The 55,976-nt window shown below is 45.5% G+C and carries 70 protein-coding genes and 2 other annotated features (1 of these 72 running past the window's edge); all 70 genes read left to right on the forward strand.

Annotated features, from left to right (window positions below; genetic code table 11):
* Window positions 1-164 precede the first annotated feature (164 nt).
* Window positions 165-857 (forward strand): MgtC/SapB family protein, encoded by a 693-nt coding sequence (locus AXG56_RS00055; RefSeq protein ID WP_008635841.1) that lies wholly within the window; start codon window positions 165-167, stop codon window positions 855-857.
* Between the two features lie 164 nt (window positions 858-1,021).
* Window positions 1,022-1,480: a CtsR family transcriptional regulator gene (locus tag AXG56_RS00060; RefSeq protein WP_026577050.1), complete on the forward strand. Its 459-nt coding sequence runs from the start codon at window positions 1,022-1,024 to the stop codon at window positions 1,478-1,480.
* Between the two features lie 21 nt (window positions 1,481-1,501).
* The gene (locus AXG56_RS00065; protein ID WP_008635844.1) at window positions 1,502-2,050 is read left to right on the forward strand and encodes a UvrB/UvrC motif-containing protein; all 549 of its coding nucleotides are present in this window, start codon (window positions 1,502-1,504) and stop codon (window positions 2,048-2,050) included.
* Window positions 2,051-3,121 (forward strand): protein arginine kinase, encoded by a 1,071-nt coding sequence (locus tag AXG56_RS00070; protein WP_008635845.1) that lies wholly within the window; start codon window positions 2,051-2,053, stop codon window positions 3,119-3,121.
* An 18-nt stretch (window positions 3,122-3,139) separates the two neighbouring features.
* Window positions 3,140-5,599, forward strand: a complete 2,460-nt coding sequence (clpC, locus tag AXG56_RS00075; protein ID WP_008635846.1) for an ATP-dependent protease ATP-binding subunit ClpC — start codon at window positions 3,140-3,142, stop codon at window positions 5,597-5,599.
* A 157-nt stretch (window positions 5,600-5,756) separates the two neighbouring features.
* Complete coding sequence (gene radA, locus AXG56_RS00080) at window positions 5,757-7,136, forward strand: DNA repair protein RadA (protein ID WP_008635853.1); 1,380 nt, start codon at window positions 5,757-5,759, stop codon at window positions 7,134-7,136.
* Window positions 7,137-8,210 carry a DNA integrity scanning diadenylate cyclase DisA gene (gene disA / locus AXG56_RS00085; protein WP_008635854.1) on the forward strand — a complete coding sequence of 358 codons (1,074 nt, stop codon included), beginning with the start codon at window positions 7,137-7,139 and terminating at the stop codon, window positions 8,208-8,210.
* A gap of 154 nt (window positions 8,211-8,364) precedes the next feature.
* A complete protein-coding gene (locus tag AXG56_RS00090; RefSeq protein ID WP_008635855.1) occupies window positions 8,365-9,468 on the forward strand; it encodes a PIN/TRAM domain-containing protein in 1,104 nt (367 codons plus the stop codon).
* 111 nt (window positions 9,469-9,579) lie between these two features.
* Window positions 9,580-10,770 carry a bifunctional 2-C-methyl-D-erythritol 4-phosphate cytidylyltransferase/2-C-methyl-D-erythritol 2,4-cyclodiphosphate synthase gene (locus tag AXG56_RS00095; RefSeq protein ID WP_035387953.1) on the forward strand — a complete coding sequence of 397 codons (1,191 nt, stop codon included), beginning with the start codon at window positions 9,580-9,582 and terminating at the stop codon, window positions 10,768-10,770.
* A 58-nt stretch (window positions 10,771-10,828) separates the two neighbouring features.
* Complete coding sequence (gltX, locus tag AXG56_RS00100; protein WP_008635857.1) at window positions 10,829-12,298, forward strand: glutamate--tRNA ligase; 1,470 nt, start codon at window positions 10,829-10,831, stop codon at window positions 12,296-12,298.
* 44 nt (window positions 12,299-12,342) lie between these two features.
* Window positions 12,343-12,557 (forward strand) — a binding site (T-box leader).
* Window positions 12,558-12,621: 64 nt separating this feature from the next.
* Entirely contained in the window at window positions 12,622-13,284 is a 663-nt protein-coding gene (gene cysE, locus AXG56_RS00105; protein ID WP_008635858.1) for a serine O-acetyltransferase, read from the forward strand.
* A complete protein-coding gene (cysS, locus tag AXG56_RS00110; RefSeq protein WP_008635859.1) occupies window positions 13,274-14,674 on the forward strand; it encodes a cysteine--tRNA ligase in 1,401 nt (466 codons plus the stop codon). Before cysE ends, cysS begins: the two co-directional genes overlap by 11 nt.
* 3 nt (window positions 14,675-14,677) lie before the next feature.
* On the forward strand, window positions 14,678-15,085 hold the full coding sequence (locus AXG56_RS00115) for a Mini-ribonuclease 3 (protein ID WP_008635861.1): 408 nt from the start codon (window positions 14,678-14,680) through the stop codon (window positions 15,083-15,085).
* Complete coding sequence (gene rlmB, locus AXG56_RS00120; RefSeq protein ID WP_062512755.1) at window positions 15,082-15,825, forward strand: 23S rRNA (guanosine(2251)-2'-O)-methyltransferase RlmB; 744 nt, start codon at window positions 15,082-15,084, stop codon at window positions 15,823-15,825. Before AXG56_RS00115 ends, rlmB begins: the two co-directional genes overlap by 4 nt.
* 2 nt (window positions 15,826-15,827) lie before the next feature.
* Window positions 15,828-16,337, forward strand: coding sequence for an NYN domain-containing protein (locus AXG56_RS00125; RefSeq protein ID WP_008635874.1), 510 nt, complete (start codon window positions 15,828-15,830; stop codon window positions 16,335-16,337).
* 83 nt (window positions 16,338-16,420) lie between these two features.
* Window positions 16,421-17,077, forward strand: coding sequence for an RNA polymerase sporulation sigma factor SigH (gene sigH / locus AXG56_RS00130; protein WP_008635876.1), 657 nt, complete (start codon window positions 16,421-16,423; stop codon window positions 17,075-17,077).
* Window positions 17,078-17,153: 76 nt separating this feature from the next.
* Window positions 17,154-17,303 (forward strand): 50S ribosomal protein L33, encoded by a 150-nt coding sequence (gene rpmG / locus AXG56_RS19040; protein ID WP_008635878.1) that lies wholly within the window; start codon window positions 17,154-17,156, stop codon window positions 17,301-17,303.
* 41 nt (window positions 17,304-17,344) lie between these two features.
* Window positions 17,345-17,521, forward strand: a complete 177-nt coding sequence (secE, locus tag AXG56_RS00135) for a preprotein translocase subunit SecE (RefSeq protein ID WP_008635880.1) — start codon at window positions 17,345-17,347, stop codon at window positions 17,519-17,521.
* A gap of 129 nt (window positions 17,522-17,650) precedes the next feature.
* Window positions 17,651-18,187 carry a transcription termination/antitermination protein NusG gene (gene nusG, locus AXG56_RS00140; RefSeq protein WP_008635882.1) on the forward strand — a complete coding sequence of 179 codons (537 nt, stop codon included), beginning with the start codon at window positions 17,651-17,653 and terminating at the stop codon, window positions 18,185-18,187.
* 153 nt (window positions 18,188-18,340) lie between these two features.
* Window positions 18,341-18,766 carry a 50S ribosomal protein L11 gene (rplK, locus tag AXG56_RS00145; RefSeq protein ID WP_008635884.1) on the forward strand — a complete coding sequence of 142 codons (426 nt, stop codon included), beginning with the start codon at window positions 18,341-18,343 and terminating at the stop codon, window positions 18,764-18,766.
* Between the two features lie 118 nt (window positions 18,767-18,884).
* Window positions 18,885-19,580, forward strand: a complete 696-nt coding sequence (gene rplA, locus AXG56_RS00150) for a 50S ribosomal protein L1 (protein ID WP_008635887.1) — start codon at window positions 18,885-18,887, stop codon at window positions 19,578-19,580.
* 53 nt (window positions 19,581-19,633) lie between these two features.
* Window positions 19,634-19,783: a sequence feature (ribosomal protein L10 leader region), on the forward strand.
* A 44-nt stretch (window positions 19,784-19,827) separates the two neighbouring features.
* Entirely contained in the window at window positions 19,828-20,328 is a 501-nt protein-coding gene (gene rplJ / locus AXG56_RS00155; RefSeq protein ID WP_008635890.1) for a 50S ribosomal protein L10, read from the forward strand.
* A 51-nt stretch (window positions 20,329-20,379) separates the two neighbouring features.
* Window positions 20,380-20,745, forward strand: coding sequence for a 50S ribosomal protein L7/L12 (gene rplL / locus AXG56_RS00160; RefSeq protein WP_008635891.1), 366 nt, complete (start codon window positions 20,380-20,382; stop codon window positions 20,743-20,745).
* An 81-nt stretch (window positions 20,746-20,826) separates the two neighbouring features.
* Window positions 20,827-21,432, forward strand: coding sequence for a class I SAM-dependent methyltransferase (locus tag AXG56_RS00165; protein WP_062512757.1), 606 nt, complete (start codon window positions 20,827-20,829; stop codon window positions 21,430-21,432).
* A 312-nt stretch (window positions 21,433-21,744) separates the two neighbouring features.
* Entirely contained in the window at window positions 21,745-25,272 is a 3,528-nt protein-coding gene (gene rpoB, locus AXG56_RS00170; RefSeq protein ID WP_026577046.1) for a DNA-directed RNA polymerase subunit beta, read from the forward strand.
* Between the two features lie 71 nt (window positions 25,273-25,343).
* Entirely contained in the window at window positions 25,344-28,955 is a 3,612-nt protein-coding gene (gene rpoC / locus AXG56_RS00175; protein WP_008636073.1) for a DNA-directed RNA polymerase subunit beta', read from the forward strand.
* A gap of 139 nt (window positions 28,956-29,094) precedes the next feature.
* A complete protein-coding gene (locus AXG56_RS00180; RefSeq protein ID WP_008636072.1) occupies window positions 29,095-29,346 on the forward strand; it encodes a 50S ribosomal protein L7ae-like protein in 252 nt (83 codons plus the stop codon).
* Between the two features lie 91 nt (window positions 29,347-29,437).
* Window positions 29,438-29,857, forward strand: coding sequence for a 30S ribosomal protein S12 (gene rpsL, locus AXG56_RS00185; RefSeq protein WP_008636071.1), 420 nt, complete (start codon window positions 29,438-29,440; stop codon window positions 29,855-29,857).
* A 52-nt stretch (window positions 29,858-29,909) separates the two neighbouring features.
* Complete coding sequence (gene rpsG, locus AXG56_RS00190) at window positions 29,910-30,380, forward strand: 30S ribosomal protein S7 (protein WP_008636070.1); 471 nt, start codon at window positions 29,910-29,912, stop codon at window positions 30,378-30,380.
* Between the two features lie 42 nt (window positions 30,381-30,422).
* Window positions 30,423-32,501 (forward strand): elongation factor G, encoded by a 2,079-nt coding sequence (gene fusA / locus AXG56_RS00195; protein ID WP_008636069.1) that lies wholly within the window; start codon window positions 30,423-30,425, stop codon window positions 32,499-32,501.
* 118 nt (window positions 32,502-32,619) lie between these two features.
* Complete coding sequence (tuf, locus tag AXG56_RS00200; RefSeq protein WP_008636068.1) at window positions 32,620-33,810, forward strand: elongation factor Tu; 1,191 nt, start codon at window positions 32,620-32,622, stop codon at window positions 33,808-33,810.
* Window positions 33,811-34,119: 309 nt separating this feature from the next.
* Window positions 34,120-34,428, forward strand: a complete 309-nt coding sequence (rpsJ, locus tag AXG56_RS00205; protein WP_008636067.1) for a 30S ribosomal protein S10 — start codon at window positions 34,120-34,122, stop codon at window positions 34,426-34,428.
* 32 nt (window positions 34,429-34,460) lie between these two features.
* Window positions 34,461-35,096, forward strand: a complete 636-nt coding sequence (rplC, locus tag AXG56_RS00210; protein WP_008636065.1) for a 50S ribosomal protein L3 — start codon at window positions 34,461-34,463, stop codon at window positions 35,094-35,096.
* A 21-nt stretch (window positions 35,097-35,117) separates the two neighbouring features.
* Window positions 35,118-35,741, forward strand: coding sequence for a 50S ribosomal protein L4 (gene rplD / locus AXG56_RS00215; RefSeq protein WP_008636064.1), 624 nt, complete (start codon window positions 35,118-35,120; stop codon window positions 35,739-35,741).
* On the forward strand, window positions 35,741-36,028 hold the full coding sequence (rplW, locus tag AXG56_RS00220; RefSeq protein WP_008636063.1) for a 50S ribosomal protein L23: 288 nt from the start codon (window positions 35,741-35,743) through the stop codon (window positions 36,026-36,028). The genes rplD and rplW overlap by 1 nt, the downstream gene beginning before the upstream one ends.
* Window positions 36,029-36,062: 34 nt before the next feature.
* Complete coding sequence (gene rplB / locus AXG56_RS00225) at window positions 36,063-36,896, forward strand: 50S ribosomal protein L2 (RefSeq protein WP_008636062.1); 834 nt, start codon at window positions 36,063-36,065, stop codon at window positions 36,894-36,896.
* Between the two features lie 57 nt (window positions 36,897-36,953).
* The gene (rpsS, locus tag AXG56_RS00230) at window positions 36,954-37,232 is read left to right on the forward strand and encodes a 30S ribosomal protein S19 (protein ID WP_008636061.1); all 279 of its coding nucleotides are present in this window, start codon (window positions 36,954-36,956) and stop codon (window positions 37,230-37,232) included.
* Between the two features lie 20 nt (window positions 37,233-37,252).
* On the forward strand, window positions 37,253-37,594 hold the full coding sequence (gene rplV, locus AXG56_RS00235; protein WP_008636060.1) for a 50S ribosomal protein L22: 342 nt from the start codon (window positions 37,253-37,255) through the stop codon (window positions 37,592-37,594).
* Window positions 37,595-37,597: 3 nt separating this feature from the next.
* Window positions 37,598-38,239, forward strand: coding sequence for a 30S ribosomal protein S3 (rpsC, locus tag AXG56_RS00240; RefSeq protein ID WP_008636059.1), 642 nt, complete (start codon window positions 37,598-37,600; stop codon window positions 38,237-38,239).
* An 18-nt stretch (window positions 38,240-38,257) separates the two neighbouring features.
* Window positions 38,258-38,692 (forward strand): 50S ribosomal protein L16, encoded by a 435-nt coding sequence (rplP, locus tag AXG56_RS00245; RefSeq protein WP_008636056.1) that lies wholly within the window; start codon window positions 38,258-38,260, stop codon window positions 38,690-38,692.
* Window positions 38,682-38,882 (forward strand): 50S ribosomal protein L29, encoded by a 201-nt coding sequence (rpmC, locus tag AXG56_RS00250; protein ID WP_008636054.1) that lies wholly within the window; start codon window positions 38,682-38,684, stop codon window positions 38,880-38,882. The genes rplP and rpmC overlap by 11 nt, the downstream gene beginning before the upstream one ends.
* A 24-nt stretch (window positions 38,883-38,906) precedes the next feature.
* A complete protein-coding gene (rpsQ, locus tag AXG56_RS00255; protein WP_008636053.1) occupies window positions 38,907-39,170 on the forward strand; it encodes a 30S ribosomal protein S17 in 264 nt (87 codons plus the stop codon).
* A gap of 42 nt (window positions 39,171-39,212) precedes the next feature.
* Window positions 39,213-39,581 carry a 50S ribosomal protein L14 gene (rplN, locus tag AXG56_RS00260; RefSeq protein ID WP_008636052.1) on the forward strand — a complete coding sequence of 123 codons (369 nt, stop codon included), beginning with the start codon at window positions 39,213-39,215 and terminating at the stop codon, window positions 39,579-39,581.
* 39 nt (window positions 39,582-39,620) lie between these two features.
* A complete protein-coding gene (gene rplX / locus AXG56_RS00265) occupies window positions 39,621-39,932 on the forward strand; it encodes a 50S ribosomal protein L24 (RefSeq protein WP_008636051.1) in 312 nt (103 codons plus the stop codon).
* 26 nt (window positions 39,933-39,958) lie between these two features.
* A complete protein-coding gene (gene rplE, locus AXG56_RS00270; RefSeq protein ID WP_008636050.1) occupies window positions 39,959-40,498 on the forward strand; it encodes a 50S ribosomal protein L5 in 540 nt (179 codons plus the stop codon).
* Between the two features lie 26 nt (window positions 40,499-40,524).
* Entirely contained in the window at window positions 40,525-40,710 is a 186-nt protein-coding gene (locus AXG56_RS00275; protein ID WP_008636049.1) for a type Z 30S ribosomal protein S14, read from the forward strand.
* A gap of 30 nt (window positions 40,711-40,740) precedes the next feature.
* The gene (gene rpsH / locus AXG56_RS00280; RefSeq protein WP_008636048.1) at window positions 40,741-41,139 is read left to right on the forward strand and encodes a 30S ribosomal protein S8; all 399 of its coding nucleotides are present in this window, start codon (window positions 40,741-40,743) and stop codon (window positions 41,137-41,139) included.
* 30 nt (window positions 41,140-41,169) lie between these two features.
* Window positions 41,170-41,706, forward strand: coding sequence for a 50S ribosomal protein L6 (rplF, locus tag AXG56_RS00285; protein WP_008636046.1), 537 nt, complete (start codon window positions 41,170-41,172; stop codon window positions 41,704-41,706).
* A gap of 34 nt (window positions 41,707-41,740) precedes the next feature.
* Window positions 41,741-42,103, forward strand: a complete 363-nt coding sequence (gene rplR, locus AXG56_RS00290) for a 50S ribosomal protein L18 (RefSeq protein ID WP_026577045.1) — start codon at window positions 41,741-41,743, stop codon at window positions 42,101-42,103.
* Window positions 42,104-42,126: 23 nt separating this feature from the next.
* Window positions 42,127-42,621, forward strand: coding sequence for a 30S ribosomal protein S5 (gene rpsE, locus AXG56_RS00295; RefSeq protein WP_201276727.1), 495 nt, complete (start codon window positions 42,127-42,129; stop codon window positions 42,619-42,621).
* Between the two features lie 18 nt (window positions 42,622-42,639).
* Complete coding sequence (gene rpmD, locus AXG56_RS00300) at window positions 42,640-42,822, forward strand: 50S ribosomal protein L30 (RefSeq protein ID WP_008636039.1); 183 nt, start codon at window positions 42,640-42,642, stop codon at window positions 42,820-42,822.
* A 30-nt stretch (window positions 42,823-42,852) separates the two neighbouring features.
* On the forward strand, window positions 42,853-43,293 hold the full coding sequence (rplO, locus tag AXG56_RS00305; RefSeq protein WP_008636038.1) for a 50S ribosomal protein L15: 441 nt from the start codon (window positions 42,853-42,855) through the stop codon (window positions 43,291-43,293).
* Window positions 43,293-44,585, forward strand: a complete 1,293-nt coding sequence (gene secY, locus AXG56_RS00310; RefSeq protein ID WP_008636035.1) for a preprotein translocase subunit SecY — start codon at window positions 43,293-43,295, stop codon at window positions 44,583-44,585. Before rplO ends, secY begins: the two co-directional genes overlap by 1 nt.
* A 42-nt stretch (window positions 44,586-44,627) precedes the next feature.
* On the forward strand, window positions 44,628-45,281 hold the full coding sequence (locus AXG56_RS00315) for an adenylate kinase (protein WP_008636033.1): 654 nt from the start codon (window positions 44,628-44,630) through the stop codon (window positions 45,279-45,281).
* The gene (gene map, locus AXG56_RS00320) at window positions 45,278-46,024 is read left to right on the forward strand and encodes a type I methionyl aminopeptidase (protein ID WP_008636031.1); all 747 of its coding nucleotides are present in this window, start codon (window positions 45,278-45,280) and stop codon (window positions 46,022-46,024) included. Before AXG56_RS00315 ends, map begins: the two co-directional genes overlap by 4 nt.
* Window positions 46,025-46,040: 16 nt before the next feature.
* Window positions 46,041-46,376, forward strand: coding sequence for a KOW domain-containing RNA-binding protein (locus tag AXG56_RS00325; protein WP_008636028.1), 336 nt, complete (start codon window positions 46,041-46,043; stop codon window positions 46,374-46,376).
* Window positions 46,354-46,572 (forward strand): translation initiation factor IF-1, encoded by a 219-nt coding sequence (gene infA, locus AXG56_RS00330; RefSeq protein ID WP_008636026.1) that lies wholly within the window; start codon window positions 46,354-46,356, stop codon window positions 46,570-46,572. Before AXG56_RS00325 ends, infA begins: the two co-directional genes overlap by 23 nt.
* A 28-nt stretch (window positions 46,573-46,600) precedes the next feature.
* On the forward strand, window positions 46,601-46,714 hold the full coding sequence (gene rpmJ, locus AXG56_RS00335; protein ID WP_002509257.1) for a 50S ribosomal protein L36: 114 nt from the start codon (window positions 46,601-46,603) through the stop codon (window positions 46,712-46,714).
* 23 nt (window positions 46,715-46,737) lie between these two features.
* Window positions 46,738-47,103: a 30S ribosomal protein S13 gene (gene rpsM, locus AXG56_RS00340; RefSeq protein WP_008635973.1), complete on the forward strand. Its 366-nt coding sequence runs from the start codon at window positions 46,738-46,740 to the stop codon at window positions 47,101-47,103.
* Window positions 47,104-47,133: 30 nt separating this feature from the next.
* On the forward strand, window positions 47,134-47,529 hold the full coding sequence (rpsK, locus tag AXG56_RS00345; RefSeq protein WP_008635972.1) for a 30S ribosomal protein S11: 396 nt from the start codon (window positions 47,134-47,136) through the stop codon (window positions 47,527-47,529).
* Window positions 47,530-47,708: 179 nt separating this feature from the next.
* Complete coding sequence (locus AXG56_RS00350; protein ID WP_008635970.1) at window positions 47,709-48,653, forward strand: DNA-directed RNA polymerase subunit alpha; 945 nt, start codon at window positions 47,709-47,711, stop codon at window positions 48,651-48,653.
* A gap of 45 nt (window positions 48,654-48,698) precedes the next feature.
* Window positions 48,699-49,055: a 50S ribosomal protein L17 gene (gene rplQ, locus AXG56_RS00355; RefSeq protein WP_008635969.1), complete on the forward strand. Its 357-nt coding sequence runs from the start codon at window positions 48,699-48,701 to the stop codon at window positions 49,053-49,055.
* Between the two features lie 177 nt (window positions 49,056-49,232).
* Window positions 49,233-50,072 (forward strand): energy-coupling factor ABC transporter ATP-binding protein, encoded by an 840-nt coding sequence (locus tag AXG56_RS00360; RefSeq protein WP_008635967.1) that lies wholly within the window; start codon window positions 49,233-49,235, stop codon window positions 50,070-50,072.
* Window positions 50,048-50,920: an energy-coupling factor ABC transporter ATP-binding protein gene (locus AXG56_RS00365; protein ID WP_008635965.1), complete on the forward strand. Its 873-nt coding sequence runs from the start codon at window positions 50,048-50,050 to the stop codon at window positions 50,918-50,920. Before AXG56_RS00360 ends, AXG56_RS00365 begins: the two co-directional genes overlap by 25 nt.
* Window positions 50,913-51,710: an energy-coupling factor transporter transmembrane protein EcfT gene (locus AXG56_RS00370; protein WP_008635963.1), complete on the forward strand. Its 798-nt coding sequence runs from the start codon at window positions 50,913-50,915 to the stop codon at window positions 51,708-51,710. The genes AXG56_RS00365 and AXG56_RS00370 overlap by 8 nt, the downstream gene beginning before the upstream one ends.
* Window positions 51,711-51,727: 17 nt before the next feature.
* Complete coding sequence (gene truA / locus AXG56_RS00375) at window positions 51,728-52,471, forward strand: tRNA pseudouridine(38-40) synthase TruA (protein ID WP_008635960.1); 744 nt, start codon at window positions 51,728-51,730, stop codon at window positions 52,469-52,471.
* 189 nt (window positions 52,472-52,660) lie between these two features.
* The gene (gene rplM / locus AXG56_RS00380) at window positions 52,661-53,098 is read left to right on the forward strand and encodes a 50S ribosomal protein L13 (RefSeq protein WP_008635959.1); all 438 of its coding nucleotides are present in this window, start codon (window positions 52,661-52,663) and stop codon (window positions 53,096-53,098) included.
* A gap of 19 nt (window positions 53,099-53,117) precedes the next feature.
* Complete coding sequence (rpsI, locus tag AXG56_RS00385) at window positions 53,118-53,510, forward strand: 30S ribosomal protein S9 (RefSeq protein ID WP_008635956.1); 393 nt, start codon at window positions 53,118-53,120, stop codon at window positions 53,508-53,510.
* A 216-nt stretch (window positions 53,511-53,726) separates the two neighbouring features.
* On the forward strand, window positions 53,727-55,766 hold the full coding sequence (locus AXG56_RS00390) for a BglG family transcription antiterminator (protein WP_062512759.1): 2,040 nt from the start codon (window positions 53,727-53,729) through the stop codon (window positions 55,764-55,766).
* A 39-nt stretch (window positions 55,767-55,805) separates the two neighbouring features.
* Window positions 55,806-55,976, forward strand: partial view of a PTS sugar transporter subunit IIA gene (locus AXG56_RS00395; protein ID WP_008634262.1) — the 5' end (the start) only. 318 nt of this gene lie beyond the right edge of the window; the window shows 171 of its 489 coding nt (coding positions 1-171); the start codon lies at window positions 55,806-55,808; its stop codon lies off the right edge, out of view.

A 55,976-nucleotide genomic window follows, 5' to 3' on the forward strand; every position in this document is an offset into this window, starting at 1 on the left:
ATGCCGAACACAGCAGTTAAGCTCTTCAGCGCCGATGGTAGTCGGGTAGATCCCCGTGAGAGTAGGACGCTGCCACGTCATTTTAGAAACCAGAAGTTATTACTTCTGGTTTTTTTCTATATTCAGAACCGGTTTCATATGAATATAGAAAGGGGGGAACTGCGGTGCACTGGTCTTATTTCTTTCATGATGATATTGTTTTAATTATTTTCCGCCTGTGCTTTGCTTTAGTGTTATCAGGATTAATCGGTTTTGAAAGGGAGATAAAGAATCAATCGGCGGGCTTTAGGACACATATTTTGGTCGGGGTTGGTGCTTGTTTAATGATGCTGCTTTCTCTCTATGGGTTTACGGAATTTATGAGCCTTCACGAGCAGGTGAGGTTTGACCCGGCGAGGATACCTTCTTACGTTATCAGTGGAATTGGTTTTTTAGGTGCCGGGACCATTATGGTAAACGGCTTGACGATTAAAGGTCTTACAACAGCAGCGTCGATCTGGACGGTAGCAGCAATTGGATTAGTAGTCGGTGCTGGGTTATACGATGTTGCTACGTTTACCACTTTAGTCGTGCTGACAAGCTTGGCCTTTCTGAATAGAATGGAAAAACATAAAGTTAGAGGCAAGCGGAAAAACAGCTATAGCATTACCGTTCGTGGAAGTGCAAGGGTGCATCGGGTTCTGTCGGTATTTGAGGAATTTCAATTGACCATTCAAAAAGTGGAGGTCCTGTCTCTACCTGAGAGCCAAAAGAAATTGTTGGTTGAGGTAAGTCCGTCTCAGTCCTATGATCGTACACTTGTGATGGGTCGAATCAGTGAGCAGGAAGGAGTTATGAAAATGACACATTATATTTAAGGCTGTGCAGGAAAAAACTGCACGGCTTTTTGTTTTATTTGCTAACGAAAAGGGGAAACATAGTTGATGTATTTATCATAAACAATATAGTTGCGTACCAGTAAAATATGAGTATAATGAAATTAAAGTCAAAGATAGTCAAAGTCAAAAGAGGGGGAGGGAAAATGCGAAATATATCAGACATCATAGAGGAATATTTAAAGAAAACCCTCGATGAGTCCCAAACCATTGAAATAAAAAGAAGCGAAATTGCTGAGCGTTTCCAGTGTGTACCTTCGCAGATTAATTACGTGATTAAGACAAGGTTCACTGTGGAAAAGGGGTATATAGTGGAAAGTAAACGCGGAGGCGGCGGGTACATCCGGATCAGTCGGGTTCCTTATCGGAAATACGCTGATATGATCGAGGAGTTGATGGATTTAATCCAACCCCGTATCTCCCAGACCCAAGCGGTGGACGTTCTGGAGCGACTTATCGATTATGAGGTCATTACAGAACGGGAAGGGAAGATCATGGAAAGCATCATTGACCGTGATGTGCTCAAATTTTCTCTCCCTCTACGCGATGAGATAAGAGCAAGAATCATGACGGCGATGCTGTTCACCCTTAAATATAAATGCTGATTGCGGAAAGGGGAGATTCAGATGGAATGCCAGGAATGTCATCAAAGACAGGCAACCGTTCATTTGACTCAGGTAGTAAATGGGCAAAAGTCGGAGATACATGTGTGTGAAGTATGTGCGAAAGAATATGGATATGTTAATTATGGAGAAGAAAACTTTACTCTGAATGATCTTCTATCCGGACTCTTTCATTCGGATAGCCCTTCTCCATACAGCGATCAGAACAAAGCTGCACCTCAGCAGAAATCTCCATTAAAATGTTCCAACTGTGGTTTGACATATGAAGAGTTTGCAAGGATTGGCAAGTTTGGTTGCGGAAAGTGCTATACCACTTTCGGCGAACGACTGGATCCAATTTTAAGGCGGGTGCACAGTGGAAATACAAGGCATGATGGGAAGATTCCTAAAAGAGAAAGCGGCAATCTTCATTTAAAGAAAGAGATAGAAGAATACAAAGCTAATCTTCGACAATTAATTGAGCAGGAAGAATTTGAAGAGGCAGCGAAAGTTAGAGATAGGATCAGATCTTTGGAAGGGCGTCTTCATAGTGGAGAGGCAGGTGATGAGTAGATGTCGTTACAGAATTTTGTAAATGAGGCTATCAGTCCCTGGATGAAACAGGAGGGGCCGGACAGCGATATTGTGATGAGCAGCCGCATACGTCTTGCCCGGAACTTCTCCCAATATCCATTTCCGATTATTGGATCTGAAGAATCCTTAGAAGAAGTATTGGAATTCTTTCAGAAAGAGTTTCAAGAAGAGTCCTTTAGAGATTATGAAGATTTTGAAATGGTCCGGATGACGGATCTTCAGCCGGTTGAAAAAAGAGTGTTGGTTGAAAAACACTTGATCAGCCCGCATCTCGCTGAAAAATCGGACACCTCGGCTGCGTTGATTTCGCAGAACGAGCAGGTGTCGATTATGGTTAATGAAGAGGATCATATCCGCCTTCAACTTTATTTCCCTGGTTTCCAGCTGGATAAGGCGTTGGAACAGGCATCACAACTCGACGATTGGCTGGAAGAGAAAATTGATTATGCATTTGATGAGAAACGCGGGTATTTGACCGCTTGTCCGACGAATGTCGGCACCGGAATGCGGGCATCAGTTATGATGCACCTGCCGGCATTATCCATGACTCAGCAGATCAATCGTATGATTCCCGCGATCAACCAGCTTGGCTTAGTTGTCCGTGGCATCTATGGGGAAGGAAGCGAAGCACTGGGGAATATTTTTCAAATATCGAACCAGATCACGCTTGGTAAGTCGGAAGGTGACATTGTAGAAGACCTCCACAGTGTGGTAAAGCAGTTGATCGATCAAGAGCGAAGAGCGAGGGAAGTGCTTCTGAGCCGGTCAGGAATTCAACTGGAGGACCGCATTTTTCGATCCTATGGTGTTCTAACCAACAGTCGAATCATAGAGTCTAAAGAGGCAGCAAAATGTTTATCCGATTTACGGTTAGGTATCGATTTGGACTTTATCGACCACATACCACGGACGATCTTGAATGAATTGATGATTTTAACGCAGCCGGGCTTTTTGCAACAGTACGCCAAAGCCAGCTTATCTCCCGATGAACGGGATGTAAGAAGGGCGTCTCTAATCAGGGAAAGACTTCAATTAGAAAACGAAGAATAATGTTAGGAGGGAATGTCCATGATGTTTGGGCGATTTACAGAAAGAGCACAAAAAGTTTTGGCACTGGCACAAGAGGAAGCAGTACGCTTAGGTCATAATAATATCGGGACGGAACACATCCTGCTTGGTTTAGTGAGTGAAGGGGAGGGAATTGCTGCGAAAGCTCTGACAGCTCTCGGCCTTGAATCCTCCAAAATCCAACAGGAAGTGGAGAAACTGATCGGTAAAGGGGAAAAGGTATCCCAAACGATCCACTATACTCCAAGAGCTAAGAAGGTCATAGAATTGTCTATGGATGAAGCTCGTAAGCTGGGACATTCATATGTAGGGACAGAGCACATTCTCCTTGGTTTAATCCGAGAAGGAGAAGGGGTAGCGGCCCGCGTTCTTAACAACCTTGGTGTAAGCCTTAATAAAGCCCGTCAGCAAGTATTGCAGCTGCTTGGGAACAATGAGTCTACAGGCGGTCAAAATCGTCGTGGAGGCGCTTCTGGAGGACAGGCGACGAATGCGAATACACCAACCCTTGACTCCCTGGCCCGTGATTTGACGGCCATAGCTAAAGAAGGAAATATTGATCCTGTAATCGGCCGAAGCAAAGAGATTGAAAGGGTCATTCAAGTCTTGAGCCGCCGTACAAAGAACAACCCGGTGCTTGTAGGTGAACCTGGTGTTGGTAAGACGGCCATCGCAGAGGGCTTGGCTCAGCAGATTATGAACAACGAAGTACCTGAAATTCTGCGTGATAAGCGAGTCATGACGTTGGATATGGGTACAGTCGTCGCGGGAACGAAATACCGCGGGGAGTTTGAAGATCGCTTGAAAAAAGTGATGGAAGAAATCCGCCAGGCGGGTAACATCATTCTATTCATCGATGAACTCCATACATTGATCGGTGCCGGAGGAGCAGAAGGAGCCATTGATGCATCCAATATTCTGAAGCCTTCTCTTGCCCGGGGTGAACTGCAGTGTATCGGTGCGACAACCCTTGATGAGTACCGTAAATATATTGAAAAAGATGCAGCACTTGAGCGTAGATTCCAACCGATTAAGGTGGATGAACCGACGCTTGATGAGTCCATTCAAATTTTGAAAGGTCTGCGTGACCGTTATGAAGCTCACCACCGTGTGACCATTACGGATGATTCTATTGAATCAGCTGTCCGTTTCTCCGACCGGTATATCACGGACCGCTTCCTTCCGGATAAAGCGATTGATTTAATCGATGAGGCAGCTTCCAAGGTGCGCCTGCGCTCCTATACAGCGCCGCCAAATCTTAAAGAGCTGGAACAGAAGCTTGAGGAAGTCCGGAAAGAGAAAGATGCGGCTGTCCAAAGTCAGGAGTTTGAAAAAGCAGCATCCCTTCGTGATAGCGAACAGCGTTTGAGAGATGAGCTGGAGGAGACGAAGGATGAGTGGAAAGAAAAACAAGGCCAGGAGGATTCAGAGGTAACGGTAGAAGATATTGCTTCTGTCGTATCCACTTGGACCGGTGTTCCAGTTTCCAAAATGACGAAGGATGAAAGTGAGCGTCTTCTTAACCTGGAAGAAACGCTTCATAACCGAGTAATCGGTCAGGAAGAAGCGGTCAAAGCTATTTCCAAAGCGATCCGTCGTGCCCGAGCAGGGTTGAAGGATCCGAAACGCCCGATTGGTTCCTTCATATTCCTTGGACCTACCGGTGTAGGTAAAACAGAGCTTGCTCGCGCGCTGGCAGAGAGCATGTTCGGTGAAGAGGATGCCATGATTCGAATCGATATGTCGGAGTACATGGAGAAACACAGCACGTCCCGTCTTGTAGGTTCTCCTCCGGGATATGTAGGATACGATGAAGGCGGTCAGTTGACGGAGAAGGTAAGGAACAAACCATATTCTGTTGTACTTCTTGATGAAATTGAGAAGGCGCACCCGGAAGTCTTCAATATCCTGCTGCAAGTATTGGAGGACGGCCGTCTGACAGACTCTAAAGGACGTCTTGTTGATTTCCGAAATACCGTGTTGATCATGACATCCAACGTGGGTGCTTCCGAATTAAAACAAAACAAATACGTCGGCTTCTCTATGGGTGAAGCGGATCAGGATTATAAAGACATGAAGTCCAAAGTGACAGATGCTTTGAAGAAAGCGTTCCGTCCTGAATTCCTAAACCGTATTGACGAAACAATTGTTTTCCACTCCCTTGAGAAGAAGCACATGAAGGATATTGTCGTTCTTATGGCAGAAGAATTGCGTAAACGTCTGCAGGAGCAGGAGATCGACTTCACACTCTCGGATGCAGCTATCCAGCACATCGCAGATTCCGGATTCGACCCCGAATATGGGGCACGTCCATTGCGCCGTGCTATACAGAAGAATGTCGAAGATCTTCTATCAGAGGAATTGCTTAAAGAGAATATCGCTAAAGGTCAAAAAGTTAAAATTGATCTGGATGAAAACAAGAATTATGTGGTGCATACACAACAAGAATCCACAAATTAACAAGATTTCATCCGGTAAAAGAATCGGAAGGTGTTTGCCTTCCGATTTTTTTCTTATTTAGGTATGATTTCAGTAAGCGATATTTAATATAAATGATATGGATGTGAAACTTATTCACATGTTTTTTCGTATAAAATGAAGGATAGGAGAGATCATCTTGGCAAAAAGAAAAACAAAGTTCGTTTGCCAGGAATGTGGTTATGAAACACCGAAATGGATGGGGAAATGTCCGGGGTGTAATCAGTGGAATACGTTGGTGGAAGAGACGTCTGCTCCGGCAGGAAACTCTCGGCACGTATTTCAGACAAGTTCCACTTCCGCAATGACGAAGCCAGAAAGAATCACACAGATAAAATCACAGAAGGAACCACGCCTCCCGACAAGCATGCCGGAGTTCAACAGAGTGCTCGGCGGCGGGATCGTGGCCGGATCATTAGTTTTAATCGGCGGGGATCCGGGTATCGGGAAGTCAACCTTACTGCTTCAAGTATCTGCTCAGATTGCAAAGAAAGATTTTCCGGTTTTATATATATCAGGAGAAGAATCCTCCAGGCAGACTAAACTCAGGGCCGAACGCCTTGGGGTCATGTCGGATGAACTGTATGTCCTGCCCGAGACGAACCTGCAAGATGTACTGAATCAAATAGATCAGATTGAACCTAAATTTGTAGTGATCGATTCCATTCAGACGATTTTCAAGGAAGATATAACCTCTGCCCCTGGTAGTGTGGCGCAGGTGAGAGAATGTACCAGTCACTTGATGCGAATTGCGAAAACGAAAGGTATTCCGATTTTCATTGTTGGACATGTTACTAAAGAAGGGTCCATTGCCGGCCCTCGTTTACTGGAACATATGGTGGATGCAGTTCTTTATTTTGAGGGAGAGCGGCACCACACTTTCCGTATTCTCCGCAGTGTTAAAAACCGCTTCGGAAGTACACATGAAATGGGTATCTTCGAGATGAAGGAGAAAGGGCTGGAAGAAGTACTTAATCCGTCGGAGATTTTCCTTGAAGAACGTTCTCAGGGAGCGGCAGGCTCTATTGTTGTAGCTTCAATGGAGGGGACAAGGCCGGTGCTGGTAGAGATTCAGGCGCTCATATCCCCGACAGCCTACGGAAACCCCAGAAGGATGGCAACCGGTCTTGACACGAACAGAGTCCCTCTGCTGATGGCTGTGCTCGAGAAACGAGCAGGACTGTTGCTGCAGAATCAGGATGCGTACGTAAAGGTGGCGGGTGGTGTGAAGCTGGATGAGCCTGCAATCGACTTAGCTGTTGCGTTAAGTATCGCATCGAGCTTTCGCAACAAAGTCTCAAACGGTGACGATGTCGTTGTTGGAGAAGTCGGATTGACAGGAGAAATACGGCGGGTTTCCCGTATTGAACAGCGCGTACAGGAAGCGGCTAAACTCGGTTTCAAACGGGCCATCATACCTAAGAAAAATATGGACGGATGGACTCCACCTTCACAAATTGAAGTCATCGGGGTAAGTACAGTACAGGAAGCAATGAAGGTTACATTGGGGGAATCCTAAATGGAATGGCATGAGATGAAAGAAAACGGTATAGGAGAAATTCTCAAGCTTGTGGCACCGGGGACACCGCTCCGGGACGGAATAGACAACGTCCTTCGCGCAAATACCGGAGGGCTTATCGTTTTAGGGTATGGAGAGAGAATAAGGGATCTTGTAGATGGTGGATTCCATATTCAATCCGACTTTACACCGGCTCACCTCTATGAACTCGCCAAAATGGATGGTGCGCTCATTCTGAATGATGAGGGTACAAAAATATTGTACGCGAACGCTCAGTTGATGCCTGACCCTGATATTGTATCGACTGAAACGGGAATGCGCCACCGCACTGCGGAGCGGGTGGCAAAGCAGACAGGAGCGCTCGTTATCGCCATTTCCCAGCGGCGTAATGTTATCACCCTGTATAAAGGGTCCCACCGCTATTCCTTAAAAGAAATCGGCGTCATTTTAACAAAGGCGAACCAGGCGATCCAAACGCTTGAGAAGTATAAGAATGTCCTTGACCAGAGCACGACAAACCTGGGTGCGTTGGAGTTTGAGAATATGGTCTCCTTTTCTGAGGTCGTTCAAGTCGTATCAAGAGTGGAGATGGTCCTGCGTACAAAGACGGAGATTTTGAATTATGTGAATGAATTAGGAACAGAGGGCCGTTTAATCCAACTGCAGCTGACCGAATTAGTTTCCAATATTGAGGAAGAGGCAGCGCTGCTGCTCAGGGATTACAGCAAGCGTCCGGATTACGAACCTTATTATATTTTGAAGAAGATGCAGGAAACGACGAACACAGAGTTATTGTCGGATGAACAAGTGCTTAAGCTGCTTGGCTATTCGACAAACACGAAAATGTCTGATGCCATTCATCCACGTGGTTACCGGATTCTTCATCGAATTCCACGCCTCCCATCCCTTATCATCGATCATCTTGTCGAGAAGTTCGGCATTTTAGAAGATCTCATACAGGCTTCACCTAAACAACTGGTGGAAGTGGATGGCGTAGGAGAAGTAAGAGCTATGAAGATCCGGGATGGTCTGGACCGCATACAGGAACAATTGTTCGTAGACCGACATATTTAAGAAAATTGACTTATTTATCTAATTTATGGTATGATTATACATTTGCAAATTGACTTATATTGGAAGTTGTGCTAAGTTAAGTACCATCATTCCTTGATAAAAGGGTTAATGGTTGTAAGGTTTGGTCATACTGTGATTGAGGGGGTGAAGGAAAGTGCTTAAGCGTATCGTGCAGTTATTTATAGTTATAACTGGTGGAACAATCGGTTACCTCTATCTTCCGGATTTGTTTAAATTGACAGGTCTTACTTGGCCTACTCTGATTCAGTCTGTTTTAGGGGCCGTACTAGGAGCACTTATTTTATTTTTAATTACTTTTTGGGTCGTGGATTATATTGTCGACTTTATCAGATGGGTGGAAGATTCACTCGTACGGGCGCCTGTGGCTGATCTGCTTTTTGGCAGCCTGGGTCTGATCATCGGGCTGATTGTTGCTTATCTGATTAATGTATTTGTACAGGATATCCAGATTCAAGTAGTAAGTCAGGTCGTTCCTATCTTCCTGACGATCCTTCTTGGTTATTTAGGTTTCCAGGTAGGATTCAAGCGTAAAGACGAGTTTTTGAATTTGTTGTCGAAGAAAGACAAGCAGGGCGCTACGGATTCGTCGGACGAAGCAAACAAGGCGGAAGTGGATGCCTCGTTAATACCGAAAGATAAAATTCTCGATACCAGTGTCATTATTGACGGCCGGATCGCAGACATTTGCGAAACTCATTTTTTGGAAGGTACGATTGTTATTCCTCAATTCGTTCTGGAAGAATTGCAGCATATAGCTGATTCTTCGGATGGATTAAAGAGAAACAGAGGTCGCAGAGGTCTTGATATCCTGAATCGACTTCAGAAGGATCTACCTGTAAATGTTGAGATTTATGAAGGAGATTTCGAAGAGATTCAAGAGGTGGACAGCAAGCTTGTTAAGCTGGCAAAAGTCATGAATGGAATCGTCGTTACGAATGATTTCAACTTGAACAAAGTGTGTGAGTTTCAAAATGTTCAAGTGTTGAATATTAATGATTTAGCTAACGCTGTTAAACCTGTCGTTCTTCCTGGAGAAGAGATGTCCATTCAAGTGATTAAAGACGGAAAAGAACAGAATCAAGGTGTCGCCTACTTAGATGATGGCACTATGATTGTTGTAGAAGAAGGAAAAGAGTATATCGGGAAAACTATTGAAGTCGTTGTCACAAGTGTGCTGCAGACTTCTGCCGGACGAATGATTTTTGCGAAGCCGAAATCACTTGAAAAAGCACTTTAAAAACGGTATAAACAAATAAGTAAGACAAAAGTGATAACCAGTGTGTTATCGCTTTTGTTGTTTTATAAGGAAGTAAGTGATCCGAGTTTAATTTAATGTAGGGTGGATGTTATGACGAACTATACAGCTATTATACTTGCCGCCGGTCAAGGGAAGCGGATGCTTGCCGGACGAAACAAACAGTTCCTCACGATAGGCTCCAAACCGCTGATCCGTCACACTATTTCTGTTTTTGAGCAGGATGCATGGTGTGAAGAGATTATTTTGGTGACAAATGAACGTGAGCGCTCAGAAATGGAGAAGATGTTTGCAGAGCACCCTGTGGAAAAAGAAATGACCATGGTTAATGGGGGAGCGGAAAGGCAGGACAGTGTGTACGAAGGTCTGAAAGCCGTCCGCAATCCATCTATTCCTGTTTTCATTCATGATGGGGCGCGTCCATTTGTTTCTGAAACGAATCTGCATGAACTGGCAGAGACGGTACGTGTAGAGCAGGCGGCTTTGTTGGCTGTTCCTGTGACAGATACTATTAAGCAAAAGCGTGATAACGGTTTGACTACACTTGATCGAAAATACTTGTGGGCGGCACAGACGCCTCAGGCATTTTCCTATGAGTGGATTAAAGACGCGCATGACCAAGCAAAGGAACGTGGATACTACGGAACAGACGATGCTTCTTTGGTAGAGGAGACAGGGCGGGATGTTGTAATTGTCCAGGGAAGTTACGATAATTTCAAGCTGACGACACCGGAAGACTTACATAAAGCGGAGTCTTACATCCAAAAACAATTACAAAGAAAGGCAGATGAACCTGCTATGTTTCGAATCGGTCAAGGGTACGATGTTCACCAACTGACGGAAGGCCGTCCTTGTATAATCGGAGGGATCGACATTCCCCATGAGAAAGGTCTGCTCGGGCATTCCGACGCAGATGTTCTTCTTCATACGATTGCAGATGCTTGCTTAGGTGCGATTGGAGAAGGAGATATCGGCAAGCATTTTCCCGATACGGATCCTGAATTTAAGGATGCTGATTCCGGTAAATTGTTGCAGCATGTCTGGAATATTTGCAGAGATCGGGGCTACGAGCTCGGTAATATGGACTGCACGGTCATTGCGCAATCTCCTAAAATGGCTCCATATATCGAGGAGATCCGAAGTAATATTGCGTCTCTTCTCGAAACGGATAAGGTTAAGATTAATGTGAAAGCGACAACGACAGAGAAGCTTGGTTTTACAGGACGGGAAGAAGGAATTGCCGCCCAAGCTGTTGTTTTATTGCAAGAAATTCGGCAAGATTAGTCGAAAAATGATAAAATAAGTCAAGGAAATAGAGCGGAAGTAAGAAAGGAGAACAATTATGTCAAATGAAGTACGTGTGCGTTATGCGCCGAGCCCTACAGGTTTTCTTCACATCGGTAATGCGAGGACAGCCTTGTTTAATTATTTATACGCAAGAAATGCGGGTGGTAAAGTTGTCATCCGTATTGAAGATACAGACGAGAAGCGAAACGTAGAAGGTGGAGAAGAAAGTCAGCTTAACTATTTAAAATGGTTGGGCTTGGATTGGGATGAGAGCCCGGATAAGGGCGGAGAGTATGGTCCTTACCGTCAAATGGAGCGTCTGGATATTTACCAGAAGTATATTGATGAGCTTCTGGAGCGCGACCTTGCTTATAAGTGCTATATGACTGCGGAAGAGCTTGAGCAGGAACGAGAAGCGCAGATGGCGCGTGGAGAAGCCCCGAAATATTCTGGAGCACACCGTAATTTAACGGCTGAGCAAATAGCAGAATTTGAAGCCGAAGGACGCGAACCAAGTATTCGTATCCGCGTACCTGAAAACCATTCCTACACGTTCAACGATATCGTACGCGGCGACATTACGTTCGATTCCAGTGATTTCGGTGATTGGGTTATCGTGAAGAAGAACGGTATCCCTACGTATAATTTCGCTGTAGCGATTGATGACTATCTAATGAAGATTACTCATGTACTGCGCGGGGAAGAGCACATCTCCAACACACCTAAGCAGATGATGGTATATGAAGCGTTTGGATGGGAGCCGCCGAAGTTCGGACACATGACGCTTATCCTTAACGAAGAGCGTAAGAAACTGAGTAAGCGGGATCAGCATATTCTCCAGTTCATCGAGCAGTATAAGAATCTTGGCTATCTGCCGGAAGCGCTGTTCAACTTCATCACGCTTCTTGGTTGGTCCCCTGTCGGTGAAGAAGAGATCTTCACACAAGAGCAGCTGATTGAAATCTTTGACGCGGAACGTCTGACTACGTCCCCGGCTGTTTTTGATCCAGCTAAGCTGAAGTGGATGAATAACCAGTATATTAAAGCTTCGGATCTGGATAAGGTCGTTGAACTTTCTCTTCCTCATTTGGTTGAAGCAGGACGTTTCCCGGAAACGATGACAGAAGAGCAGCAGGAATGGGCACGTGAGCTTATTTCCCTATACCACGAGCAGCTGAACTACGGTGCTGAAATTGTGGAATTGACGGATCTGTTCTTCAAGCAGGAAATTCAATATGACGAAGCTGCGATGGAAGTACTGGAAGGCGAACAAGTTCCGGAGGTATTGGAAACATTCAAGAAGAACCTTCAGCAATTGGACGAGTTCACTCCGGATAACATCAAAGCTCAAATCAAAGCCGTTCAGAAAGAGACCGGCCATAAAGGCAAGAAACTGTTTATGCCTGTTCGCGTGGCAACTACAGGTCAAACTCACGGCCCCGAGCTTCCTAACGCGATCCACCTGCTCGGTTTAGAGACTGTCACAGTACGTCTTGATGATGTACTAAATAAATTGCAGGCTTAATTTATTCACAAGCAGAAGATATTATCATATAGTAGAGTTACCTATACGAAACGTTGATGAGGAGAAGTAAAGGGCTGTCTGCTTACCCAGAGAGAATCACCTAGGCTGGAAGTGATTTTGGGCGGCACCCTGGAAATGCACCTCGGAGTCTCCGGTTGAAAAAAAGTAGGCCGGAGCGGTTCCCTTCCGTTATCGAGGATGAAGTGGGGGAAATTATTTTCCCCAAGCAGAGTGGAACCACGCGGGAAGCGTCTCTGTGCCCAAGGCACAGAGACGCTTTTTTTATTCTCCGCCTCTGCGCAAGAAAAAGGAGGGAAGCAAGTATGGGGCTTTTTAAAATGTTCAAGGAAGATGTCGATGTAGTGTTCGATCAGGACCCTGCTGCTCGTTCGTATCTGGAAGTTATTCTTACGTATTCCGGTCTGCATGCTATTTGGGCACATCGGGTGGCCCATGCTTGTCATAAAAGGAAATTCTTTTTTCTCGCACGTCTGATCTCTCAGTTCAGCCGTTTTTTTACAGGGATTGAAATCCACCCGGGAGCAAAAATCGGCCGCCGTTTTTTTATAGACCATGGGATGGGAGTCGTCATCGGAGAGACATGTGAGATCGGGGATAACGTAACCATCTTCCAAGGGGTCACCCTAGGTGGTACAGGAAAAGAGAAGGGAAAGCGTCACCCTACTCTGCTTGATAATTCTCTTGTTGCCACAGGTGCAAAAGTGCTTGGTTCTATTACAATCGGGGAACACTCTAAAGTAGGAGCAGGATCCGTCGTTCTGCATGATGTACCAAATAACTCAACCGTCGTCGGTATTCCGGGACACGTCGTCGTACAGGATGGCAAGAAGGTACAGAAAAAAGACTTGGACCACCACAAAATGCCGGATCCTGTTTACGACCGGCTGAACCAGTTGGAAAAGCAGATCGAGGAACTACAGAAGGAATTGAAAGAAGCAAAAGGAGTGAAGCATCATGACTATTAAAATATATAATACCTTGACTCGGAATAAAGAAGTCTTTCAGCCGTTGGAAGAAGGAAAGGTGAAGATGTATGTGTGCGGCCCGACCGTATATAATTACATCCACATTGGGAATGCCCGTCCTGCCATCGTGTTCGATACCGTCCGCAGATATTTCGAATACCGCGGCTACGATGTCCATTATGTACTGAACTTCACAGATGTCGACGATAAATTGATCAAAGCTTCCAAAGAGATGGGCGAAGGTGTGACAGAGATTGCCAATCGTTTCGTCCAGGCTTATAAAGAAGATGTTGCAGCCCTTGGCGTCAAAGAAGCGGTCGATCACCCCCGCGTGACAGAAAACATGGAAGAAATCATCGGATTTGTCCAAGGGTTAGTGGAGAAAGGTTATGCCTATGAAGCAGGAGGAGATGTTTACTTCCGTACACGTGCCTTCGATAATTATGGGAAATTGTCTCAGCAATCAATCAATGAGCTGCAGTCCGGTGCCCGGATCGAGGTTGGTGATAAGAAAGAAGACCCGCTGGACTTCACGTTATGGAAACAGGCCAAGGACGGAGAAATTTCCTGGAAGAGCCCGTGGGGAGAAGGACGCCCGGGCTGGCACATCGAGTGCTCTGCTATGGCGAAGAAATACCTTGGAGACACGATAGATATCCATGCCGGGGGTCAGGATTTGACATTTCCTCACCACGAAAACGAAATCGCACAGTCGGAAGCTCACAACGGGGAAGATTTCGCTCGTTATTGGATGCACAATGGGTATATCAACATTGATAATGAGAAGATGTCTAAATCTCTCGGTAACTTTATCCTTGCTCATGATCTTGTAAAGCAACACGATCCACAGGTTATCCGCTTCTTCATGTTGAGTGTCCAATACCGTCATCCAATTAACTTCAGCAATGAGCTTCTGAAGGGCGCCAAAAGCAGTTTTGAGCGGATAAAGAATGCGTATGAGAATCTAAAACACCGTAAAGATACCAGCGTGAGCCTTCAGGAAGATACACAGCCGTGGCTGGATAAAGTAAAAGGCTTTAAAGAGCAGTTTATTAAAGAAATGGACGATGACTTTAACACAGCCAATGCGATTTCTGTTTTGTTCGACATGACCAAGGCTGCGAATCTTTACCTGCAGGAGAAGCAGACACATGAAGATGTTTTGAATGTGTTCATCCAAACGTTTGAAGAACTGACAAGTGTTTTGGGACTGTCCCTTGAGGTTAAAGAAGAATTACTGGATGAAGAGGTCGATGCTTTAATCGCAGAGCGTAAACAAGCCCGTAAAGACCGCAACTTTGAGCGTGCCGATCAGATCCGTGATGAACTGAAAGCCAGGAACATCATCTTGGAGGACACTTCCCAAGGTACACGCTGGAAGCGAGGGTGACACATGGAACGCACCGACGTGAAACAGATGAAGAGTCTCGCCCTCGCTTATATGGGCGATTCTGTTTATGAATTGTATGTCCGAGAGTACCTATTGGATAAAGGGGAAGTGCAGCCGCAGCACCTCCACAAGGCAGCTGTTCGTTTTGTCTCTGCTGTGTCCCAGGCTCAGTCCGTACGAGCCTGGCAGGAGGCAGAAATACTGACGGAAGAAGAAGAGGGTGTCCTTCGCAGGGGCAGGAATGCGAAATCCGGCTCTGTGCCTAAGAGTACCAATGTGCAAACCTATCGTTATTCGACCGCATTTGAAGCGGTGTTGGGATTTTTATATTTATCCGGTCAGAAACAAAGGCTGGAAGAGTTGGTGCACTATGCTATTAGAGAAGTGGAAGAAAGGAGTGGAGACGAATGAACGGAGAATGGATTATAGGCAAGAATGCTGTACAGGAGGCGATAAGATCCGGACGCTCGATCAACAAAGTCATGGTATCGGATCAGTTACAGTATCAGGCATTTAAAAAGGTAGAGCAGCTGGCGAAGGAACAGGGGGTCCTCGTCCAGAAAGTTCCGAAGAAGAAACTGGATCAGCTTGTAGAAGGAACGCACCAAGGTGTTATCGCTTCTGTGGCTGCTTATGAGTACAGTGATTTGGAAGATTTATTCGCTAAAGCGGAAGAAAAGGGAGAAGCGCCTTTTTTCATCATATGTGATGAAATTGAAGACCCGCACAACCTTGGTTCGATATTAAGGACGGCAGACGCAGCAGGAGCGCACGGAGTCATCATTCCGAAGCGGAGGTCCGTCGCTCTTACTGCTACAGTTGCAAAGACGTCTACAGGAGCGATCGAGTACATTCCTGTAGCGAGAGTGACCAACCTGGCTAGAACGATAGATGAATTGAAGGAGCGCTTTGTCTGGGTTGTCGGAACAGATGCGGAAGGTACAGAAGACTATCGACAGCTGGATGGCCGGATGCCGCTGGCGCTTGTGATTGGAAGTGAAGGCCGCGGAATGAGTCGATTGACGAAAGAAAAATGTGATTGGACTGTCAGTCTCCCTATGGCCGGACAGGTCACTTCCCTTAATGCCTCAGTAGCAGCCTCCCTTCTCATGTATGAAGTATTCAGGAAGCGTCACCCTGTCGGTGAGTGACAATGAATGTATTAATTGTAGACGGATATAACATGATCGGGGCCTGGCCGGAACTGGTGAAATTAAAGGAGAAAGATCTCGGGCAAGCACGGGATCTTCTCATAGAGATGATGGCAGAATACCAATCCTATACAGGGGATCGTATCATGATCGTCTTTGATGCCTACCATGTCCGGGGACTTGAGAAGAAGCAGCAGAACTACAAAGTGGAAGTCCTTTTCACTAAGGAGAATGAAACGGCAGACGAGCGGATCGAGAAGCTTGCCGGTGAATTGAATGACGTGCGGACACAGGTGTACGTGGCTACATCCGATTATGCAGAGCAGCGGACCATCTTCGGTCAGGGAGCTTTTCGGAAGTCTGCGAGAGAGCTTTACATCGAAGTAAAGAACATTGAGAACCAGATCGAAAAGGACGTAGAAACCCACAATCAGCTTCACTATCAATCTAAAATTCCGATAAACAAAGAGGTGCGGGAATTGTTTGAGAAGTGGCGCCGAGGAGATAAATAATTCTGACAACTTGTTGACGCTTTTCAAACGCTTACTGTATAATATTTCTATATATTGAGATAGCACGGTCGGAGGGATCCTGTGTGAGCATCTTACAAACGGAGAAAAGCACCAATGAGTTGGATCTTAGTAAGCTTGATGATGAAGCAGTCGTAGAACGAATTAATCAGGGACAGGTTCAGGCACTTGATTATTTGATTAACAAGTATAAGAATTTCGTACGCGCCAAAGCCCGCACTTATTTCTTAATCGGGGCTGACCGGGAAGATATTGTTCAAGAAGGAATGATCGGCCTTTATAAGGCTATTCGTGATTATCGAGAAGGAAAACTGTCGTCTTTCAAAGCATTCGCTGAACTGTGTGTCACCCGTCAAATCATTACTGCTATTAAAACCGCCACTAGACAGAAACACATCCCTTTAAACTCCTATGTTTCGCTGGACAAGCCTATCTACGATGAAGAGTCAGACCGTACGCTCCTTGACGTCATCGCAGGTTCAAAAGCAATCGATCCCCAGGAATTGATTGTCAATAAAGAGAAGTTTTCAGATATGGAAGAGAAGATGTCCGAACTTCTCAGCGATCTTGAAAAGCAGGTGCTGACCCTTTATTTGGACGGTCAGTCCTATCAAGAGATTTCCGAGGAATTGAGGCGTCATGTCAAATCGATCGATAACGCTCTGCAACGCGTGAAGCGGAAGCTCGAAAAGTATCTGGAAATCAATGAAATCACACTTTGAACCCACATTGACAGTCTATGGGAAGAGTGCTACATTAATTTAGTATTATACCTCGATGATTTGAGGTGACAGAGAAGTGCGTAAGAAAGTAATATTAGCCTGTACACAATGTTTAAGTCGAAATTACAGTTCATATACAAATCGTTCCAACCAATCCGAACGTCTGGAGGTCCGCAAGTTCTGCAAGAACTGCGGATCCCACACCCTGCACCGGGAGACGAAGTAGATCAGGAAGCCAGTCGGCACAAGTTTGGGGGGTATTACAGCATGTTTAAGTTCTTCAAGAACGTAGCGCGTGAGATGAAAAAGGTCAGCTGGCCGAAGGGGCAGGAACTGACCAGGTACACGATTACCGTACTATTCACCGTCGTCTTCGTAGCTTTGTTCTTTGCTATTGTAGATCTTGGGATCTCCCAAGTGCTTGAACTCATCGCTAAGGAATAGTAGAGTTAATTTTATGCTATAATAGAGATAGACTTACAAAAAACCCGTTCCGCGGGTTTTTTCATGTTGGAAAGAATTTCGATTAACTAAAGCATAAGGGAGGGAAGGGCAAGCACTTGTCCTGCGATAATGGAAAAAAGATGGTATGTTGTTCACACCTATTCAGGTTATGAGAACAAAGTAAAGACCAACCTCGAGAAGCGCGTAGAGTCTATGGGGATGGAAGATAAGATTTTTCGTGTTCTTGTCCCGGAGGACGAAGAGGCGGAAATTAAAAACGGCAAGAAGAAGATTGCCAAAAAGAAAGTTTTCCCAGGATACGTTTTAGCAGAGATGGTAATGACGGATGATTCCTGGTACGTTGTCCGTAACACTCCCGGCGTGACGGGGTTTGTCGGATCTACCGGCTCTGGTTCTAAACCGACCCCTCTCTTACCGGAAGAAGTGGATACGGTGCTTAAGCGTATGGGCATGAAGGAACAGCCGAAGGCAGACATTGATTTCGAAGTGAAAGAAAGTGTTACTGTTACCGACGGACCGTTCGCAAACTTCACTGGTACCATTGAGAATATTGACTTGGACAAACAGAAAGTCAAAGTCCATGTCAACATGTTCGGCCGCGAAACTCCGGTCGAATTGGACTTCACTCAGATCGAAAAATTATAAAAAAACAATCCTCCCCTTGCATATCCGGCACAAAGATGCTAGAATTTTTATGTTCTATATGCGCCCCATAGATGAGGGGCTATTGCTTAACGCAATGGAGTGGGAGGGGTAGAACCCTATTACCACATCACGGACTTTAAGGAGGTGTGTCTCGTGGCTAAAAAAGTTATTAATGTTGTAAAGCTTCAGATCCCTGCAGGAAAAGCTAACCCAGCGCCACCAGTAGGACCGGCACTAGGTCAAGCAGGTATTAATATCATGGGCTTCTGTAAAGAGTTCAACGCTCGTACGCAGGACCAAGCTGGTATGATCATTCCAGTAGAAATCTCGGTTTATGAGGACCGTTCCTTTACATTCGTTACTAAAACTCCACCTGCTGCTGTTCTTCTTAAGAAAGCGGCTGGAATTGAGTCAGGTTCCGGTGAACCAAACCGTAACAAAGTAGCTTCTGTCAAACGCGATCAAGTTCGCGAAATCGCAGAAACGAAAATGCCTGATTTGAACGCTGCTGACGTGGAAGCTGCAATGCGTATGGTCGAAGGTACTGCGCGCAGCATGGGAATCACAATCGAAGATTAATCCCACAGCGTCATTTGGAGATAGGAAAAGGTTGCGGAAATGGAGCTAGTGTCTCTTTCGCAACCTTTATTCGTGGGAGGAAAATCCGTTAAAACCACAACGAGGAGGAAATTTTAAAATGGCTAAGAAAACGAAAAAGCAACAAGAGCTTCTAAAGCTTGTTGATCGTACAAAAGCTTATGATGTGCAGGAAGCCATCAAGCTAGTAAAAGAAACAGCAAAAGCTAACTTTGATGAAACAATCGAAGCAGCTTTCCGTCTTGGGGTTGACCCTAAGAAAGCAGACCAGCAGATCCGTGGAGCAATGGTACTTCCACATGGTACTGGTAAATCTCAGCGTGTGCTTGTTTTCGCTAAAGGTGATAAAGCGAAAGAAGCAGAAGCTGCAGGTGCAGACTACGTAGGTGAGCAGGACCTCATCAACAAAATCAACCAAGGCTGGTTCGATTTTGATGTTGTTGTTGCAACTCCTGACATGATGGCTGAAGTTGGTAAGCTTGGTCGTGTACTAGGACCAAAAGGTCTTATGCCGAACCCTAAAACAGGTACAGTAACGTTTGAAGTTGAGAAAGCAGTAAACGAAATCAAAGCTGGTAAAGTAGAATACCGCGTTGATAAAGCTGCTAACATCCATGTTCCGATCGGAAAAGCTTCTTTCGATCAAGAGAAACTGGCTGAGAACTTCACAGCGATTACAGAAACTCTTGTGAAAGCTAAACCACAAGCATCTAAAGGAACTTACATGCGTAACGCAGCTGTTTCATCAACAATGGGTCCTGGGATCAAAGTTGATGTTACTGGGTTCTCTAAGTAATATAATTTAGTGTTGACTTTCCGTTTCTGATTGGTTACAATTAGTGACGTTGTATAAATGAATACGTTATACCGTAGACAGCAGGTGCGGCTTCCGCTTAATTTCCTGCCGAGGTGTGTGTGAATATAAATAGAGCAGCGCAGACTGCCCTGCTCTATGATTCGTACCTCCATGTCTACATGGGGGTACTTTTTTATGAACAAAACCTTTGGACGGTATGATGATAAGTCAATAGGAGGTGGAACCGATGAGCAGTGTTATCGAGCAAAAGCAGCAAATTGTATCTGACTTAGCTGACAAGTTCCGTAGCAGTAAGTCTGCTGTAATGGTAGATTACCGCGGTCTTGACGTAGCGGAAGTTACAGAACTTCGTAAACAGCTTCGTGAAGCAGGCGTAGAGTTCAAAGTGTACAAAAACACAATGACTCGCCGTGCTGCGGCAGAAGTAGAGCTTTCTGGTCTTGACGAAGTGCTTCAAGGACCTACAGCCTTGGCCTTCCATGAAGAAGATGCAGTAGCTCCGGCTAAAATTCTTAACAACTTCGCTAAAGATCACGAAAACCTTGAAATTAAAGGTGGCGTAGTTGAAGGACAAGTTGCAACTCTTGAGCAAATCCAAGAACTTGCAAACCTTCCAAACTACGAAGGTCTTGTATCTATGTTCCTAAGCGTACTACAAGCACCTATCCGCAACTTCGCTTATGCTACAAAAGCAGTGGCGGAGCAAAAAGAGGAAGAAAGCGCGTAAGTTCGCGTTCGTTTAAAACTATAACCATAAAAACTAAGGAGGAAATTTCTCATGTCTAACGAACAAATTATCGAAGCGATTAAAGAAATGTCTGTTCTTGAGCTTAACGACCTAGTTAAAGCGATTGAAGAAGAATTTGGTGTATCTGCTGCAGCTCCAGTTGCTGTTGGTGGACCAGCTGCAGGTGGCGAAGCTGCTGAAGAGCAAACAGAATTCAGCGTAGTGCTTGAATCTGCAGGAAGCTCTAAAATCAAAGTGGTTAAAGCAGTACGCGAAATCACTGGTCTTGGTCTTAAAGACGCTAAAGAACTAGTTGACGGTGCTCCAAACCCAATCAAAGAAGGCGTTTCTAAAGAAGAAGCTGAAGAAATGAAATCTCAGCTTGAAGAAGCAGGCGCTACTGTAGAACTTAAGTAAGATATCTTTTTAAAGTAAAGCTCGCTGACTATCGGCGGGCTTTCTTTTTCTTAATAGATCAAAAAAGAAGGTGTTCGGATTATGTCGGAACATTACTATTCCAAGAAGACATCTGCTGCAAGTGAAGAAAGATCGTGGACTTTTCAATTGAAGGGCCATACATTTACGTTCACAACAGACCGCGCCGTTTTCTCTAAAGGCGAGGTGGATTTCGGTTCGCGCGTATTGATTGATTCCTTTCGTGCGCCGGAAGCAGAAGGAGATTTTCTTGACTTAGGCTGTGGATATGGGCCGATTGGTATGTCCTTGGCTAAACACTATCCGGATCGTCACGTATGGATGGTGGATGTGAACGAACGGGCTTTGAATCTGGCGGAAAGAAACGCGGCGGCAAACGGCATCACGAATGTAACTGTAAAAGAAAGTGATCGGATGCAGGCGGTGAAAGACCATCGTTTTGCGGCTGTTCTTACTAATCCTCCCATTCGTGCCGGGAAGGAAGTCGTTCACTCTATGTTTGAGGAAGCTGGACAATCCTTGGTAGACCAAGGAGAACTCTGGGTCGTCATACAAAAGAAACAAGGAGCCCCATCAGCGAAAGCCAAGATGGAGGAACTGTTCGGTAACGTGGAAATAGTAGAGAAACAGAAAGGATACTTTATCCTTAAGTCTAAAAAGATTGACTAGCTTGTCCGGTTGTGCTAGTATTGAAAAATGCCAATATATCTGAACGCTGTCAAGTCTTTTTTGCATTTTCTTGTATAAAAAGATGATAGTTGGTCAGAATGGTAAAATCGAACACTGAAAGTAAATGAGGTTTTTATGTATGAAAAGCCTTTTTCTTTTTTGTCTAACGTTAGAGAGAAATGAAGAATCACCATTTGCTATAAGGCGAATGTTTAAATAGCGCTTGTGGCAAGATCAACCGCAAGCCTGTTCGGCATGTCTTGCCGGACCCTTTTTTCGTTATTAAAATGCTTGATTTGAGGGGTGAATCAGTTGACAGGTCAACTAGTTCAGTATGGACGACACCGCCAGCGCAGAAGTTATGCACGTATTAGTGAAGTATTGGAATTGCCTAACTTGATTGAGATTCAAACGGCTTCCTATGAGTGGTTCATGGAAGAAGGTTTGAAAGAGATGTTCCAGGACATTTCGCCAATTGAAGATTTCACCGGTAATCTTTCACTTGAATTCGTAGACTACAGCCTTGGCGAACCAAAGTATCCAGTCGATGAGTCAAAGGATCGCGACGTAACATATAACGCACCGCTTCGTGTGAAAGTACGTCTTCTAAATAATGAGACGGGTGAAGTGAAAGAGCAGGAAGTATTCATGGGTGATTTCCCATTGATGACAGACACAGGTACCTTTGTAATCAACGGTGCGGAACGTGTCATCGTATCCCAGCTTGTTCGTTCTCCGAGTGTATATTTCAATAAGAAGATTGATAAGAACGGTAAGCGTGGTTATACCGCTACGGTCATTCCTAACCGTGGAGCATGGTTAGAGTTTGAAACAGATGCCAAAGACGTCGTACACGTCCGCATCGACCGTACGCGTAAGCTTCCTATCACAGTGCTCCTTCGTGCTCTAGGATTCGGTACCGATCAAGAGATCATCGATTTGATCGGAGATAATGAGTACCTGAAGAACACGCTTGAAAAAGACAATACGGAAACGACAGAGAAAGCTTTGCTTGAGATATACGAGCGTCTGCGTCCCGGCGAGCCGCCGACCGTAGAAAATGCTAAAAGTCTCCTTGTCTCTCGTTTCTTTGATCCGAAACGCTATGATCTAGCTAGAGTCGGAAGATATAAAATGAACAAGAAGCTTCATATTAAGGATCGTTTGTTTAACCAAACCCTAGCTGAAACATTAGTGGATGAGGAAACAGGGGAAGTTATTGCGGAGAAGGGTGACAAGATTGACCGCCGTCTTCTTAACAAACTGATTCCATTGTTTGATGATGCAGAAGGTACATTGAGCGAGGAAACTCTTGAGCCTGTAGACGGCGTTCTTGAGGACCCGATTCAAGTCCAATCTGTAAAAATTGTAGACCCGACGGATCCGGAAGGGGAACGTTCTATCAACGTTATCGGTAATGCGAACATCGACCGCGACGTTAAGAACATCACTCCGGCTGACATCTTGTCTTCTATCAGTTATTTCTTTAACCTGCTTCATGATGTTGGTGGCACGGACGATATTGACCACCTTGGTAACCGTCGTCTGCGTTCTGTAGGAGAACTTCTTCAGAACCAGTTCCGAATCGGGCTTTCCCGTATGGAGCGTGTGGTACGTGAGCGTATGTCCATTCAGGATACATCATCCATCACACCACAACAGCTGATCAATATCCGTCCGGTTATTGCATCCATTAAAGAGTTCTTCGGAAGCTCCCAACTATCCCAGTTTATGGACCAAACCAACCCGTTAGCAGAATTGACTCACAAACGTCGTCTATCTGCGCTTGGACCGGGTGGTTTAACGCGTGAACGTGCAGGATTCGAAGTTCGTGACGTACACTACTCCCACTATGGCCGTATGTGTCCGATCGAAACTCCCGAGGGACCGAACATCGGCTTGATCAACTCCTTGTCTTCCTATGCGAAGGTAAACGAATTCGGCTTTATTGAAACACCATATCGCCGTGTGGATCCGGATACGAACAAAGTAACCGACCAAATTGATTACCTTACTGCTGATGAAGAAGATAACTACGTCGTAGCACAAGCTAACGCGAAGCTTGGTGATGACGGAAGTTTCATGGACGAAGAAGTTATTTCCCGTTTCCGTGGGGAGAACACGGTCGTAAGCCGTGATCGTATTGATTACATGGATGTATCACCTAAGCAGGTTGTATCTGCAGCGACGGCTTGTATTCCTTTCTTGGAAAACGATGACTCCAACCGTTCCTTGATGGGTGCGAACATGCAACGTCAAGCAGTGCCATTGCTTAAACCGGATGCACCTTTAGTCGGAACAGGTATGGAATATGTATCCGGTAAAGACTCCGGTGCCGCTGTCATCTGTAGACACGAAGGAATTGTTGAGCGTGTCGAAGCGAAAGAAGTTCGCGTACGCCGCATTTCTGAAGTGGACGGCAAAGAAGTAGAAGGCGACGTGGATCGTTACCGTCTGCAGAAGTTCATCCGTTCCAACCAAGGAAGCTGTTACAACCAGCGTCCGATTGTCGCTAAAGGTGACCGTGTTACAAAAGGAGAAATCCTTGCTGATGGTCCTTCCATGGATATGGGTGAGCTGGCGCTTGGACAGAACCCGCTGGTTGCATTCATGACATGGGATGGTTACAACTATGAGGATGCCATCATCATGAGTGAGCGACTTGTTAAAGATGACGTCTATACGTCGATCCATATTGAAGAATATGAATCGGAAGCTCGTGACACGAAACTTGGACCGGAAGAAATCACTCGTGATATTCCGAACGTCGGGGAAGATGCACTTAAAGATCTTGATGATCGCGGCATCATTCGTGTCGGAGCAGAAGTAAGTGACGGAGATCTTCTTGTTGGTAAAGTTACGCCTAAAGGTGTAACGGAATTGTCGGCAGAAGAACGTTTGCTTCACGCAATCTTCGGAGAGAAAGCCCGTGAAGTCCGCGATACATCCTTGCGTGTACCGCACGGAGCCGGCGGAATCGTTCTTGATGTTAAGATCTTCAATCGCGAAGATGGAGACGAGCTGCCACCAGGGGTCAACCAGTTGATTCGTGTTTATATCGTTCAGAAACGTAAGATTTCTGAAGGGGATAAAATGGCCGGCCGTCACGGTAACAAAGGTGTTATTTCCAAGATTCTTCCAGAAGAAGACATGCCTTTCCTACCGGATGGTACTCCTGTAGACATCATGTTGAACCCGCTTGGTGTACCGTCACGTATGAACATCGGACAAGTGTTGGAACTTCACTTAGGTATGGCGGCCCGTTTGATGGGTCAGAGAGTGGCAACTCCAGTATTCGATGGTGCTCGTGAGGAAGACGTTTGGGAAACATTGCAGGAAGCTGGCATGGCACGTGATGCGAAAACGATCCTTTACGACGGCCGTACAGGTGAGCCTTTCGATAACCGTGTTTCTGTCGGTGTCATGTACATGATCAAACTGGCGCACATGGTCGACGACAAGCTTCACGCTCGTTCTACCGGACCTTATTCACTTGTTACGCAGCAGCCGCTTGGTGGTAAAGCACAATTCGGTGGACAGCGTTTCGGTGAGATGGAGGTTTGGGCACTGGAAGCATACGGTGCCGCATATACACTTCAAGAAATCTTGACGGTCAAATCCGATGACGTCGTTGGACGTGTGAAAACATACGAAGCTATCGTCAAAGGTGACAATGTTCCAGAACCAGGCGTACCTGAGTCCTTCAAAGTTCTTATTAAAGAGCTTCAAAGTCTCGGTATGGACGTGAAGATTCTAAATGGTGATGAGCAGGAAATCGAAATGCGCGATATTGAAGAAGAAGAAACCAAACAATCCGAGAATTTGAACTTAGACGATTAAGATAGAAACACTGCTGTAGCTCGTGTTCTAAGCTTAGGGAAAACCTGGATACTAAAAGGGAGGTAGGCCCCTTGCTAGATGTAAACAACTTTGAGTATATGAAAATCGGCCTCGCTTCACCGGATAAGATTCGTTCTTGGTCTTATGGAGAAGTGAAGAAGCCGGAAACCATCAACTATCGTACGTTGAAACCCGAGAAAGACGGTCTTTTCTGTGAGCGTATCTTCGGCCCACAAAAAGACTGGGAATGTCACTGTGGGAAATACAAGCGCGTCCGCTATAAGGGCGTCGTTTGTGACCGCTGTGGAGTAGAAGTAACGAAAGCAAAAGTACGTCGTGAGCGTATGGGGCACTTGGAATTAGCTGCCCCTGTCTCTCACATCTGGTACTTCAAAGGAATCCCTAGCCGGATGGGTCTTGTCCTGGACATGTCCCCAAGAGCGCTGGAAGAAGTTATTTACTTCGCAGCCTATATCGTTACAGAACCGGGCGAAACATCTCTTGAGAGAAAGCAGCTGCTTTCTGAGAAAGAGTATCGTACGTACCGTGAGAAGTTCGGTCAAGGTTTCCAGGCCGCTATGGGTGCAGAAGCCATCCGTAAATTACTTTATGATATAGATCTTGACGGTGAGGTTGAAGTGTTGAAAGAAGAGCTCAAAACAGCTCAGGGACAACGCCGCACACGTGCGATCAAGCGCCTTGAAGTGCTTGAGTCTTTCCGTCACTCAGGAAACGATCCATCTTGGATGATCCTTGACGTGCTTCCGGTCATTCCACCGGAACTTCGTCCGATGGTTCAACTGGATGGTGGTCGTTTCGCGACATCTGATTTGAACGACCTTTATCGTCGTGTTATCAACCGTAACAACCGTTTGAAACGTCTGCTTGACCTTGGAGCACCTACGATTATCGTTCAAAACGAGAAACGTATGCTTCAAGAAGCTGTCGATGCTTTGATTGATAACGGCCGTCGCGGCCGTCCGGTAACAGGACCGGGTAACCGTCCGCTTAAATCCCTTTCTCACATGCTGAAAGGTAAGCAGGGTCGTTTCCGTCAAAACCTTCTTGGTAAACGTGTTGACTACTCTGGTCGTTCTGTAATCGTCGTAGGTCCATCTTTGAAAATGTATCAATGTGGACTTCCGAAAGAAATGGCGCTTGAGCTGTTCAAGCCATTCGTAATGAAAGAATTGGTGTCCCGCGGATTAGCACATAACATCAAATCTGCGAAACGTAAGATCGAACGCGTTCACCATGAAGTATGGGACGTCCTCGAAGACGTCATCAAAGAGCACCCGGTTCTGCTTAACCGTGCACCAACGTTGCACCGCCTCGGAATCCAGGCCTTTGAACCAACGCTTGTAGAAGGACGCGCAATCCGTCTTCACCCGCTCGTATGTACAGCATATAATGCCGACTTCGATGGTGACCAAATGGCGGTTCACGTACCATTGTCTTCTGAAGCACAGGCGGAAGCACGTATCTTGATGCTTGCTGCACAGAACATCCTTAACCCTAAGGATGGAAAACCGGTTGTAACTCCTTCACAGGATATGGTACTTGGTAACTACTATCTATCTCTTGAGCGTGAAGGCGCAATTGGAGAAGGTATGGTAGTGAAAGACTTGAACGAAGCGTTGATGGCTTACCAGAATGGATATGCTCATCTGCACACACGTGTAGCCGTTCAAGCGAGCTCCTTGAACAATGAAACATTTACAGAAAAACAAAACGGTCAGCTTCTTCTTACTTCCGTTGGTAAATTGATTTTCAACGAAATGCTTCCGGCTTCGTTCCCATACATGAACGAGCCTACGAAAGAGAACTTGGAAATCAAGACACCAGATCACTACTTCGTGGATAAAGGAACGAATATCCGTGAAGAGATTGCTAAGCGTGAAGAAGTAGCGCCGTTCAAGAAAGGCATCCTTGGAGATATCATCGCAGAAGTATTCAAACGCTTCTCCATCAGTGAAACGTCCAAGATGCTTGATAGAATGAAGGATCTCGGTTTCGCTTATTCTACGAAAGCCGGAATCACTGTCGGTGTATCCGACGTCGTCGTACTTCCTGAGAAACAAGAAATTCTTGATGAAGCTCAGGAGAAAGTCGACAAAGTCTTGAAACAGTTCCGTCGTGGTCTAATTACGGAAGAGGAACGCTATGATCGTGTCATCGACATATGGTCAGCAGCGAAAGATGATATTCAGGGCCGCTTGATGCAGTCACTGGATCCGCGTAACCCGATCTTCATGATGAGTGATTCCGGAGCACGTGGTAACGCATCTAACTTTACGCAGCTTGCGGGTATGCGTGGTCTTATGGCCAACCCGGCTGGTCGTATCATTGAACTTCCAATCAAGTCCAGCTTCCGTGAAGGTCTGACTGTACTTGAATACTTCATCTCTACTCACGGTGCACGTAAAGGTCTTGCCGATACAGCCCTTAAGACTGCCGATTCAGGTTACCTGACTCGTCGTCTTGTTGATGTAGCGCAGGACGTCATCGTTCGTGAAGATGACTGTGGTACAGACAGAGGTCTTCCTGTTACAGCTCTTAAAGAGGGTACAGAAATTATTGAACCCCTCATCGACCGTTTGATCGGACGTACTTCCTTCCAGAAAGTGAAGCACCCGGAAACAGGCGCTGTCCTTGTGGGTCGTAATGAAGTAATCTCTGAAGATGCTGCTCGTCAAATTGTCGAAGCAGGCGTTGAAAGAGTGGTTATCCGTACAGCGTTCACGTGTAACACGAAACACGGAGTGTGTAAGAAGTGTTACGGACGTAACCTGGCAACAGGGGATGAAGTCGAAGTGGGTGAAGCAGTTGGAATCATCGCAGCGCAGTCCATTGGTGAACCAGGTACTCAGCTTACAATGCGTACCTTCCACACAGGTGGGGTAGCCGGAGATGATATTACACAGGGTCTTCCACGTATCCAGGAGATCGTTGAAGCGCGTAACCCTAAAGGTCAAGCTGTCATCACGGAAATCGACGGAACCGTCCACGAAGTGAATGAAGTGAAAGAGAAGCAGGAAATCGTCATCCAAGGTTCTGTTGAATCACGGTCTTACACAGCACCATACGGCGCTCGTATGAGAGTTGCTGTCGGTGATGAAGTGAAGTCCGGGGAGGCACTTACAGAAGGTTCCATCGATCCGAAAGAGCTTCTTACAGTCAAAGGGCTTGACGGTGTACAGGAATACCTTCTTAAGGAAGTACAGAAAGTTTACCGTATGCAAGGGGTAGAAATTTCTGATAAGCACGTGGAAGTAATGGTACGCCAGATGCTTCGTAAAGTGCGTGTTCTTGATTCTGGAGATACAGATGTATTGCCAGGATCCCTTCTTGAGATACACCAGTTCAAAGAAGCCAACCAAAAAGTGCTTCTCGAAGGCGGACAGCCGGCTGTTGGTCGTCCGGTCATCCTTGGTATTACAAAAGCATCCCTTGAAACAGACAGCTTCTTGTCTGCCGCATCCTTCCAGGAGACAACTCGTGTCTTGACTGATGCTGCAATCAAAGGTAAGCGTGATGAGCTTCTTGGACTGAAGGAGAACGTAATCATCGGTAAACTTGTCCCGGCAGGTACGGGTATGACAAGATACCGTAAGATTCAAGCTCAATCCGAGGCTCAGAAGCAGGGTGCTTCCGAACCAACAGAAGAAGTAACACACTCTTAATAGAGATATACAGGTTAACAAAGGGTAAATTTTAAAGAAGCACCAAAAACTCACCCAGATGCAGTTGACATGCATTTGGGTGAGTGATAATATAATCAAGGTGCTTCCATTTATCCTTGTTACTTTGGAGGATATGCAGATGTCTTATGATAAAGTAGCACAGGCTAAATCCGATATAATCATTGGAACCAAACAGACACTGAAAGCCATGAAAAATGGTGAAGTGGATGAAGTCATAACGGCTGAAGATGCAGATCAGTCGATGACCTTAAAAGTAGCTAAACTGGCCAACCAACTGAACATTCCCCATACGACGGTTCCGTCTATGAAGGAGCTAGGGGATGCGTGCGGTATTGATGTTGGCGCGGCTACAGTGGCGATAAAGCAATAAAGTTTTGGCGTTTTGGCGCGAAAACTTTGTTTTTTGCCTTTTTATGAACCACCTGGATGTGTGGTATTAAGAATGAAGGGAGGATACAATCATGCCAACAATTAACCAATTGGTGCGTAAAGGACGCGTGAGCAAAACGAAGAAGTCTGGTTCACCTGCTTTGAACAAAGGCTACAACAGCTATAAAAAGCGTATGACAGATCTTTCTTCTCCACAAAAACGTGGTGTTTGTACACGTGTTGGTACTATGACACCTAAGAAGCCGAACTCCGCCCTACGTAAGTATGCGCGTGTTCGTCTAACTAACCAACTAGAGGTTAACGCGTACATCCCTGGTATCGGCCACAACCTTCAAGAGCACAGTGTTGTTCTTATCCGTGGCGGTAAAGTTAAAGACTTACCAGGTGTGCGTTATCACATCGTACGTGGTGCTCTTGACACTGCAAGCGTTGATGGACGTATGCAAGGCCGTTCTAAATACGGTACGAAGAAACCTAAAGCTAAAAAATAATCGATATGTAAATATCGCTTAAATAAACCATTTGAGGAAGGGAGGGGAACGTATGCCACGTAAAGGTCCTGTAGCTAAGCGTGATGTGTTGCCTGATCCGATGTACAACTCTAAGCTTGTAACTCGCTTGATCAACCAAATCATGGTCGATGGGCAGCGCGGAAAAGCTCAAAAAATCCTTTATAAAGCGTTCGAACTTGTTCAAGAACGTAGCGGTAACGATGCTATGGAAACATTTGATCAAGCTATGAAGAACGTCATGCCTGTATTGGAGGTACGCGCTCGTCGTGTAGGTGGATCCAACTATCAGGTTCCTGTTGAAGTTCGTCCAGAACGTCGTCAGGCTCTAGGTTTGCGCTTCATTGTTAACTATGCGCGTCTTCGCGGAGAGAAAACAATGGAAGAGCGTCTAGCTAACGAAATTCTAGATGCAGCAAACAACACTGGTGCTTCTGTGAAGCGTCGTGAAGAGATGCACAAAATGGCAGAAGCGAACAAAGCTTTCGCTCACTACCGTTGGTAATAACCACAAAAATAACTGTTCAAACAGGAAGGAGAAAGATGCATGGCTAGAGAGTTCTCCTTGGAAAAGACTCGTAATATCGGGATCATGGCTCACATCGACGCTGGTAAAACAACGGCGACAGAGCGTATTCTTTTCTACACAGGACGTATCCACAAAATTGGTGAAACTCACGAAGGAGCTTCCCAAATGGACTGGATGGAGCAGGAACAGGAGCGCGGAATTACAATTACTTCCGCTGCGACAACTGCTCAGTGGAAAGGCCACCGTATCAACATCATTGACACTCCTGGACACGTAGACTTCACTGTTGAAGTTGAACGTTCTCTTCGTGTACTAGATGGCTCCGTAGCCGTTCTTGATGCACAGTCTGGTGTTGAGCCTCAAACAGAAACTGTTTGGCGTCAGGCTACAACTTACGGTGTTCCACGTATCGTATTCATCAACAAGATGGATAAAATCGGCGCTGACTTCATCTACTCCCTTGGCACGTTGAAAGACCGTCTGGGAGCTAATGCAGCTGCTGTTCAACTTCCTATTGGTGCGGAAGATGACTTCGAAGGAATCATTGACCTTACAACCATGGAAGCATATTTCTACATGGACGATTTGGGAACTCGTGCAGAAGCGCGTGAAATTCCTGATGAGTACAAAGATCAAGCCGAAGAGTACCGCGGCAAGCTTGTAGAAGCTGTTGCAGAACTTGATGAAGACTTGATGATGCAATACCTTGAGGGAGAAGAAATCACGAACGATCAGCTGAAAGAAGCAATTCGTAAAGCGACTCTAAGTGTTGAATTCTACCCTGTGTTCTGTGGTTCTGCCTTCAAGAACAAAGGTGTTCAGCTGTTGATCGACGGTGTCATCGACTACCTTCCATCTCCACTGGATGTTCCTCCAATCGAAGGACACGTTCCACAAACAGAAGAAGAAGTTGTCCGTAAGGCTGACGACAAAGAGCCATTCTCTGCATTGGCTTTCAAAGTCGCAACAGACCCTTACGTTGGTAAACTTACATTCTTCCGCGTGTACTCTGGTACACTTAACTCTGGATCATACGTTCAGAACTCTACGAAAGGTAAGCGTGAGCGTGTAGGTCGTATCCTACAGATGCACGCCAACTCTCGTGAAGAGATCTCTACTGTATATGCAGGAGATATCGCTGGTGCGGTAGGACTTAAAGATACTGGTACAGGTGACACTCTTTGTGACGAGAAGAACCTAGTTATTCTTGAATCAATGGAATTCCCTGAGCCTGTAATCTCTGTAGCTATCGAACCTAAATCCAAAGCAGACCAAGATAAAATGTCCATTGCCCTTGGTAAACTTGCTGAAGAAGATCCAACGTTCCAAACAGAGACTAACGTGGAAACAGGACAAACAATCATCGCTGGTATGGGTGAGCTTCACCTTGATATCATCGTTGACCGTCTGAAGCGTGAGTTCAAAGTTGAAGCGAACATTGGTGCTCCACAAGTTGCTTACCGCGAAACATTCCGCGGAAGTGCGCAAGTTGAAGGTAAGTTCGTACGTCAATCCGGTGGTCGTGGACAATTCGGTCACGTATGGGTTGAATTCGAGCCTAACGAAGAAGGCGCTGGATTTGAATTCGTCAACAAGATCGTTGGTGGTGTTGTACCACGTGAATACATTCCATCTGTAGAACAAGGTATTAAAGAGTCTATGGAAAATGGTGTATTGGCTGGTTACCCTATGGTAGACATCAAAGCGACTCTTTATGATGGTTCTTATCACGATGTCGACTCCAACGAAATGGCCTTTAAAGTTGCCGCTTCCATGGCACTTAAAGAAGCTAAAAACAAGTGTAAGCCTGTTCTACTTGAACCGATGATGAAAGTAGAAGTTGTTATTCCTGAGGAATACATGGGCGATATCATGGGTGACGTAACATCCCGTCGTGGACGTGTTGATGGTATGGAAACTCGTGGTAATGCACAAGTGGTTAAAGCGTATGTTCCACTATCTGAAATGTTCGGTTACGCTACAGCATTGCGTTCCAACACTCAAGGTCGCGGTACGTACACTATGCACTTCGACCACTACGAAGAAGTTCCTAAGAGCATCTCTGAGGAAATCATCAAGAAAAATGCTGGTCAATAATTGATTTTTTAAACGAGTTAAAGTATAACTTGTATTGTAAGCACAGGAGTGGCTTTCACTCCTTTGCTTCATCATAAATCAAATGAACTTTCACTTATTTTAAAGGAGGAAATATACAATGGCTAAAGAAAAATTCGACCGGTCCAAGTCCCACGTTAACATTGGTACTATCGGACACGTTGACCACGGTAAAACTACTCTAACGGCAGCGATCACTACTGTACTTCACAAGAAATCTGGTTCTGGTGAAGCTATGGCATACGACATGATCGACGGTGCTCCAGAAGAGCGCGAGCGTGGAATCACAATCTCCACTGCACACGTTGAGTACGAAACAGAAACTCGTCACTACGCACACGTTGACTGCCCAGGTCACGCTGACTACGTTAAGAACATGATCACTGGTGCTGCTCAAATGGACGGCGCGATCCTAGTTGTATCTGCAGCTGACGGTCCAATGCCACAAACTCGTGAGCACATCCTACTTTCTAAAAACGTAGGTGTTCCAGCTATCGTTGTATTCTTGAACAAAGTTGACATGGTAGACGACGAAGAGCTTCTTGAACTAGTTGAAATGGAAGTTCGTGATCTTCTTTCTGAGTACGACTTCCCTGGCGATGACGTACCAGTAATCAGCGGTTCTGCTCTTAAAGCCCTAGAAGGCGATGAGAAGTATGAGCAAGCGATCTTCGATCTAATGGATGCTGTTGACGAAAACATCCCAACTCCAGACCGTGACACTGACAAGCCATTCATGATGCCAGTTGAGGACGTATTCTCTATCACTGGTCGTGGTACAGTTGCTACAGGTCGTGTTGAGCGTGGACAAGTTAAAGTCGGTGACGAAATCGAAATCATCGGTATGGCTGAAGAGTCCAGCAAAACTACTGTAACTGGTGTTGAAATGTTCCGTAAGCTTCTTGACTATGCAGAAGCTGGAGACAACATCGGTGCACTTCTTCGTGGTGTAAGCCGTGAAGATATCAACCGTGGACAAGTACTAGCTAAGCCTGGTTCTATCACTCCACACACAAACTTCAAAGCTGAAGTTTATGTACTAGCTAAAGACGAAGGTGGACGTCACACTCCATTCTTCTCTAACTACCGCCCACAGTTCTACTTCCGTACTACGGACGTAACTGGTGTTATTCAACTTCCTGAAGGCGTAGAAATGGTTATGCCTGGGGACAACGTTGAAATGACAGTTGAACTTATCTCCCCAATCGCGATCGAAGACGGTACTCGTTTCTCTATCCGTGAAGGTGGACGTACAGTAGGTTCAGGCGTAGTTTCTACAATTACTAAGTAATTAGAAGCTATGAATACAAGCGAGCATAGGCCTTGGCCTTTGCTCGCTTTTTCTATTTGTGCGCATGTGCTGTCGGGGTTGAATTTGACGCGGTTCGCTAGTATAATGTGAAAAGTGCTTGCGGATAAATTAAATGTTGATTTATCCTTGCAATGACCGCATTTCTTCTATATAATGAATAATGTTGGTCATAAAAGGCGATGAAGCGAAAGGTTGTTGACACACCCGGCCCCTTTGCCATGGCGGGTAGTCAAGTTTTTTTCGCGGAGAATGTCTATTTTAAAAATGGGCGAAGAAGGAGGGAACATAATGGCAAAAGAGAAAATTCGTATTCGTTTAAAAGCGTATGATCACAGAGTGTTGGATCAGTCCGCAGAAAAGATCGTAGACACAGCGAAGCGTTCCGGTGCTAACGTATCAGGTCCGATTCCGCTTCCTACAGAGCGTTCTATCTACACAGTACTTCGTGCGACGCACAAGTATAAAGACTCTCGTGAGCAGTTCGAAATGCGCACACACAAACGTCTTATCGACATTGTTAATCCGACACCACAGACAGTTGATTCATTGATGCGTTTGGATCTACCATCTGGTGTGGATATCGAAATCAAACTATAAATTAATCTGATAAATAATAGGAGGTGTAACGGATGACGAAAGGAATCTTAGGACGTAAAGTCGGTATGACTCAAATCTTCTCCGAAGATGGCGAATTGATCCCAGTAACAGTTGTTCAGGCTGAGCCGAACGTTGTTCTTCAAAAGAAAACAACTGAAAACGACGGTTACGAAGCGATTCAACTAGGTTTTGCTGACGAAAAGTCTAACCGCTTGAAGAAAGCTGCTCAAGGGCACGCTGATAAAGCAAGCACAACACCTAAGCGCTACATTCGTGAATTCCGTAATTCTAACCTTGACGACTTCGAACTAGGTCAAGAGGTTAAAGTAGATATTTTTGAAGCTGGTGACGTAATTGACGTTACAGGAACTTCCAAGGGTAAAGGTTTCCAAGGTGCAATCAAGCGCCACAACCAATCCCGCGGACCAATGAGTCACGGTTCCCGCTACCACCGTCGTTCCGGTTCTATGGGACAAGGTGCAGACCCATCTAAAGTATTCAAAGGTAAAAACCTTGCTGGACAAATGGGTGGCGAACAAGTAACTCTACAAAACCTTGAAGTAGTAAAAGTGGACGCTGAGCGTAATCTACTACTTATCAAAGGTAATGTTCCAGGCGCAAGAAAATCTTACGTTAAGATTACAAGTGCAATTAAGGCTAGCAAATAATAAACGAAGGGAGGATATGTCATGCCTAAAGTAGCACTATTAAACCAAGGCGGATCCAACGTTGGAGAAATCGAACTGAACGATGCCGTTTTTGGTATTGAACCTAATACTCACGTATTACACGAAACTGTGTTGATGCAGCGCGCGAACCTTCGCCAAGGCACACACAAAGTAAAAGGACGTTCTGAGGTATCCGGCGGTGGCCGTAAACCATGGCGTCAAAAAGGTACAGGCCGTGCACGTCAAGGGTCTATCCGTTCACCACAATGGGTTGGCGGTGGAACTGTATTCGGTCCTACACCACGCAGCTACAGCTACACAATGCCTAGAAAAGTACGTCGTCTAGCTCTTCAGTCTGCTTACTCTTCTAAAGTGAAGGAAGAGAACATCATCGTTCTTGAAAGCCTTTCTCTAGAAGCTCCGAAGACTAAAGAGGTAGTAAACATGCTTAAAGCGTTGGACGTCAATGAAAAAGCATTGATCGTAACGGCTGGCAAAGATGAAAATGTTACTCTATCAGCTAACAACATCCCTACAGTGAAAAGTCTTCCTGTAGAAGAAGTAAGTGTGTTAGACTTGCTAACGCATGACAAGCTGATCCTAACGAAGGAAGCAGCTGAAAAAGCAGGGGAGGTGCTCTCATAATGAAAGAACCACGCGATATTATTAAGCGCCCTGTCATTACTGAACATTCTGCTGATCTTATGGGAGAAAAGAAATATACGTTTGAAGTTAGCACAAAAGCTAACAAGACTGAGATCAAAGATGCAGTCGAAGAAATCTTTGGTGTAAGTGTTGCTTCTGTCAACACAATGAACCTTAAAGGTAAATTCAAGCGTATGGGTCGTTACGGCGGCTATCGTTCTGACCGTAAGAAAGCAATCATTACTTTGACTCAGGACAGCGAAGAACTAGAATTCTTCGAAGTTTAAATAAAACATTTGACTAAAGAAGGAGGGAAAAAAGATGGCGATTAAAAAGTTCCGACCAATTACAAACGGTCGTCGACACATGTCAGTATCTGATTTCGCTGAAATTACAACTGATAAACCTGAACGCTCCCTTGTCGCTCCACTTCACAAAAAAGGTGGACGTAACAACCAAGGTAAGCTGACAGTTCGTCATCAGGGCGGTGGCCACAAGCGTCAATATCGTATCATCGACTTCAAACGTGATAAAGATGGAATACCTGGACGCGTTGCTACAATCGAGTACGATCCAAACCGCTCCGCTAACATTGCACTAATCAACTATGTTGATGGTGAAAAACGTTACATCCTTGCTCCAAAAGGAATCAAGGTAGGAACGGAAATCATTTCTGGTGAAGGCGCGGATATCAAACCAGGTAACGCACTTCAACTGAAAGACATTCCAGTTGGTACTGTCGTACACAACGTAGAATTGAAGCCAGGACGCGGAGGACAGCTTGTACGTTCTGCAGGCGCTTCAGCACAAATCCTTGGTCGTGAAGAGAAGTACACACTAGTACGTCTTACTTCCGGTGAAGTTCGCTTGGTACTAAGCACTTGCCGTGCAACAATCGGTCAAGTTGGTAACCTTGAGCACGAACTTATCAGCGTAGGTAAAGCAGGACGTTCTCGTTGGAAAGGTAAACGCCCTACAGTTCGTGGTTCTGTAATGAACCCTAACGATCACCCACACGGTGGTGGTGAAGGACGTGCGCCAATCGGTCGTCCATCTCCTGTATCTCCATGGGGTAAACCAACTCTTGGATACAAAACGAGAAAACGCAACAAGCCGTCTGATAAATATATCGTACGTAGACGCGGTAAAAAATAACGGGATTGTCGGGCGGGCAATAAAACCCGTCTTCCAATCGCGAAGGGAGGTTATTTCATGGGCCGCAGCTTGAAAAAAGGACCTTTTGTAGATGATCACTTGATGAAGAAAGTCGAAAAGTTGAACGAAGATAGCAAAACACAGGTCGTGAAGACATGGTCTCGCCGTTCTACTATCTTCCCTAACTTTGTGGGACACACAATTGCCGTTTATGACGGTCGTAAACACGTGCCAGTTTATGTGACTGAAGACATGGTAGGTCATAAACTTGGTGAATTCGCGCCAACCCGTACGTTCAAAGGACACTCTGGCGACGATAAGAAAACAAAACGTTAATATAGAGAGGAGGCACTCTAATGCAAGCTAAAGCAGTTGCTAAAACCGTTCGAATCGCTCCTCGTAAAGCTCGTTTGGTAATTGATTTAATTCGAGGAAAAAATGTAGGTGAAGCTCTGGCTACACTTCGTTTGAACAACCGCGGCGCTTCTCCGGTAGTTGAGAAACTTCTTAACTCCGCGATCGCCAACGCAGAACACAACTATGAAATGGACACGGAAAACTTGTACGTTTCCGAAGCGTTTGTAAACGAAGGCGTAACTCTTAAACGTTTCCGCCCTCGCGCAATGGGCCGCGCAAGCCAAATCAACAAACGCACAAGCCACATCACAGTGGTCGTATCAGAAAAAAAGGAGGGATAATCAGTGGGTCAAAAAATTAATCCGATTGGTCTTCGTATCGGCGTAATCCGCGACTGGGAATCCAAGTGGTACGCTGGCAAAGACTATGCAGACTTGTTACATGAAGACATTAAGATTCGTGAATATGTTGAAAACCGTCTTAAAGATGCTGCCCTTTCCAAAGTCGAAATCGAACGCGCAGCTAACCGTGTGAACATTACTGTACACACAGCTAAACCAGGAATGGTTATCGGTAAAGGTGGTTCCGAAGTTGAAGCACTTCGTAAAGCACTAAATCAACTGAGCGGCAAACGTGTTCACATCAACATCGTTGAAGTGAAAAAGCCTGATCTTGACGCTACTCTTGTAGCTGACAATATCGCACGTCAATTGGAAAACCGCGTATCTTTCCGTCGTGCTCAGAAACAAACAATCCAACGCGCTATGCGTGCAGGAGCGAAAGGTATTCGTACTCAAGTATCTGGCCGTCTAGGCGGAGCAGACATCGCTCGTGCTGAATATTACAGTGAAGGAACAGTACCACTACACACACTTCGTGCAGATATCGATTACGGAACTGCAGAAGCTGACACAACTTACGGTAAGCTTGGTGTCAAAGTGTGGATTTATCGTGGCGAAGTCCTTCCAACTAAATCAAACAAGTAAGGAAGGGGGAAAAGCATTATGTTAATGCCTAAACGTGTTAAATATCGTCGTCAACACCGTACAAGCTTAAAAGGCCGTGCAAAAGGCGGTACTGAAGTAGCTTTCGGTGAATATGGTTTGCAAGCAATTGATCGTGCTTGGATCACAGCCCGTCAAATCGAGGCAGCGCGTATCGCGATGACTCGTTACATGAAGCGTGGCGGTAAAGTATGGATTAAAATCTTCCCAGATAAGCCTTATACTGCTAAACCCCTAGAAGTACGTATGGGTTCCGGTAAAGGTGCTCCAGAAGGTTTCGTAGCTGTAGTGAAACCAGGGAAAATTATGTTCGAGATCGCAGGTGTATCAGAAGAAGTTGCACGCGAAGCGTTGCGTCTTGCTTCACACAAGCTGCCGATCCGTACGAAGTTCGTAAAACGTGAAGAAATTGGTGGTGAAATCAATGAAGGCTAATGAGATCCGTGAATTAACCACTGCCGAAATTGAACAAAAAGTTAAGTCTCTTAAAGAAGAACTTTTCAACCTACGCTTCCAATTGGCAACAGGTCAACTTGAGAACACTGCACGTATCCGTGAGGTTCGTAAGTCTATCGCTCGTATGAAGACTGTTGCTCGTGAACGTGAGCTAGGCGTAAATAACTAATAGATGAGAGGAGGTCACCCTCACATGACTGAACGTAATAATCGTAAAGTTTATACTGGCCGTGTCGTATCTGACAAAATGGACAAAACGATCACAGTTTTAGTAGAAACTTATAAGTTCCACAAGCTTTACGGCAAGCGCGTAAAGTACTCTAAAAAGCTTAAAGCACATGACGAAAACAACCAAGCTAAAAACGGCGATATCGTGCGTATTATGGAAACTCGTCCACTATCCGCATCCAAGCGTTTCCGTTTGCTAGACGTTGTTGAAGAGTCTGTCATTATCTAATAAAAGTTCGCTCGGATTTAATCCGAAGGGAGGTTACATGGTATGATTCAACAGGAATCTCGTCTTAAAGTTGCAGATAACTCCGGCGCTCGTGAAATCCAAACCATCAAAGTTTTGGGTGGATCAGGTCGTAAAACAGCCAACATCGGTGATATCATCACTGCTACTGTGAAACAAGCAACACCAGGGGGCGTTGTTAAAAAAGGTGAGGTAGTTAAAGCCGTCATCGTCCGTACTAAGAGTGGAGTTCGCCGTAAAGATGGTTCTTACATCCGTTTTGATGAAAACGCAGCAGTAATCGTGCGTGATGATAAAGGCCCACGCGGTACTCGTATCTTCGGACCGGTAGCTCGTGAACTTCGTGATGCTAAATTCATGAAGATTGTATCTCTAGCTCCAGAAGTATTGTAAAACCTGAATGAAATGCCTTGTTAAGGAGGTGCGCGAAGCATGCACGTAAAAAAAGGTGACAAAGTAATGGTTATTACTGGTAAGGATAAAGGCAAGCAAGGTACAATCCTTGAAGCTTATCCAAAGAAAGATCGTGTCCTTGTTGAGGGTGTGAACGAAGTTAAGAAACACGCTAAACCTTCTCAAGATAACCCACAGGGGGGTATCTTGACACAAGAAGCACCGATCCACGTATCAAACGTTATGCCAATCGATCCAAAGACTGGCGAGCCAACACGTGTTGGATACAAAGTCGAGGACGGCAAAAAAGTTCGTATCGCGAAAAAATCTGGTGAAGCGCTAGATAAATAACCCATAGAGGAAAGGAGGGCCACACGATGAACGAACTAAAGAAACAATATAAAGAAGAAATTGTTCCATCGTTGATGAACAAATTTGAATATGAATCTATTATGCAAACACCTAAGATCGAGAAGATCGTTATCAACATGGGTGTTGGTGATGCGGTTCAGAACGCAAAAGCACTGGATACAGCAGTAGAAGAGTTGACTCTAATCACTGGTCAGAAGCCAGTTATCACTAAAGCTAAGAAATCAATTGCAGGATTCCGTCTGCGTGAAGGTATGCCGATCGGTGCGAAGGTTACACTTCGCGGTGAGCGCATGTACGAATTCTTCCACAAGCTAGTCGCAGTATCTCTACCGCGTGTGCGTGACTTCCGTGGTATTTCTAAGAAAGCTTTCGACGGTCGTGGAAACTACACACTAGGTGTTAAAGAGCAATTGATTTTCCCAGAAATCGACTACGATAAAGTAAGTAAAGTGCGCGGCATGGACATCGTTATCGTTACAACTGCTGATTCTGATGAAGAAGCGCGCGAACTATTAGCTCAATTCGGAATGCCGTTCCAAAAATAATGAGCTAACATTAAGGAGGGAAAATAGTGGCTAAAAAATCAATGGTCGCGAAGCAACAGCGTAAATCGAAGTACCAAGTACAAGAATACACTCGCTGTGAACGTTGCGGACGTCCACACTCCGTACTTCGTAAGTTTAAGCTTTGCCGTATTTGTTTCCGTGAACTTGCATATAAAGGACAAATCCCTGGTGTCAAAAAAGCCAGCTGGTAAACCCCTAACAGGGAAGGAGGTAAATGAGTTATGACAATGACAGATCCAATTGCAGATATGCTGACACGTATTCGTAACGCTAACATGGTGCGTCACGAGAAGCTTGAGCTTCCAGCTTCCAACGTGAAAAAAGAAATCGCTGATATCCTTAAGCGTGAAGGTTTTGTACGTGACTACGAATTTGTTGAAGACAACAAGCAAGGCGTCCTTCGCATCTTCCTTAAGTACGGTCAAAACAACGAGCGCGTAATTACTGGTGTGAAGCGTATCAGTAAACCAGGTCTTCGCGTTTACGCTAATGCTGAAGAACTTCCAAAAGTTCTTAACGGTCTTGGTGTAGCCGTCGTATCTACTTCTAAAGGTGTATTGACAGACAAAGAAGCTCGTGAACAAGCCATCGGTGGCGAAGTTCTAGCTTACGTCTGGTAAAAAAACAGATCAGACAGGAGGTGCAACAATATGTCTCGCGTAGGTTTAAAAACACTTGAAATTCCTGAAGGTGTAGAAATCACTCAGGATAACAATACAATCACAGTGAAAGGTCCTAAAGGGGAATTGACTCGTACATTCCACCAGGACATCACAGTTAAGATCGAGGACAACGTACTAAGCGTATCTCGTCCAAGCGATCATAAAGATCACCGTGCACTTCACGGAACTACACGCAGCCTGATCGGAAACATGGTTGAAGGTGTATCTAAAGGTTACGAAAAGAGCCTTGAAATCATCGGTGTAGGTTACCGTGCACAGAAACAGGGTCAGACAGTAGTCATCAACGCTGGTTACTCTCACCCGGTTGAAGTGGAAAACCGTGAAGGCATCGAAATCGAAGTACCGACGAACACGAAAGTAATCGTTAAAGGTATCGATAAAGAACTAGTCGGCGCTGTTGCAGCGAAGATTCGTGCAATCCGTCCTCCAGAGCCTTACAAAGGTAAAGGAATTCGCTACGAAGGCGAACATGTACGCAGAAAAGAAGGTAAGACAGCTAAGTAAGTCTTAATGTAACGTATAGAAAGGAGTGACCCAGATGATCACGAAGGCAGACAAGAATGTCGTACGTAAGAAGCGTCATGCTCGCGTACGTAAGAATGTTTTCGGTACAGCAGAACGTCCTCGTTTGAACGTGTACCGCTCTAACAACCACATTTACGCTCAGCTTATCAACGATGAAGCACAAGTTACAGTTGCTAGCGCATCTACTGTAGACAAAGGATTCGATCTTGATAACACAAGCAACGTAGAAGCTGCACAAAAAGTCGGTGAAATGGTAGCGAAACGTGCGATCGACAACGGTTTTAAAGTTGTTGTATTCGACCGTGGCGGTTACTTGTATCATGGACGTGTGAAAGCTCTAGCTGAAGCCGCTCGCGAAGCAGGCCTAGAATTTTAATAGCCAAAGGAGGGACATAAATGATTACAAACATCGACCCTAACAAACTTGATCTTGAAGAACGCGTAGTTACGATCAACCGCGTAGCTAAAGTAGTAAAAGGTGGACGTCGCTTCCGTTTTGCTGCACTAGTAGTAGTCGGAGATAAAAATGGTCATGTAGGTTTTGGTACAGGTAAAGCCCAAGAGGTACCAGAAGCTATCAAGAAGGCCATCGATGACGCGAAGAAAAATCTAATTACAGTTCCAGTTAAGGACACGACAATCCCACACGAAATCACTGGACGCTTCGGCGCTGGAAGCATTCTTATGAAACCAGCTGCAGAAGGTACAGGAGTTATCGCAGGTGGACCAGTACGTGCGGTACTTGAGCTTGCAGGTGTTCAAGACATCCTTTCTAAGTCACTTGGTTCTAACACACCAATCAACATGGTGCGTGCTACAATCACTGGACTTAGCGAGCTTAAGCGTGCGGAAGACGTCGCTAGACTTCGTGGTAAGTCTGTAGAAGAACTGTAGGATAAGGAGGGAAATAAAATGGCTAAACAGTTAGAAATTACCCTCACGCGCAGTGTTATTGGTAGACCGCAGGATCAGCGCTCTACTGTCAAGGCGCTAGGTCTGAATAAGATCCGTCAAACTGTCGTACTTGAAGATAACCCAGCGATCCGAGGTATGGCTAAAAAGGTGTCTCACCTAGTTACAGTTAAAGAAGTATAATCAAACAAAAGTAATAAGGAGGTGCAACGAATGAAACTGCATGAACTTAAACCTGCTCAAGGTACTCGTAAAGAACGCAACCGTGTAGGACGCGGAATGGCTTCCGGTAACGGTAAAACTTCTGGACGTGGACATAAAGGTCAAGGTCAACGTTCTGGTAGCAAAACACGCCCAGGCTTCGAAGGTGGTCAAATGCCATTGTTCCAACGTCTGCCTAAGCGTGGTTTCACTAACGTTCACCGTAAGGAATTCGCGATCATCAACCTTGATGCATTGAATCGTTTTGAAGAAGGCACAGAGGTTACTCCAGAACTATTGCTTGAAACTGGCGTGGTAAGCAACCAAAAAGCCGGCATTAAAGTACTAGCTAAAGGAAGCATCGAGAAGAAACTTACAGTGAAAGCTCACAAATTCTCTGCTTCTGCTAAAGAAGCTATTGAAGCTGCGGGCGGTCAAACTGAGGTGATTTAATGTTCCGGACAATCTCCAATTTTATGCGCGTAGGTGATATTCGACGCAAGATCATCTTCACTTTGTTGATGCTTGTAGTATTTCGCCTTGGAACATTCATCCCGGTCCCTTTTACCAACAGAGACGCCATCAACTTCATGGATGATCAGAATGCGTTCGGATTTCTGAACACATTCGGAGGCGGGGCATTGCAGAACTTCTCCATCTTTGCTATGGGGATCATGCCCTACATTACTGCCTCCATCATCATGCAGTTATTGCAGATGGACGTTGTTCCGAAATTTGCGGAATGGAAGAAACAAGGTGAAGTTGGCCGTCGAAAGTTAGCTCAGTTTACCCGCTATGGAACCATCGTTCTTGCCTTTATTCAGGCTATTGGTATGTCTATCGGTTTCAATGCTCTCGCAGGTGGTCAATTGATCACAAACCCGGGAGTAGGGAAATTCTTAGTCATTGCCGTTGTTCTGACTGGCGGAACGGCATTCCTTATGTGGCTTGGTGAGCAAATCACTGCACATGGTGTCGGAAACGGGATATCCATCCTGATTTTCGCAGGAATCGTTGCAGCAATCCCGACGGGTGTCAATCAATTGTATGATCAGTACATTTCCGGTGCCGGAGAAGAGCTGTTCATCAATCTGATTATTATCGCGTTGATTTTGCTTGTCATCGTGGCGGTCATTGTCGGAGTTATCTTCATCCAACAGGCCCTGCGTAAAATACCGATCCAATATGCTAAACGATTAGTAAATCGTTCACCTGTAGGCGGGCATTCCACCCACTTACCGATAAAAGTGAATGCGGCAGGAGTTATTCCCGTTATCTTTGCGATATCCTTTATCATCGCACCGAGAACGGTCGCTGGATTCTTCGAAGACAGTGAAGTAGCCTCCGTCATTCAATATATCTTTGATTATCAAAACTGGCCTGGAATGATTATCTATGTTGCGTTAATCATTGCTTTCACTTATTTCTATACATTTGTTCAGGTAAACCCGGAACAAATGGCGGATAATTTGAAGAAGCAAGGCGGCTACATCCCGGGGATCCGTCCTGGTGCCAATACGGAAACGTACTTGACACGTGTGATGTACCGATTGACTTTCGTAGGTTCCATCTTCCTAGCAGCTGTTGCTATCCTTCCAATCATATTAGGTTCTGTGGCTAATCTGCCTGCGAGCGTACAAATTGGAGGCACCAGCCTGCTCATCGTAGTCGGGGTTGCCCTCGAAATGATGAAGCAACTGGAGAGCCAGCTTGTGAAACGCCATTACTCAGGATTTATTAAATAATTAGCTTCAACCGCTAATGAAAATGAGAGCGAGGGGAACACGTTGAATTTAATTCTGATGGGTCTCCCTGGGGCAGGTAAAGGTACTCAGGCTGAGAAGATAGTCGAAAAATATGACATCCCTCATATCTCAACTGGAGATATGTTCCGTTTAGCTATCAAAGAAGGAACAGCACTTGGCAATGAAGCCAAATCATATATGGACAAAGGCGAATTGGTTCCGGATGAAGTTACCATCGGAATCGTTCGCGAACGTCTGAGCAAGCCGGATTGCAATCAAGGCTTCCTGCTCGATGGTTTCCCTAGAACCATTGCACAGGCAGAAGCTCTTGAAAATCTGCTGAACGATATGGATGCATCATTGGATTATGTGCTTCATATCGATGTTCCACAAGACCAACTCATCGAGCGTCTGACTGGACGACGCGTCTGCCCGACTTGCGGCGCTACGTATCACGTAATCTTCAATCCTCCACAAGAGGAAGGGAAATGTGATCACGACGGCTCCGAGTTGATTCAGCGTGAAGACGACCAGCCGGCAACTGTGAAGAAGCGTTTAGAGGTTAATGTTGAACAAACTCAGCCACTCATCGATTTCTACCAGGATAAAGGCTACCTCGTATCCTTTGAAGGTGACAAAGATATCAACGAAGTTTTTCAGGACATCGATCAGAAGCTGGGAGCCCTGGCTGAATGATTATATGTAAAACACCACGGGAGTTAGACATCATGCGTGAAGCAGGCAGAATTGTTGCCTTAACGCACCAAAAGCTGAAAGAAAACATTCGACCTGGTATAACGACGGGCGAATTGGATAAGATTGCAGATAAGTTCATACGCAGTATGGATGCAATCCCTTCTTTTAAAGGTTATAATGGATTCCGTGGCAGTATATGTGCATCTGTTAACGAAGAACTTGTTCATGGTATTCCTGGTGACAGGGTCCTGAACAACGGAGATATCATCAGCATCGACATAGGTGCGAAGTATAAAGGTTATCACGGGGATTCGGCCTGGACGTATCCGGTCGGTACCGTCGATGACGATACAATGGAGTTGCTGAGAGTTACAGAACAATCACTGTTTAAGGGACTTGATGAAGCAAAACCAGGTGTACGCCTTTCAAATATATCGCATGCCATTCAGAGCTGTGTAGAGCCGGAAGGGTTCTCCATTGTTCGTGAATATGTCGGGCACGGCGTCGGCAGGGAACTTCATGAGGATCCGCAGATCCCTCATTATGGTCCGCCGAACAAAGGCCCGCGTTTGAAACCAGGAATGGTTTTGGCAGTTGAGCCGATGGTTAACGCAGGTTCACGCTATGTGAAGACACTGGGTGACCGTTGGACGGTAGTTACTCAAGATGGAAAGATGTGCGCACACTTTGAGCACACCATCGCGATAACGGATGAGGGTTATGAGATTTTAACAAAATCCTAAATGAAGGTGATCGTTTTTGAACGAATCTGAGTCGAGTCCTCGAATAGGTCAAATTGTTCGTATTGTGCAGGGGCGAGAGGCAGGACAGTATGCGGTTGTGATCGATGTGCTGGATGGCCGCTTTGTGCTGCTTGCCGACGGAGAGAAACGTAAGTATGATCGACCAAAGAGAAAGAATTTGCAACATGTTGAGCTTATGGATTTCATCTCTCCGGAAGTCCAGGACAGCCTTCTGGAAACTGGTCGTGTCACAAATGGCAAGCTTCGATTTGCCGTATCAAAATATGTCAATGAAGCAGTGACTGATTTGAAGAAGGGAGATCAACTCGATGGCGAAAGACGATGTAATTGAAGTAGAAGGGACCGTCGTTGAAACCTTACCGAACGCACAGTTCAAGGTTGAACTCGAGAACGGTCACTCCGTTTTAGCTCACGTATCCGGTAAAATTCGCATGCACTTCATCCGAATCTTACCAGGAGATAAGGTAACGGTAGAACTTTCCCCTTATGATTTAACTAAAGGACGTATTACGTACCGTTATAAATAAAACTCCGATCTAAAAGGAGGTATGGATGATGAAGGTAAGACCTTCTGTAAAACCAATTTGCGAAAAATGCAAAGTCATCAAACGAAAAGGTAAAGTCATGGTTATCTGTGAAAACCCTAAGCATAAACAAAAACAAGGCTAAACTGAAGGAGGTGCACGTACCATATGGCACGTATCGCAGGAGTAGATATTCCGCGTGACAAACGCGTGGTAATTTCATTAACTTATGTATATGGAATCGGTAATTCCCTTGCTAAAGACGTACTGGCTGAAGCCGGCGTATCTGAGGATACACGTGTTCGCGATCTTACAGAGGACGAACTAGCGCAAATCCGTCAAGCAGTGGAACAGTACAACGTTGAAGGTGACCTTCGTCGTGAGAACTCTCTAAACATCAAACGTTTGATTGAGATCGGTTCTTACCGTGGTATCCGTCATCGTCGCGGTCTTCCACTTCGTGGACAAAGAACGAAAAACAACTCTCGTACACGTAAAGGCCCACGTCGTACAGTGGCTAACAAACGTAAATAATAAGCAACACAAAGGAGGTAAGCAAACTATATGGCACGTAAAGGAAACACTCGTAGTCGTAAACGCCGCGTGAAAAAGAATATTGAGTCCGGTGTGGCACACATCCGCTCTACATTCAACAACACAATCGTAACGGTCACTGATGTCCAAGGTAACGTAATCAGCTGGAGCAGTGCTGGAGCTCTTGGTTTCAAAGGTTCCCGTAAATCTACTCCATTCGCTGCTCAAATGGCTTCTGAAGCTGCAGCGAAAGATGCTATGGACAACGGTATGAAAACTCTTGAAGTTACAGTTAAAGGCCCTGGTGCTGGTCGTGAAGCAGCAATCCGTTCTCTACAAGCAGCAGGTCTTGAAATCACGGCAATCCGTGACGTAACACCAGTACCACACAATGGTTGCCGCCCACCAAAACGTCGTCGCGTATAATAAGTTCTGAATAGAATTTGTCACCCTGTCTATAATGGGTTATGATAGCTTTTATCATCACCGCAGTAGACAGAGAAAATATGCAGTTGTCTTTTTATCGGGACTGCCTACCTGAGGAATTTCGGTTAGACCGTTTGTCTAACCGGGGTTTCGACGTTTTGAAGGAGGGTTTAGTGTAAATGATCGAAATTGAAAAGCCAAAGATTGAAACGGTCGAGATCAGCGATGAGTCTACTTTTGGTAAGTTCGTCGTCGAACCGCTTGAGCGTGGGTATGGTACAACTCTAGGGAACTCCTTGCGTCGTATCCTATTATCCTCACTTCCTGGCTCTGCAGTCACATCTGTTCAGATTGATGGTGTTCTTCATGAATTCTCCACTATTGATGGAGTAGTAGAAGATGTTACAACTGTCATTCTGAATCTGAAGAAACTAGCTTTGAAGGTTTACTCCGACGAAGAAAAGACTTTGGAAATTGATGTACAGGGTGAAGGAAAAGTTACAGCGGCTGACATCACGCACGATAGTGATGTGGAAATTCTTAACCCGGATCTCCATATCGCTACACTGGACAGCAGTGCCAGCTTCCGTGCGCGCATCACTGCGGAACGCGGCCGAGGATATCGTCCGGCAGAAGGAAACAACCACGAGGATCTACCAATCGGCGTTATTCCGGTTGATTCTATCTTTACACCGGTATCCCGTGTAACGTATCAAGTAGAGAACACAAGAATTGGTCAAACGTCTAATTTTGACAAGTTGACATTAGACGTGTGGACGGATGGCAGCATCCGCCCAGAAGAAGCAATCTCCTTAGGGGCTAAAATCTATATGGAACACCTCAATATCTTTGTCAGCCTTACTGATGAAGCTCAAAAAGCTGAAATCATGGTTGAGAAAGAAGAGGACCAAAAAGAGAAAGTCCTTGAGATGACGATTGAAGAACTTGACCTGTCTGTACGTTCCTATAACTGCTTGAAGCGTGCTGGTATCAACACCGTGCAGGAGCTTGCGAATAAATCTGAAGAAGATATGATGAAGGTCCGTAACCTTGGTCGCAAGTCACTTGAAGAAGTGAAGCACAAGTTGGACGAGTTGGGATTAGGTCTAAGAAAAGAAGATTAATCGATATAGAACATCTAAGAGATTCAGTTAAGGGAGGGATTATCAATGGCTAGAAAACTAGGACGTACAACAGATCAGCGCATGGCGTTGCTTCGCAACCTGGCGACTGACCTGATTGTTCACGAACGTTTGGAGACAACAGAAGCTAAAGCGAAAGAACTTCGCTCTGTAGTAGAGAAAATGATTACTCTTGGTAAACGCGGCGATCTTCATGCCCGTCGTCAAGCTGAAGCATTCCTTTACAACGTGAAGGCGGAAGGCGAAGAGCAAACAGCTTTGCAGAAGCTATTCTCTGAAATCGGCCCACGCTACGAAGACCGCCAAGGTGGTTATACTCGCGTGCTTAAGCTAGGCGAGCGTAAAGGCGATGGAGCGAAAATGGCGATCATTGAACTAGTTTAATGAATACCATTGGGGTAAAAGGGCAGGAGTGAATCTCATCGCGAGGTTACATCCAGCCCTTTTTTTATACACAATTATCGCTTGCTGACGAATAGGAGACTACTCGTCAGCAGTCGTTTGCGGGGAATAGTGTCATATTTCCTGGGAAATAGTCAGTTGAGCAGAGGAGGAACACAAATGGGAGAGAGACAAGTCGAGTTTCGGAATGTATCCTTTCGTTATCAGGAGGACATGCCGTGGGTTTTAAATGACGTCAGCTTCACGCTTGGCCCGAATGAATGGGTAGCCATTATCGGACATAACGGCTCAGGGAAATCGACGATTGCCAAGCTTATGAACGGGCTATTATTTCCTCAAGAAGGGGAAATATTAGTGGACGGTCAGGCGGTAACGCAGGAGAGCGTATGGGAAATCAGGAAGAAGGTCGGTATGGTCTTCCAAAACCCTGATAACCAATTCGTTGGAACCACGGTTCGTGATGATGTCGCTTTCGGGATGGAGAATCACGGTATGCCCAGAGATTTGATGCAGCAGAGAATCAAAGACAGCCTTGCTTCAGTCCGTATGCAGGAGTATGAGCGTCACGAGCCCCACCGTTTGTCCGGAGGGCAGAAGCAGCGCGTGGCGATTGCGAGTGTGCTTGCTGTATCACCGGCTTTCATCATCCTGGATGAAGCGACCGCTATGCTGGATCCGAAAGGTCGGAAAGAGATCATGGAAACGGTCCGTGATGTTCAACGGGAAAGAGACTTATCCTTGATCACTATAACGCACGACCTTCATGAGGTGACCCAGGCATCCCGGGTAATCGTCATGAATAAAGGACAGGTATGGATGGAAGGAACTCCGAGAGAGGTCTTTTCAAAGAAAGATAACTTAACCGAAATTGGCTTAGATACTCCATTTGTCAGTAAATTGGCAGATCACCTGAAGACAGAAGGTGTGATGCTTTCTCGTGAGCCACTCAATCACCAGGAGTTATTGGAGGAATTATGGACATCACGTTCGACCATGTAAGTTACGTCTATCAACCGAACAGCCCGTTCGAGCATAAAGCATTGGATGATCTATCCTTCGAAATACCTTCCGGCTCTTTTGTCGCCGTCATCGGTCATACAGGATCGGGGAAATCCACGCTGATCCAACACTTAAATGGACTGCTTCAGCCTACGAGCGGAAACGTTCAAATCGGCGACTACAAGCTTACGGCTGGAGAGAAGAATAAAGATTTGAGAAATCTGCGGGAGAGTGTCGGAGTTGTGTTCCAGTATCCCGAACATCAGTTGTTTGAAGAAACGGTTGCGAAGGATATCGCGTTCGGTCCCCAGAACTTCGGGGTGGAACAGAAAGAAATCGATCGCAGAATCAAGGAAGCTGTAGAAGCTACCCATCTCCCGGAAGAATTGTTGGAACGTTCTCCTTTCGATTTAAGTGGTGGACAGATGCGCAGGGTGGCCATATCCGGGGTGCTCGCAATGAATCCGCGTGTCCTTGTATTGGATGAACCGACGGCCGGGCTCGACCCGCGCGGGCAGAAGGAAATTATGAATATGTTTTCCAATCTCCATAAAGAGAAGGAATTGACGACGATCCTCGTCACTCACAGTATGGAAGACGCGCTCTCCTATGCGGATTACATTCTTATTATGAATCACGGGAAGCTCTATATGGAAGGTGCCCCGTTGGATATATTTAAGCAGAAGGACGCTTTGGAGCAGGTGCAGCTCGATGTACCGGAAGTGATTCAGTTCCTTGCCAAAGTTAATGAGAAGTTCGGATGGGATATGGAATACAAAGGAGAAACCATGGAGGAATTGGCAGCTCTTCTTGCTGATAAAGGGAGAGGGGGTGCCGCTCGTGAGTAGTTCGATGATCATCGGGCAGTACATTCCTACGGATTCCTTTATCCACCGGCTGGACCCCCGCTCGAAAATCGCGTTGATCTTCTTTTTTGTCATCGTTGTATTTTTTGCTAATTCTGTTTGGAGTTACGGGGTTCTTGCTGTCTTTGCTGTCGGGAGCGCTCTCCTGTCTAAAGTGCCGTTTCGGTATATTATGAAAGGGTTGAAGCCGGTTTGGTTCCTGATTATTTTCACGTTCCTGCTCCACTTGTTTGTCACAAGACAAGGGGAGGTCGCTTTTTCTGTGTTCGGATGGAACGTGTATGAAGAAGGATTGATCCAAGGGGCAGCTATCTCTCTTCGATTCTTTCTTTTGATTCTGGTCACATCCCTGCTTACATTGACAACGACACCGATTGAAATAACCGATGCTATTGAAGATCTACTCGGTCCTTTGAAGAAGGTTCGATTCCCTGTCCATGAGCTGGCGTTAATGATGTCCATTTCCCTGCGTTTTATCCCGACACTTATGCAGGAAACAGAAAAAATATCAAAAGCACAGGCTTCCAGAGGAGTAGACTTCCGTACAGGTCGTTTTAAGGACCGTGTAAAGGCTGTCGTCCCTTTGCTTGTCCCACTATTCGTCAGCGCTTTTAAGCGTGCAGAAGAGCTCGCTATGGCGATGGAAGCAAGAGGATACCAGGGCGGTGAAGGCAGGACGAAGCTGAGGGAACTCCGCATCGGCCGAATCGACGTCTTTACGTATGTCGTTTTTGCTGTTGTGGTCCTTGTGCTCTTCCTCACCAGAAGCTGAAAAGGGAGGACTGGAAGATGCAGCGTATGAAGTTCACCCTGCAGTATGACGGTACGGCCTATGCCGGGTATCAGGTACAGCCGAATGGTAATACGATTCAGGCGGAGCTGGAGAAAGCACTGGCTAAAATCCATAAAGGAGAAACGGTCAAAGTGACTGCCTCCGGAAGGACCGATGCCGGCGTTCATGCCATGGGGCAGGTTATACATTTCGACACACCGCTTTCCATTCCGGATGAGAATTGGAAGAGGGCCGTCAACTCTCTGCTTCCGGATGATATTATGATCACTCATTCAGAAGCAGTTCCGGAGGATTTCCATGCCCGTTACGGGACCGTAGGGAAAGAATACCGGTACTATGTATGGAATGACAGGGACAGACAGCTGTTCAAGCGCCATCATACGTATCACGTGAAGGCAGAGCTTGATATGGCTGCGATGAAGGAGGCGTGCCGGCTGTTGGAGGGAGAACATGACTTTACGTCTTTTTGTTCTCCGAAGACAGATATTAAAGGCGACAAAGTCCGGACGATTTATGAAGCATCCATCCGGAAAGAAGGGGCAGAGATCGTGTTCCTGTTCCGAGGCTCCGGCTTCCTTTATAATATGGTCCGGATTCTTGTCGGTACACTTTTGGAGGTAGGGCGGCATGAGAGAGAGCCTGCTTCCATCCCAAGAATTCTTGCTGCAATGGATCGGGCTGCCGCCGGGAAAACAGCTCCTCCACAAGGGTTATTTCTCTGGGAAGTTTTTTACCAATAAAAGTTATTAAAAAAACAACGATTCCAGGTGTGCACGCCCTTGACATTTGGCTGTAGGGTGTTATATTATATTCTATGGCATTTTATTTCTATACCACGGTTAGCCCCGGAAATCTAATCGTATTTGAGATAAATGATAAAGTAGTTACGAAGTCTATGTGAAATTAAACAATTCAGGAGGGAAACAGATATGCGCACAACTTTCATGGCAAATGAAAACAACGTTGAACGTAAATGGTATGTTGTGGATGCTGCAGGGCAAACACTTGGCCGTTTAGCGAGCGAAGTTGCTGCGATCCTTCGCGGTAAACATAAACCAACTTACACACCACACGTTGATACAGGTGATCATGTCATTATCATCAACGCAGGTGAAATCCAACTTACAGGTAACAAGATCAACGATAAGATCTACTACCGTCACTCCAACCACCCAGGTGGATTGAAGTCCCGTACAGCTAACGAAATGCGTACGAAATACCCTGAGCAAATGCTTGAGCTTGCTGTTAAAGGTATGCTTCCTAAAGGAAGTCTTGGACGTAAAATGGGCAAGAAACTTCATGTTTTCGCTGGAGCTGAGCACAAGCATGAAGCACAAAAACCAGAAGTTTATGAACTTCGCGGATAATTAAAGGAGGTAATCTAAAGTGGCACAAGTACAATATACAGGTACTGGACGTCGTAAGAGCTCCACTGCTCGCGTACGCCTTGTTCCAGGAACTGGTCGTGTAGTAGTAAACAAACGTGATGCTGAAGACTTTTTCCCATACGAAACACTTCGTGTAATTCTGAAGCAGCCTCTAGCTGTTACGGAAACAGAAGGTAACTACGATGTACACGTAAACGTACATGGTGGTGGATTCACTGGACAAGCTGGTGCGATCCGTCACGGAATCGCTCGTGCTCTTTTACAAGCGGATCCTGAATACCGTACAACACTTAAACGCGCTGGTCTATTGACTCGTGACGCACGTATGAAAGAACGTAAGAAATACGGTCTTAAAGGTGCACGTCGCGCTCCACAATTCTCCAAGCGTTAATCGTACGAACGTACAAAAGCCATCTTTCCCAAGAGGAAGGATGGCTTTTTTTGTTTGCAAACTTTCTGTATTTACGTTCGTTTGCTTTAGGATTAATCACCGCAGCTTAATTGTGTTCATCCCTATGATGTACATGAACAGCTCACTATCTTGGGATGAAAGCGGATACAACGTTGTTGTTTCAGGTGCTACAATGAAATCGTGGAGGGAGGATAGATGGTGGAACTCAATGAGAGAAGTCACAGGATTCTTCAAGAAATAGTAGGCAACCCCAGGGTCACCAGTACGACGCTCGAAAAGAAATACCAACTGACAAGAAGGCAGCTTGGCTACAGTTTCAATAAGATTAATGATTGGCTTGCATCACACCGCCTTCCTGAAATAGAGCGTACCAGACAAGGACAGTTCATTATCGACCACTCGATTTTCGCGCAGGTCAATAAGGATCAGAAACCTGAAATGGATGCCGTCGTCTTGTCTGAGGAGCAGCGCGTTTCCTTGATTATTCTCATGCTCCTTACTCGGAGTGAGCTGTCGTTGAATCACTTCACCTATGAACTCGACTTCAGTAAGAATACCATCTTGAGTGATATGAAACAGGCGCAGTCATTCCTTGACAGGTACCATATAACCATTAACTATTCGAGGAAGTCTGGATACGTATTGGAAGGACCGGAAATTCAGATTCGCCGTGTTCTCCATAAGGTTGTTAGTGACTGGATAGCCTTGAATGGTTCAGGAAAAGTGGAAGCCATGACTTTGTTGTCACCGGATGATTTGAGCAGATATAAGGATATCATTGATGCGTTTGAAGAAAAGCTCAACATTCAGTTTACAGACGAAAAAATGGAAGCGCTACCTTATTTGCTGGCACTAAACATTAGAAGAATGGAAGACGGATATATCATTGAGTCTTTATCCGGGAACCATCAAGACATCATCCGGTCTGAAGAATATCGAGCGGTCGGAGATATATTGAAAGAGCATATCACCCATGAAGAGCGTCTCCTCTTAAGTCTCTATCTCTTAACCACCAATGTGTATCGATCCGAAGAGCTTGCACCGACAGATCCATTAACGACGCTGCCCCCGGTTATAGAACAAATGATCCGTCTTTTTGAACGGGGCGCCTGCGTTCATTTTCAGAATAGAAGCCTTTTATCGGATAAGCTGTTCCAGCACATCCGACCTGCTTATTACAGGATCAAGTATGGACTGACAGAGACGCAGGTGATTCATGATTCGATTACGGAAGAATTAAAAGAAGTGCACCATTTGGTCAGACGCTCTGTGCGTCCATTGGAGGGGTACATCGGGGCCGACATTCCTGATAATGAATTGTCTTTTATGACGATGTTAATCGGCGGTTGGATGACGCGGCAGGGAGAGAGCATGAAAGAGAAAGTAAAAGCTGTTGTCGTCTGTCCTCAAGGCGTGTCCGTCTCACGACTGTTGTTTAATCAATTGTCGGAGTTGTTTCCTGAATTTGTTTTCCTCGACTCTTTGTCGGTCCGAGAGTATTGGAGGTGTGAGTTGGATTACACGCTTGTTTTCTCTACCTCACCGCTAGAAGGAGAGGATAAAGTCATTCAATGCAAACCATACCTTGATCAGGACGATCGACTGCGGTTAAGAAAGCAGGTCATGATGGAGGTTCAAGGTTATGTGATGAATGATATCCGTGTGGATCACTTGATGGATATTATCCGCAATCACACAACGATCCACGATGAGAAAGCTTTGAAGGAAACGTTGAGCGTTTATGTGCATCGGGAAGAGGAATCAGTAATCAAGCAGAGGGTGGAGAGCGTTCCGCTTCACCTGGAAGATTTCCTTCCGATCGATCACATTCAAGTAGTGGAATATGTGGACTCTTGGGAGAAAGCACTGTCTATTGCATCCGAACCGTTGATCAGGCATGGCTTTATCAAACAAAGTTATGTCGAGGCGATGCGGCAGCAGGTGAGAGATCCATACATCATCATCGCCCCGCACGTTGCTATTCCCCATGCAGCGCCTGAAGATGGTGTAGCACGAACCGGAATGAGTTTGTTGGTCGTCCGTTCAGGTGTTTCGTTTAATACAGAGGAGACCGTTCATATGATGGTCGTGATCGCGGCGGTGGATAAGAAGAAGCATATGAACGGTTTGATGCAGTTATTGAGCTTAGCCGGGCAGGAGGAAGATCGGGAACGCCTCATTCGTGAGGGGAAACCTAAAGATATACAGGAAGTGATCATGCGTCATTCTGTGTAGTGTCCGGAACAATATTTTATGGATAATGTGGTGAATAGGATGAGTAATGTTTATTTTAATGAATCAGTCATTTTATTAGATCTGGATGCGGGATGCAAGGAAGAAGTGCTCGAGGCAATGAGTAGGAACCTTGTGGATTTAAAGTTGGTCAAGGAGAGTTTTCCGCCCGCCATCATCCGAAGGGAAGAGGAATATGCAACAGGGTTACCG

The organism is Halobacillus sp. KGW1 (assembly GCF_001592845.1).
GTDB lineage: Bacteria > Bacillota > Bacilli > Bacillales > Halobacillaceae > Halobacillus.

Excerpts from the sequence above, each read along its gene's own strand:
- rpsG (WP_008636070.1), top strand. The coding sequence starts at position 29,910 with ATGCCACGTAAAGGTCCTGTAGCTAAGCGTGATGTGTTGCCTGATCCG.
- cysE (WP_008635858.1), top strand. The coding sequence starts at position 12,622 with ATGGGGCTTTTTAAAATGTTCAAGGAAGATGTCGATGTAGTGTTCGAT.
- rplL (WP_008635891.1), top strand. The coding sequence starts at position 20,380 with ATGTCTAACGAACAAATTATCGAAGCGATTAAAGAAATGTCTGTTCTT.
- secE (WP_008635880.1), top strand. The coding sequence starts at position 17,345 with ATGTTTAAGTTCTTCAAGAACGTAGCGCGTGAGATGAAAAAGGTCAGC.
- AXG56_RS00060 (WP_026577050.1), top strand. The coding sequence starts at position 1,022 with ATGCGAAATATATCAGACATCATAGAGGAATATTTAAAGAAAACCCTC.
- clpC (WP_008635846.1), top strand. The coding sequence starts at position 3,140 with ATGATGTTTGGGCGATTTACAGAAAGAGCACAAAAAGTTTTGGCACTG.
- rplN (WP_008636052.1), top strand. The coding sequence starts at position 39,213 with ATGATTCAACAGGAATCTCGTCTTAAAGTTGCAGATAACTCCGGCGCT.
- AXG56_RS00070 (WP_008635845.1), top strand. The coding sequence starts at position 2,051 with ATGTCGTTACAGAATTTTGTAAATGAGGCTATCAGTCCCTGGATGAAA.
- rpmD (WP_008636039.1), top strand. The coding sequence starts at position 42,640 with ATGGCTAAACAGTTAGAAATTACCCTCACGCGCAGTGTTATTGGTAGA.
- AXG56_RS00360 (WP_008635967.1), top strand. The coding sequence starts at position 49,233 with ATGGGAGAGAGACAAGTCGAGTTTCGGAATGTATCCTTTCGTTATCAG.
- AXG56_RS00115 (WP_008635861.1), top strand. The coding sequence starts at position 14,678 with ATGGAACGCACCGACGTGAAACAGATGAAGAGTCTCGCCCTCGCTTAT.
- map (WP_008636031.1), top strand. The coding sequence starts at position 45,278 with ATGATTATATGTAAAACACCACGGGAGTTAGACATCATGCGTGAAGCA.
- rpsK (WP_008635972.1), top strand. The coding sequence starts at position 47,134 with ATGGCACGTAAAGGAAACACTCGTAGTCGTAAACGCCGCGTGAAAAAG.
- disA (WP_008635854.1), top strand. The coding sequence starts at position 7,137 with ATGGAATGGCATGAGATGAAAGAAAACGGTATAGGAGAAATTCTCAAG.
- cysS (WP_008635859.1), top strand. The coding sequence starts at position 13,274 with ATGACTATTAAAATATATAATACCTTGACTCGGAATAAAGAAGTCTTT.
- rpsM (WP_008635973.1), top strand. The coding sequence starts at position 46,738 with ATGGCACGTATCGCAGGAGTAGATATTCCGCGTGACAAACGCGTGGTA.
- truA (WP_008635960.1), top strand. The coding sequence starts at position 51,728 with ATGCAGCGTATGAAGTTCACCCTGCAGTATGACGGTACGGCCTATGCC.
- rplD (WP_008636064.1), top strand. The coding sequence starts at position 35,118 with ATGCCTAAAGTAGCACTATTAAACCAAGGCGGATCCAACGTTGGAGAA.
- tuf (WP_008636068.1), top strand. The coding sequence starts at position 32,620 with ATGGCTAAAGAAAAATTCGACCGGTCCAAGTCCCACGTTAACATTGGT.
- infA (WP_008636026.1), top strand. The coding sequence starts at position 46,354 with ATGGCGAAAGACGATGTAATTGAAGTAGAAGGGACCGTCGTTGAAACC.
- rpmC (WP_008636054.1), top strand. The coding sequence starts at position 38,682 with ATGAAGGCTAATGAGATCCGTGAATTAACCACTGCCGAAATTGAACAA.
- rplX (WP_008636051.1), top strand. The coding sequence starts at position 39,621 with ATGCACGTAAAAAAAGGTGACAAAGTAATGGTTATTACTGGTAAGGAT.
- rplM (WP_008635959.1), top strand. The coding sequence starts at position 52,661 with ATGCGCACAACTTTCATGGCAAATGAAAACAACGTTGAACGTAAATGG.
- rplW (WP_008636063.1), top strand. The coding sequence starts at position 35,741 with ATGAAAGAACCACGCGATATTATTAAGCGCCCTGTCATTACTGAACAT.
- rpsJ (WP_008636067.1), top strand. The coding sequence starts at position 34,120 with ATGGCAAAAGAGAAAATTCGTATTCGTTTAAAAGCGTATGATCACAGA.
- rplV (WP_008636060.1), top strand. The coding sequence starts at position 37,253 with ATGCAAGCTAAAGCAGTTGCTAAAACCGTTCGAATCGCTCCTCGTAAA.
- rpsL (WP_008636071.1), top strand. The coding sequence starts at position 29,438 with ATGCCAACAATTAACCAATTGGTGCGTAAAGGACGCGTGAGCAAAACG.
- rplE (WP_008636050.1), top strand. The coding sequence starts at position 39,959 with ATGAACGAACTAAAGAAACAATATAAAGAAGAAATTGTTCCATCGTTG.
- AXG56_RS00390 (WP_062512759.1), top strand. The coding sequence starts at position 53,727 with ATGGTGGAACTCAATGAGAGAAGTCACAGGATTCTTCAAGAAATAGTA.
- AXG56_RS00165 (WP_062512757.1), top strand. The coding sequence starts at position 20,827 with ATGTCGGAACATTACTATTCCAAGAAGACATCTGCTGCAAGTGAAGAA.
- rplQ (WP_008635969.1), top strand. The coding sequence starts at position 48,699 with ATGGCTAGAAAACTAGGACGTACAACAGATCAGCGCATGGCGTTGCTT.
- gltX (WP_008635857.1), top strand. The coding sequence starts at position 10,829 with ATGTCAAATGAAGTACGTGTGCGTTATGCGCCGAGCCCTACAGGTTTT.
- AXG56_RS00365 (WP_008635965.1), top strand. The coding sequence starts at position 50,048 with ATGGACATCACGTTCGACCATGTAAGTTACGTCTATCAACCGAACAGC.
- rplA (WP_008635887.1), top strand. The coding sequence starts at position 18,885 with ATGGCTAAGAAAACGAAAAAGCAACAAGAGCTTCTAAAGCTTGTTGAT.
- rlmB (WP_062512755.1), top strand. The coding sequence starts at position 15,082 with ATGAACGGAGAATGGATTATAGGCAAGAATGCTGTACAGGAGGCGATA.
- nusG (WP_008635882.1), top strand. The coding sequence starts at position 17,651 with ATGGAAAAAAGATGGTATGTTGTTCACACCTATTCAGGTTATGAGAAC.
- secY (WP_008636035.1), top strand. The coding sequence starts at position 43,293 with ATGTTCCGGACAATCTCCAATTTTATGCGCGTAGGTGATATTCGACGC.
- rplC (WP_008636065.1), top strand. The coding sequence starts at position 34,461 with ATGACGAAAGGAATCTTAGGACGTAAAGTCGGTATGACTCAAATCTTC.
- AXG56_RS00125 (WP_008635874.1), top strand. The coding sequence starts at position 15,828 with ATGAATGTATTAATTGTAGACGGATATAACATGATCGGGGCCTGGCCG.
- rplO (WP_008636038.1), top strand. The coding sequence starts at position 42,853 with ATGAAACTGCATGAACTTAAACCTGCTCAAGGTACTCGTAAAGAACGC.
- rplF (WP_008636046.1), top strand. The coding sequence starts at position 41,170 with ATGTCTCGCGTAGGTTTAAAAACACTTGAAATTCCTGAAGGTGTAGAA.
- AXG56_RS00180 (WP_008636072.1), top strand. The coding sequence starts at position 29,095 with ATGTCTTATGATAAAGTAGCACAGGCTAAATCCGATATAATCATTGGA.
- rpsH (WP_008636048.1), top strand. The coding sequence starts at position 40,741 with ATGACAATGACAGATCCAATTGCAGATATGCTGACACGTATTCGTAAC.
- fusA (WP_008636069.1), top strand. The coding sequence starts at position 30,423 with ATGGCTAGAGAGTTCTCCTTGGAAAAGACTCGTAATATCGGGATCATG.
- rpsS (WP_008636061.1), top strand. The coding sequence starts at position 36,954 with ATGGGCCGCAGCTTGAAAAAAGGACCTTTTGTAGATGATCACTTGATG.
- rplJ (WP_008635890.1), top strand. The coding sequence starts at position 19,828 with ATGAGCAGTGTTATCGAGCAAAAGCAGCAAATTGTATCTGACTTAGCT.
- rplP (WP_008636056.1), top strand. The coding sequence starts at position 38,258 with ATGTTAATGCCTAAACGTGTTAAATATCGTCGTCAACACCGTACAAGC.
- rplB (WP_008636062.1), top strand. The coding sequence starts at position 36,063 with ATGGCGATTAAAAAGTTCCGACCAATTACAAACGGTCGTCGACACATG.
- AXG56_RS00095 (WP_035387953.1), top strand. The coding sequence starts at position 9,580 with ATGACGAACTATACAGCTATTATACTTGCCGCCGGTCAAGGGAAGCGG.
- AXG56_RS00350 (WP_008635970.1), top strand. The coding sequence starts at position 47,709 with ATGATCGAAATTGAAAAGCCAAAGATTGAAACGGTCGAGATCAGCGAT.
- rpmJ (WP_002509257.1), top strand. The coding sequence starts at position 46,601 with ATGAAGGTAAGACCTTCTGTAAAACCAATTTGCGAAAAATGCAAAGTC.
- rplR (WP_026577045.1), top strand. The coding sequence starts at position 41,741 with ATGATCACGAAGGCAGACAAGAATGTCGTACGTAAGAAGCGTCATGCT.
- AXG56_RS00065 (WP_008635844.1), top strand. The coding sequence starts at position 1,502 with ATGGAATGCCAGGAATGTCATCAAAGACAGGCAACCGTTCATTTGACT.
- rpsQ (WP_008636053.1), top strand. The coding sequence starts at position 38,907 with ATGACTGAACGTAATAATCGTAAAGTTTATACTGGCCGTGTCGTATCT.